39 protein-coding genes are annotated in these 44335 nt (G+C 72.4%); 35 read left to right on the forward strand and 4 right to left on the reverse strand.

Annotated elements, in window-relative coordinates; genetic code table 11:
- On the forward strand, nucleotides 1-2415 hold a 2415-nt coding region (locus JFN87_RS13470), incomplete at its 5' end, for a RelA/SpoT family protein (protein ID WP_245179492.1).
- Between the two features lie 403 nt (nucleotides 2416-2818).
- On the opposite strand, the gene JFN87_RS13475 is transcribed toward JFN87_RS13470, so the two are convergent.
- Together JFN87_RS13475 and JFN87_RS13480 are read right to left on the reverse strand one after the other, a co-directional pair.
- A complete protein-coding gene (locus JFN87_RS13475; protein ID WP_209340265.1) occupies nucleotides 2819-4048 on the reverse strand; it encodes a DUF349 domain-containing protein in 1230 nt (409 codons plus the stop codon).
- 172 nt (nucleotides 4049-4220) lie between these two features.
- Nucleotides 4221-5027: a peptidylprolyl isomerase gene (locus JFN87_RS13480; RefSeq protein WP_209340266.1), complete on the reverse strand. Its 807-nt coding sequence runs from the start codon at nucleotides 5025-5027 to the stop codon at nucleotides 4221-4223.
- 208 nt (nucleotides 5028-5235) lie between these two features.
- Between JFN87_RS13480 and JFN87_RS13485 the strand changes: the two genes are divergently transcribed.
- The 5 genes from JFN87_RS13485 to rpsD all read left to right on the forward strand — a co-directional run bounded on the left by JFN87_RS13485 (nucleotide 5236) and on the right by rpsD (nucleotide 10348).
- Entirely contained in the window at nucleotides 5236-5964 is a 729-nt protein-coding gene (locus tag JFN87_RS13485; RefSeq protein ID WP_209340267.1) for an MBL fold metallo-hydrolase, read from the forward strand.
- A 14-nt stretch (nucleotides 5965-5978) separates the two neighbouring features.
- Nucleotides 5979-7241: a histidine--tRNA ligase gene (gene hisS, locus JFN87_RS13490; RefSeq protein ID WP_209340268.1), complete on the forward strand. Its 1263-nt coding sequence runs from the start codon at nucleotides 5979-5981 to the stop codon at nucleotides 7239-7241.
- A gap of 153 nt (nucleotides 7242-7394) precedes the next feature.
- Nucleotides 7395-8030 carry a vitamin K epoxide reductase family protein gene (locus JFN87_RS13495; RefSeq protein WP_209340269.1) on the forward strand — a complete coding sequence of 212 codons (636 nt, stop codon included), beginning with the start codon at nucleotides 7395-7397 and terminating at the stop codon, nucleotides 8028-8030.
- 21 nt (nucleotides 8031-8051) lie between these two features.
- The gene (locus JFN87_RS13500; RefSeq protein ID WP_209340270.1) at nucleotides 8052-9404 is read left to right on the forward strand and encodes a replication-associated recombination protein A; all 1353 of its coding nucleotides are present in this window, start codon (nucleotides 8052-8054) and stop codon (nucleotides 9402-9404) included.
- 329 nt (nucleotides 9405-9733) lie between these two features.
- Nucleotides 9734-10348: a 30S ribosomal protein S4 gene (rpsD, locus tag JFN87_RS13505; protein ID WP_209340271.1), complete on the forward strand. Its 615-nt coding sequence runs from the start codon at nucleotides 9734-9736 to the stop codon at nucleotides 10346-10348.
- A gap of 126 nt (nucleotides 10349-10474) precedes the next feature.
- On the opposite strand, the gene JFN87_RS13510 is transcribed toward rpsD, so the two are convergent.
- A complete protein-coding gene (locus tag JFN87_RS13510) occupies nucleotides 10475-12658 on the reverse strand; it encodes an ATP-binding protein (RefSeq protein ID WP_209340272.1) in 2184 nt (727 codons plus the stop codon).
- A gap of 168 nt (nucleotides 12659-12826) precedes the next feature.
- Here JFN87_RS13510 and JFN87_RS13515 point away from each other — a divergent pair, with 168 nt between their 5' ends.
- From JFN87_RS13515 to nusB, 14 genes are all read left to right on the forward strand, one after another.
- Nucleotides 12827-13258, forward strand: coding sequence for a DUF948 domain-containing protein (locus JFN87_RS13515; protein WP_209340273.1), 432 nt, complete (start codon nucleotides 12827-12829; stop codon nucleotides 13256-13258).
- 7 nt (nucleotides 13259-13265) lie between these two features.
- Entirely contained in the window at nucleotides 13266-13709 is a 444-nt protein-coding gene (locus JFN87_RS34515; protein WP_372449227.1) for a hypothetical protein, read from the forward strand.
- Nucleotides 13709-16381 carry an alanine--tRNA ligase gene (gene alaS, locus JFN87_RS13525; protein WP_209340274.1) on the forward strand — a complete coding sequence of 891 codons (2673 nt, stop codon included), beginning with the start codon at nucleotides 13709-13711 and terminating at the stop codon, nucleotides 16379-16381. Before JFN87_RS34515 ends, alaS begins: the two co-directional genes overlap by 1 nt.
- Nucleotides 16378-16842 (forward strand): Holliday junction resolvase RuvX, encoded by a 465-nt coding sequence (gene ruvX, locus JFN87_RS13530; RefSeq protein ID WP_209340275.1) that lies wholly within the window; start codon nucleotides 16378-16380, stop codon nucleotides 16840-16842. Before alaS ends, ruvX begins: the two co-directional genes overlap by 4 nt.
- A gap of 127 nt (nucleotides 16843-16969) precedes the next feature.
- Nucleotides 16970-18937: an endolytic transglycosylase MltG gene (gene mltG, locus JFN87_RS13535; protein WP_209340276.1), complete on the forward strand. Its 1968-nt coding sequence runs from the start codon at nucleotides 16970-16972 to the stop codon at nucleotides 18935-18937.
- Nucleotides 18934-19812: a shikimate dehydrogenase gene (locus JFN87_RS13540; protein WP_209340277.1), complete on the forward strand. Its 879-nt coding sequence runs from the start codon at nucleotides 18934-18936 to the stop codon at nucleotides 19810-19812. Before mltG ends, JFN87_RS13540 begins: the two co-directional genes overlap by 4 nt.
- A 183-nt stretch (nucleotides 19813-19995) precedes the next feature.
- On the forward strand, nucleotides 19996-21180 hold the full coding sequence (aroC, locus tag JFN87_RS13545) for a chorismate synthase (protein ID WP_209340278.1): 1185 nt from the start codon (nucleotides 19996-19998) through the stop codon (nucleotides 21178-21180).
- A 29-nt stretch (nucleotides 21181-21209) separates the two neighbouring features.
- The gene (locus tag JFN87_RS13550) at nucleotides 21210-21695 is read left to right on the forward strand and encodes a shikimate kinase (RefSeq protein WP_209340294.1); all 486 of its coding nucleotides are present in this window, start codon (nucleotides 21210-21212) and stop codon (nucleotides 21693-21695) included.
- On the forward strand, nucleotides 21692-22795 hold the full coding sequence (aroB, locus tag JFN87_RS13555; protein WP_209340279.1) for a 3-dehydroquinate synthase: 1104 nt from the start codon (nucleotides 21692-21694) through the stop codon (nucleotides 22793-22795). Before JFN87_RS13550 ends, aroB begins: the two co-directional genes overlap by 4 nt.
- Entirely contained in the window at nucleotides 22792-23232 is a 441-nt protein-coding gene (gene aroQ / locus JFN87_RS13560) for a type II 3-dehydroquinate dehydratase (RefSeq protein ID WP_209340280.1), read from the forward strand. The genes aroB and aroQ overlap by 4 nt, the downstream gene beginning before the upstream one ends.
- Nucleotides 23233-23323: 91 nt before the next feature.
- Nucleotides 23324-24031, forward strand: coding sequence for a P-loop nucleotide/nucleoside kinase family protein (locus tag JFN87_RS13565; RefSeq protein ID WP_245179510.1), 708 nt, complete (start codon nucleotides 23324-23326; stop codon nucleotides 24029-24031).
- A gap of 89 nt (nucleotides 24032-24120) precedes the next feature.
- Nucleotides 24121-25218, forward strand: coding sequence for a M24 family metallopeptidase (locus tag JFN87_RS13570; protein WP_209340282.1), 1098 nt, complete (start codon nucleotides 24121-24123; stop codon nucleotides 25216-25218).
- 73 nt (nucleotides 25219-25291) lie between these two features.
- Nucleotides 25292-25858 (forward strand): elongation factor P, encoded by a 567-nt coding sequence (gene efp / locus JFN87_RS13575; RefSeq protein ID WP_209340283.1) that lies wholly within the window; start codon nucleotides 25292-25294, stop codon nucleotides 25856-25858.
- 2 nt (nucleotides 25859-25860) lie between these two features.
- Entirely contained in the window at nucleotides 25861-26289 is a 429-nt protein-coding gene (gene nusB / locus JFN87_RS13580) for a transcription antitermination factor NusB (RefSeq protein ID WP_209340284.1), read from the forward strand.
- 215 nt (nucleotides 26290-26504) lie between these two features.
- Here nusB and bldD read toward each other — a convergent pair whose 3' ends face one another.
- The gene (gene bldD / locus JFN87_RS13585) at nucleotides 26505-27005 is read right to left on the reverse strand and encodes a transcriptional regulator BldD (protein WP_030907185.1); all 501 of its coding nucleotides are present in this window, start codon (nucleotides 27003-27005) and stop codon (nucleotides 26505-26507) included.
- A 206-nt stretch (nucleotides 27006-27211) separates the two neighbouring features.
- On the opposite strand from bldD, the gene pyrR reads away from it, so the two are divergent.
- From pyrR to JFN87_RS13660, 15 genes are all read left to right on the forward strand, one after another.
- Complete coding sequence (gene pyrR, locus JFN87_RS13590) at nucleotides 27212-27832, forward strand: bifunctional pyr operon transcriptional regulator/uracil phosphoribosyltransferase PyrR (protein WP_372449228.1); 621 nt, start codon at nucleotides 27212-27214, stop codon at nucleotides 27830-27832.
- Nucleotides 27833-27941: 109 nt separating this feature from the next.
- Nucleotides 27942-28952 carry an aspartate carbamoyltransferase catalytic subunit gene (locus JFN87_RS13595; protein WP_209340286.1) on the forward strand — a complete coding sequence of 337 codons (1011 nt, stop codon included), beginning with the start codon at nucleotides 27942-27944 and terminating at the stop codon, nucleotides 28950-28952.
- Nucleotides 28949-30241, forward strand: a complete 1293-nt coding sequence (locus JFN87_RS13600; RefSeq protein ID WP_209340287.1) for a dihydroorotase — start codon at nucleotides 28949-28951, stop codon at nucleotides 30239-30241. The genes JFN87_RS13595 and JFN87_RS13600 overlap by 4 nt, the downstream gene beginning before the upstream one ends.
- The gene (locus JFN87_RS13605; RefSeq protein ID WP_245179504.1) at nucleotides 30238-30879 is read left to right on the forward strand and encodes a PH-like domain-containing protein; all 642 of its coding nucleotides are present in this window, start codon (nucleotides 30238-30240) and stop codon (nucleotides 30877-30879) included. The genes JFN87_RS13600 and JFN87_RS13605 overlap by 4 nt, the downstream gene beginning before the upstream one ends.
- Nucleotides 30876-32024 carry a glutamine-hydrolyzing carbamoyl-phosphate synthase small subunit gene (gene carA, locus JFN87_RS13610; RefSeq protein ID WP_209340288.1) on the forward strand — a complete coding sequence of 383 codons (1149 nt, stop codon included), beginning with the start codon at nucleotides 30876-30878 and terminating at the stop codon, nucleotides 32022-32024. Before JFN87_RS13605 ends, carA begins: the two co-directional genes overlap by 4 nt.
- Entirely contained in the window at nucleotides 32017-35328 is a 3312-nt protein-coding gene (gene carB, locus JFN87_RS13615; protein ID WP_209340289.1) for a carbamoyl-phosphate synthase large subunit, read from the forward strand. Before carA ends, carB begins: the two co-directional genes overlap by 8 nt.
- 8 nt (nucleotides 35329-35336) lie before the next feature.
- Nucleotides 35337-36446, forward strand: a complete 1110-nt coding sequence (locus tag JFN87_RS13620; RefSeq protein ID WP_209340290.1) for a quinone-dependent dihydroorotate dehydrogenase — start codon at nucleotides 35337-35339, stop codon at nucleotides 36444-36446.
- Nucleotides 36443-37306 carry an orotidine-5'-phosphate decarboxylase gene (gene pyrF / locus JFN87_RS13625; RefSeq protein ID WP_307865434.1) on the forward strand — a complete coding sequence of 288 codons (864 nt, stop codon included), beginning with the start codon at nucleotides 36443-36445 and terminating at the stop codon, nucleotides 37304-37306. The genes JFN87_RS13620 and pyrF overlap by 4 nt, the downstream gene beginning before the upstream one ends.
- 220 nt (nucleotides 37307-37526) lie before the next feature.
- The gene (locus JFN87_RS13630; protein WP_030907165.1) at nucleotides 37527-37850 is read left to right on the forward strand and encodes an integration host factor; all 324 of its coding nucleotides are present in this window, start codon (nucleotides 37527-37529) and stop codon (nucleotides 37848-37850) included.
- Between the two features lie 60 nt (nucleotides 37851-37910).
- Complete coding sequence (gmk, locus tag JFN87_RS13635) at nucleotides 37911-38474, forward strand: guanylate kinase (protein ID WP_209340291.1); 564 nt, start codon at nucleotides 37911-37913, stop codon at nucleotides 38472-38474.
- Between the two features lie 28 nt (nucleotides 38475-38502).
- Entirely contained in the window at nucleotides 38503-38775 is a 273-nt protein-coding gene (gene rpoZ, locus JFN87_RS13640) for a DNA-directed RNA polymerase subunit omega (RefSeq protein ID WP_030907161.1), read from the forward strand.
- Nucleotides 38776-38914: 139 nt separating this feature from the next.
- Nucleotides 38915-40123, forward strand: a complete 1209-nt coding sequence (gene coaBC / locus JFN87_RS13645; RefSeq protein WP_209340296.1) for a bifunctional phosphopantothenoylcysteine decarboxylase/phosphopantothenate--cysteine ligase CoaBC — start codon at nucleotides 38915-38917, stop codon at nucleotides 40121-40123.
- Between the two features lie 306 nt (nucleotides 40124-40429).
- Nucleotides 40430-41653 (forward strand): methionine adenosyltransferase, encoded by a 1224-nt coding sequence (gene metK, locus JFN87_RS13650; protein WP_209340292.1) that lies wholly within the window; start codon nucleotides 40430-40432, stop codon nucleotides 41651-41653.
- A 104-nt stretch (nucleotides 41654-41757) separates the two neighbouring features.
- Nucleotides 41758-42057: a YciI family protein gene (locus JFN87_RS13655; protein ID WP_209340293.1), complete on the forward strand. Its 300-nt coding sequence runs from the start codon at nucleotides 41758-41760 to the stop codon at nucleotides 42055-42057.
- Nucleotides 42058-42130: 73 nt separating this feature from the next.
- Nucleotides 42131-44335 (forward strand): primosomal protein N' (locus JFN87_RS13660; RefSeq protein WP_307865435.1); only part of this gene is annotated, 2205 nt, incomplete at its 3' end.

A 44335-nucleotide genomic window follows, 5' to 3' on the forward strand; every position in this document is an offset into this window, starting at 1 on the left:
GGGCCGGCCGCCGGCGCCGACGCGCACCCGGCCGCCGAGCCCGCCCCTCTCGCGCGCCCGAACCACACGCCCCCCACGGGACCCAAGCAGACCCCGGCCGCACCGCCGCGGTCCGGCTCGTCCAACCGGGTACGGGCCCGGCTCGCGCGCCTCGGCGTGCAGCGGTCGTCCCCGTACAACCCCGTCCTCGAGCCGCTGCTGCGGACGGTCCGTGGCAACGACCCCAAGATCGAGACGGCCACGCTGCGGCAGATCGAGCACGCCTACCAGGTCGCCGAGCGCTGGCACCGCGGCCAGAAGCGCAAGAGCGGCGACCCGTACATCACCCACCCGCTCGCGGTGACGACCATCCTCGCCGAGCTGGGCATGGATCCGGCCACCCTGATGGCGGGACTGCTGCACGACACCGTCGAGGACACCGAGTACGGCCTCGACACGCTCCGCAAGGACTTCGGCGACCAGGTCGCCGCCCTCGTGGACGGCGTCACCAAGCTGGACAAGGTGAAGTTCGGCGAGGCCGCGCAGGCCGAGACCGTACGCAAGATGGTCGTCGCCATGGCGCGCGACCCGCGCGTGCTCGTGATCAAGCTCGCCGACCGCCTGCACAACATGCGCACCATGCGCTACCTGGGCCGCGACAAGCAGGAGAAGAAGGCACGCGAGACGCTGGAGATCTACGCGCCGCTGGCCCACCGGCTCGGCATGAACACCATCAAGTGGGAGCTGGAGGACCTCGCCTTCGCGATCCTCTACCCGAAGATGTACGACGAGATCGTCCGGCTCGTCGCCGAGCGCGCGCCCAAGCGCGACGAGTACCTCGCCATAGTGACCGACGAGGTCCAGGCCGACCTGCGGGCCGCCCGCATCAAGGCGACGGTCACCGGCCGGCCCAAGCACTACTACAGCGTGTACCAGAAGATGATCGTCCGCGGCCGCGACTTCGCGGAGATCTACGACCTGGTCGGCATCCGCGTGCTCGTCGACACCGTCCGCGACTGCTACGCGGCGCTCGGCACCGTCCACGCCCGGTGGAACCCGGTGCCCGGGCGGTTCAAGGACTACGTCGCGATGCCCAAGTTCAACATGTACCAGTCGCTGCACACGACGGTCATCGGGCCGAGCGGCAAGCCCGTCGAGCTGCAGATCCGCACGTTCGACATGCACCGCCGCGCCGAGTACGGCATCGCCGCGCACTGGAAGTACAAGCAGGACGCGGTCGCGGGCGCCTCCAAGGTCCGCACGGACGTTCCCAAGAGCGCGGGCAAGGGCGGCGGCCAGGACACCGTCAACGACATGGCGTGGCTGCGCCAGCTGCTCGACTGGCAGAAGGAGACGGAGGACCCCAGCGAGTTCCTGGAGTCCCTGCGGTTCGACCTGTCGCGCAACGAGGTGTTCGTCTTCACCCCGAAGGGCGACGTGATAGCGCTGCCCGCCGGCGCGACACCCGTCGACTTCGCCTACGCGGTGCACACCGAGGTCGGCCACCGCACCATCGGCGCGCGCGTCAACGGCCGGCTCGTGCCACTGGAGTCGACGCTCGACAACGGCGACCTGGTGGAGGTCTTCACCTCGAAGGCGTCGGGCGCGGGCCCGTCCCGTGACTGGCTGGGCTTCGTCAAGTCGCCGAGGGCCCGCAACAAGATCCGCGGCTGGTTCTCCAAGGAGCGCCGCGAGGAGGCCATCGAGCAGGGCAAGGACGCCATCGCGCGGGCCATGCGCAAGCAGAACCTGCCGATCCAGCGGATCCTGACCGGCGACTCCCTGGTGACGCTGGCGCACGAGATGCGCTACTCGGACATCTCGTCGCTGTACGCGGCGATCGGCGAGGGGCACGTCGCCGCGCAGGGCGTCGTGCAGAAGCTCGTGCAGGCGCTCGGCGGCGAGGAGGCCGCCACCGAGGAGATCGAGGAGGCCGCGCCGCCCGCGCGCAGCCGGGCCAAGCGCCGGTCCAACGCGGACCCCGGCGTGGTCGTCAAGGGCGTGGACGACGTGTGGGTCAAGCTCGCGCGGTGCTGCACGCCCGTGCCGGGCGATCCGATCATCGGCTTCGTCACGCGCGGCAGCGGTGTGTCCGTGCACCGGGCGGACTGCGTCAACGTCGACTCGCTGTCGCAGCAGCCGGAGCGGATCCTCGACGTCGAGTGGGCGCCGACCCAGTCGTCGGTGTTCCTCGTCGCGATCCAGGTCGAGGCGCTGGACCGCTCCCGCCTGCTGTCGGACGTCACCCGCGTGCTGTCGGACCAGCACGTGAACATCCTGTCGGCCGCGGTCCAGACGTCCCGCGACCGCGTCGCCACGTCACGCTTCACGTTCGAGATGGGCGACCCGAAGCACCTGGGCCACGTCCTGAAGGCCGTACGCGGCGTGGAGGGCGTCTACGACGTCTACCGCGTCACCTCGGCCCGCAGGCCCTGACGGGCCCGTCAGGGCCTGCGAGCCCGCCAGCGGGCGAGACCTCTCGGGCCGTGCGGGCTCCTCCCCAGGCCCGACGCGAGTGGCGCTGTCGCCCCGCGGGCCCCGGCCCCCAGCGGGCCGACCCGGTCCGGGGCGGGGCGCTCCGCGGGGCACCGCACGTGGGGACGGGACGGCCCGCAGGGCCGAGCGGCGGGCCGCCGCTCGGCCCTGCGTGGACGTGACCTGTGTGAGGGACCGGCGATCACCGCCGGCCTGCTGTGGGTACCACAGCGGTCCAGCGGGCCGTCCCGCCCGGCCCGGGCCCGCCGGCCGCAGGGCCTCAGCGGCGGGCCGCCGGGCGCCTCGCGGGGACGTGACACGTGTGAGGGGGCCGGCGGTCATCGCCGGCCCCCTCACACGGCTGTCAGCCGCCGAACTCCTGGAGGCCCTTCTGGGCCTGGTCCAGGAGCGCCTGCCGGCCTTCGAGCTCCTGCGTGAGCTTGTCGGCCCTGGCGTTGTTGCCCGATGCGCGGGCCGTGTCGATCTGGCCGCGGAGCTTGTCCACGGCCGCCTGGAGCTGGCCCGTGAGCCCCTCGGCGCGGGCGCGCGCCTCCGGGTTCGTGCGCCGCCACTCGGTCTCCTCGGACTCCTGCAGCGCCCGTTCGACGGCCTGCATGCGGCCCTCGACCTTCGGGCGCGCGTCGCGCGGCACGTGGCCGATGGCCTCCCAGCGCTCGTTGATCCCGCGGAACGCGGCCCGCGCGGACTTCAGGTCGCGCACCGGGACGAGGCGCTCGGCCTCGGCCGCCAGCTCCTCCTTGAGCTTGAGGTTGTCCGCCTGCTCCGCGTCACGCTCGGCGAACACCTCGCCGCGCGCGCCGAAGAACACGTCCTGCGCGCCGCGGAAGCGGTTCCACAGGTCGTCCTCCGCCTCACGCTGCGCGCGGCCCGCCGCCTTCCAGGCCGTCATCAGCTCGCGGTAACGCGCCGACGTGGCGCCCCAGTCCCTCGACCCCGACAGCGACTCGGCCTCCGCGACCAGCCGCTCCTTGGTCCTGCGGGCGTCCTCCCGCTGCGCGTCGAGCGACGCGAAGTGCGCCTTGCGGCGCTTGGAGAACGCGGAGCGGGCGTGCGAGAAGCGGTGCCACAGCTCGTCGTCCGACTTGCGGTCGAGCCGCGGAAGGCCCTTCCACGTGTCCACGAGCGCCCGCAGCCGCTCGCCCGCCGCGCGCCACTGGTCGCTCTGCGCCAGCTCCTCCGCCTCGGTGACGAGGGCCTCCTTGGCGTGCCGCGACTCGTCGCTCTGCCGGGCACGGTGCGCCTTGCGCTCCTCGCGCCGCGCGTCGACCGTCGCGACGAGCGCGTCGAGGCGCTTCCTGAGCGCGTCCAGGTCGCCCACCGCGTGGTGCTCGTCGACCTGCCCGCGCAGGTGCCCGATCGCGGTCGTCGCGTCCTTCGCGGACAGGTCGGTGGTCTTCACCCGGCGCTCAAGGAGGCCGATCTCGACGACCAGGCCCTCGTACTTGCGCTCGTAGTAGGCCAGGGCCTCGTCGGGGGATCCCGCCTGCCAGGATCCGACAACCACCTCGCCATCGGCCGTACGCACGTACACGGTGCCGCTCTCGTCGACACGGCCCCACGGGTCGCTGCTCACAGCGCCTCCTCCAGCTGACACCTGAAGGGGTCGCGCCCCCCGGCATCGTCCACGGTTCCTGGGGCGGGCAGCGCCCGCCCTTCACAACGCCAACATAGGCGAACCGCCGCCCGGCTGTCCGCACTCAGCACGGCCGAAATTCAGTGCCCGATACAGCGGATCGCTGAGCTGATCACTGCTTGTCGACCGTGGCCTTCTGCACGGTGACCGCGTCCTTCGGGGCGCCGTCCGTGACCGGCTGCTTCTTGGTGCTCCCCTCGACGCCGTCCTTCGCGACGTTCTTCACGAGCTTGAGGCCGGCGCTGTCCATCGTGCCGAACGGTGTGTACGAGGGCTTCAGCTTGGAGTCCTTGTAGACGAGGAAGAACTGGCTGCCGCCGGTGTGCGGCTGGCCGGTGTTGGCCATCGCCACCGTGCCCGCCTTGTACGTGACCGAGCCGTCGGCGCCCGCCTTGCCGAGCGAGGAGAGGTTCTCGTCCGGGATCGTGTACCCGGGCCCGCCGGTGCCGTCGCCCTTGGGGTCGCCGCACTGGAGCACGTAGATGCCCTGGGTGGTCAGCCGGTGGCACTTGGTGTTGTCGAAGAAGCCCTTGTCCGCGAGGTATTTGAACGAGTTGACCGTGTGGGGCGTCTTCGCCGCGTTCATGGCGATCGCCACGTCGCCCCTGTTGGTCTTGAGCTTCATCGTGTACGAAGCCGTCTTGTCGATCGTCATCTTCGGCTCGGAGGGCGCCGACGCCGATGCCGACGGGCTGGGGACGGAGGACGGCGACGCCGCGGCGTCCGCCTTCCCGTCGCCCGAACCGCCCATCACGGCGAACGCCGTGCTGCCGCCGCCGATCACCACCACCGCCGCCACGGTCGAGGCGATCACGATGTTGCGGCGCTTGGCGCGCCTGCGCGCCTCCGAACGGCGCCGCTGCTGCCGCTCGAACTTCTCCCTGGCAAGCTGCCGCCGCCGCTGGTCGTTGTTGGCCACCGGGTCTTCTCCTCGTTTCTCGGAGGTTCTCGGATCGCGGACCTCGTGCCCGCACATCGCGTGTCCGTACATCGCGGATCTCGTGTCCGTCCGGCAGGACTGACCCCGTACGCTATATGGGTTCGCTGTGGAAATCGCGATCCCGGTACGCTCTGTGCACCGTCTGTGATCTGCCGCGACGCCTGCCCGACCGACATGAAGGACGATCGTGCTCATTGCCGGGTTCCCCGCCGGGGCCTGGGGGACCAACTGCTACCTGGTCGCCCCCGCCGCCGGCGAGGAGTGCGTGATCATCGACCCTGGCCACCAGGCCACCGAGGGCGTGGCCGAGACGGTCGCGAAGCACCGGCTCAAGCCCGTCGCGGTGATCCTCACCCACGGCCACATCGACCACGTCGCCTCGGTGGTGCCGGTCTGCGGCGCGCACGGCGTGCCCGCCTGGATCCACCCCGCGGACCGCGCCATGATGAGCGACCCCGAGAAGGGCATCGGCCGCTCCATCGGCGCGCAGCTCATGGGCGAGCTGACCGTCGGCGAGCCCGACGACGTGCGCGTGCTGTCCGACGGCGCCGCGCTGTCCCTCGCGGGCCTCGACCTGTCCGTCGCCTACGCCCCAGGCCATACCAAGGGGTCGGTGACCTTCAGGCTGCCCCAGGCGCCGGCGGGCGACATCCCGCCGGTCCTCTTCTCGGGCGACCTGCTGTTCGCCGGCTCCGTAGGACGTACCGACCTGCCGGGCGGGGACACCGCCGAGTTGATGGAGTCGCTGGGCCGTGTGTGCCTGCCGCTCGACGACTCGACCGTGGTGCTCTCGGGCCACGGCCCCCAGACGACCATCGGCCAGGAGCGCGCCACCAACCCCTACCTGCGCGAGGCGGCAGCCTCGCGCACGGGCGGCGGGACCGGTACGGGCGGCGCACCGCGACGAGGAATGTGAACGCAGCGATCACCATGAGCACCTTCCAGGCCCCCAAGGGCACCTACGACCTCCTCCCGCCCGCCTCCGCGACCTACCTCGCGGTGCGCGATGCCCTCGCCGCGCCGCTGAAGCGGTCCGGGTACGGCTACGTGGAGACGCCGGGCTTCGAGAACGTCGAGCTGTTCGCGCGCGGTGTCGGCGAGTCCACCGACATCGTCACGAAGGAGATGTACGCCTTCGAGACCAAGGGCGGTGACCGGCTCGCGCTGCGCCCCGAGGGCACCGCGTCCGTGCTGCGCGCCACGCTGGAGGCCAACCTCCACAAGGCGGGCAATCTCCCCGTCAAGCTCTGGTACTCCGGCTCGTACTACCGCTACGAGCGCCCGCAGAAGGGCAGGTACCGCCACTTCTCCCAGGTCGGCGCCGAGGCGATCGGCGCCGAGGACCCCGCGCTCGACGCCGAGCTGATCGTCCTCGCCGACCAGGCGTACCGCTCGCTCGGCCTGCGCGGCTTCCGCATCCTGCTCAACTCGCTCGGCGACCGCGAGTGCCGGCCCGCGTACCGCGAGGCGCTGCAGGGATTCCTGCGCGGGCTCGACCTGGACGACGAGACCCGCCGCCGCATCGAGATCAACCCGCTGCGGGTGCTCGACGACAAGCGTCGGGACGTCCAGCGGCAGCTGGAGGGCGCGCCGCTGCTGCGCGACCACCTCTGCGACGCGTGCCGCGCGTACCACGACGAGGTGCGCGCGCTGCTGACCGCGCAGGGCGTCGCCTTCGAGGACGACCCACGCCTCGTGCGCGGCCTCGACTACTACACGCGCACGACCTTCGAGTTCGTGCACGACGGGCTCGGTTCGCAGTCCGCCGTCGGCGGCGGCGGGCGCTACGACGGGCTGTCCGAGATGATCGGCGGCCCCGCGCTGCCCTCCGTCGGCTGGGCACTCGGCGTCGACCGCACGGTGCTCGCACTTCAGGCCGAGGGCGTCACCCTCGAACTGCCCCCGGTCACCAGCGTGTTCGCCGTACCGCTCGGCGACGAGGCGCGCCGGGTGCTGTTCGCGGCGGTCACCGAATTGCGCAGGGCAGGCATCGCCGCGGACCTCAGCTACGGCGGCAAGGGCATCAAGGGCGCGATGCGCAGCGCCGACAGGTCGGGCGCGCGGTACACGCTCGTCGCCGGCGAGCGCGACCTCGAAGCGGGCGTCGCGCAGCTCAAGGACATGGAGTCCGGCGAGCAGGAGGCGGTCGCGCTCGACAAGATCGTCGACAGGCTGCGTACCCTGCTCGGCTGAGCCGCGGGAGCAGGAGGAGTCACAGGAGGAGTCAAGGGGGCGGGGCCGGGCTCACAGCCGGCCCTTATCCCGTTCGAACGGTGCGGGACAACTCTCGTGCGGCACAATGGCCCTGCCCCTACGCCCCCCCCTTCTAGCGACCGGACAGGGATAATGACGACCACGCTGGACAGCGCCTCCTCCACGGGGGAGACGAAACGGCTCGGCGGCGCGCCGATCGCCGGCAGCCGCGCCTTCGGAGTGCTTCTCGCGCTCACCGGGGCGGCGGGCCTGCTCGCCGCCTGGGTGATCACGCTGGACGAGTTCAAGCTGCTGCAGAACCCGCACTTCACCCCCAGCTGCAGCCTCAACCCGGTCGTGTCCTGCGGCAGCGTGATGCAGAGCGACCAGGCCCACGTGTTCGGGTTCTCCAACCCGATGCTGGGCCTCGCCACTTACCCGGTCGTCATCGGCATCGGCCTCGCGATCCTCGCGGGCGCCAAGCACCAGCGGTGGTACTGGCTCGGCCTCCAGGCGGGCACGCTGTTCGGCGTCGGGTTCATCACCTGGCTCCAGTTCGAGTCGCTGTACCGGATCCACGCGCTGTGCCTGTGGTGCTGCCTCGCCTGGGTCGCCACCGTGATCATGTTCTGGTACACGGTGTCGCACAACGTGCGGCACGGTGTGATCCCCGCGCCGCGGTGGATGCGGTCCTTCTTCACCGACTTCACGTGGATCCTGCCCACGCTGCACCTCGCCATCATCGGCCTGCTGATCCTGACGAACTGGTGGAGCTTCTGGACGAGCTGAGCGCTGCCTTAGGCTTTCAGCGTGGAGCCCGACCTCTTTACCGCAGCGGCGGAAGACCGCCAGGAGAAGGACCCTTCCAGCAGCCCCCTGGCGGTCCGCATGCGCCCGCGCACGCTGGACGAGGTGGTCGGCCAGCAGCACCTGCTGAGGCAGGGCTCGCCGCTGCGGCGCCTTGTCGGGGAGGGCAGCGGCCCGGCAGGACCGTCATCGGTGCTGCTGTGGGGCCCTCCAGGCACCGGCAAGACGACCCTCGCGTACGTGGTGTCCAAGGCCACCGACAAGCGGTTCGTGGAACTGTCCGCGATCACCGCGGGCGTCAAGGAGGTGCGGTCCGTCATCGACGGCGCACGCCGAGCCTCCGGCGGGTACGGCAAGGAGACCGTCCTCTTCCTCGACGAGATCCACCGCTTCAGCAAGGCACAGCAGGACTCCCTGCTGCCCGCCGTGGAGAACCGCTGGGTGACGCTGATCGCCGCCACCACGGAGAACCCCTACTTCTCGGTCATCTCCCCGCTGCTGTCACGCTCCCTGCTGCTGACGCTGGAATCGCTGACCGACGACGACGTGCGCGACCTGCTGCGGCGCGCGCTCGCCGAGGAGCGCGGCCTCGGCGGCGCGGTGACGCTGCCCGGGGACACCGAGTCCCACCTGCTGCGCGTCGCGGGCGGTGACGCGCGGCGCGCGCTGACGGCGCTGGAGGCGTCGGCGGGCGCCGCGATCGACAAGGGCGAGAAGGAGATCTCGCTGGCGACGCTGGAGGAGACCGTCGACCGCGCCGCGGTCGCCTACGACCGCGACGGCGACCAGCACTACGACGTGGCGAGCGCCCTGATCAAGTCCATCAGGGGCTCCGACGTGGACGCGGCGCTGCACTACCTGGCCAGGATGATCGACGCGGGCGAGGACCCCAGGTTCATCGCGAGGCGGCTGATGATCTCGGCGAGCGAGGACATCGGCCTCGCCGACCCGGCGGCGCTGCCCCTCGCGGTGGCCGCCGCCCAGGCCGTGGCCATGATCGGCTTCCCGGAGGCGGCGCTGACCCTGAGCCACGCGACGATCGCCCTGGCCCTCGCGCCGAAGTCCAACGCGGCGACGCTCGCGATCGGGGCCGCACTGGAGGACGTCAAGAAGGGCGTGGCAGGACAGGTGCCCGCGCACCTGCGCGACGGCCACTACAAGGGAGCGGCGAAGCTCGGCCACGCCCAGGGGTACGTCTACCCGCACGACGTGCCCGGCGGAATCGCGGCCCAGCGATATCTGCCGGACGGGGTGGAGGACCGGCGCTACTACACGCCGACGCGCTACGGTGCGGAGGCGCGGTACGCGGACGTGGTCGAGAAGGTGCGCGAGCGACTGCGCGGCGAGGGCTCCTGAGCCCGGCCGCGTCTCGTCGGGCGTCTCGTCGGGCGTCCCGGGGGCGGGACGGAGCACGGTCGCCGGGCATGTACCCTGTACGAGAGTTCGTGTGCGCCCGGCTGCTGACGGCATCCGGGCGATCTCAAGCCCGTTGTCCGCGGCAGACGTTCTCAGAACGGATGCCCAGGACAGGGACGCGGCTGACCATGAGCTGATCGGACCTCCGTCATTTCGGTGCCCCGCTTCTTGCCGGGGCTGTCTGTGATGCTCCTGGTGTTCCCAGGGTGAGACACGCGATCTCTATGAACAAGGTGAGCCCAACCAACCTGCATGGAGGTCCGGAGAACGTGCCTAACCAGTCGCGTCCCAAGGTCAAGAAGTCACGCGCGCTCGGTATCGCGCTGACGCCGAAGGCCGTCAAGTACTTCGAGGCCCGTCCCTACCCGCCGGGTGAGCACGGCCGCGGCCGCAAGCAGAACAGTGACTACAAGGTCCGTCTGCTGGAGAAGCAGCGCCTGCGCGCGCAGTACGACATCAGCGAGCGCCAGATGGCGCGCGCCTACGACCGCGCTCGCAAGGCCGAGGGCAAGACCGGCGAGGCCCTGGTCATCGAGCTGGAGCGCCGCCTGGACGCGCTGGTGCTGCGTTCCGGCATCGCCAAGACCATCTACCAGGCCCGCCAGATGGTCGTCCACGGCCACATCGAGGTCAACGGCCACAAGGTCGACAAGCCGTCGTTCCGCGTCCGTCCCGACGACGTCGTGATGGTCCGCGAGCGCAGCCGCAGCAAGGTCCCCTTCCAGGTGGCCCGCGAAGGCGGCAACGACACCGACGGCGAGACCCCGCGCTACCTGCAGGTCAACCTGAAGGCCCTGGCGTTCCGCCTGGACCGCGACCCGCAGCGCAAGGAAGTCCCCGTGATCTGCGACGAGCAGCTCGTCGTCGAGTACTACGCCCGCTGAGCGGACGCCGTACCCGCGCCACGCGCGCCCCGAAGGCCCGCAGGCACCCCGCCCACCCCGGCGGGGAGCCGGCGGGCCTTCGCCGTTCCCGGACTCCGCCCCGCCGCCCGAGGCCCAGGGGCTGCCTCAGCTCTCCCTGGCCGCCGCCGGCTCGCCCCGCACCGAGTCCGCCGCCGCGTCCCCTTCCCGCGCCTGCCCGCCGGGCCCGCGCAGCGCCCTCGCCACCGCCTCCGCCGCCGGCAGGCGCCTGCCGCGCTCCACGCACGCCGCGTACCGCGAGGCCCCCAGCTCCTCCCGGCTCCGCCGCTCGCACAGCGCCTGCGGCGCCCCGAAGAAGCGCGAGCCGAACAGCGGCAGGCCGACCGAATCCCACAGGCGCGACGCCGCCCCGTGCAGCACGGCGGCCTCCGCCGCGTCGCCCTCGCTCGCCGACACCAGCGCCGCCAGCTCCATCGCCAGCACCAGGCCCACCAGGTCGTGGAAGGCGTGGTTGATCGTCAGGCACTCCGCCAGCAGTCCCCGCGCCTCCCGGTGCCTGCCGTGCTCCCACTCGGCGTACGCCAGCACGTACAGCGCGTACGCACGCGCCCACCGCTCCCCGCTGTCCTCGCACGCCTCGCGCAGCAGGACGCACTCCGCCACCGCGCGGTCGAGGTCGCCCTGGAACGCGAGCGCCATCGCCAGCTCGGCCTGGGCCATCAGCACGTTGCTGTTGACCTCCCCGAGCTCGCGGTAGGCGCGCAGCGCGGCGACCAGCAGGTGCTCGGCGCGCGGCATGTCGTCCGTCAGCAGCGCGAGGCACCCCATCCGGTGCACCGCGTAGGCGTACGCCAGCTCGTCGCCCGTGCGCAGCGACTCGCGCCGGCACTCGTGCAGCGCGCCGACCGCCGCTGTCGTGTCGCCCTGCAGCAGGGACACGTAGCCCTGCACCCACAGCGCCTTCAGCCGTGCGCCGTCGTTGCGGGTCGACTCCCAGGACAGCGCGCGGTCGAGCCAGTGCCTGCCCTCCGCGAGGCGGCCGCAGCCCGCCCAGTAGAACCAGAGGGTGCCCGCGAGGTGCTGCCCGATGTGCGCCTCCTCGGGCGTCGCCAGGCACAGGTCGAGCGCCGCGCGCAGGTTGGGCATCGCGCTCTCCGTGCCCGCGGCGACCTCCTCCTGGCGCGGCCCGTACCAGTCGAGCTCGTACCAGGTGGCGAGCCCCACGTACCAGTCGCGGTGCAGCCTGCGCAGCCGGTCGGCGTCGCCCACCTCCTCCAGCCACTGGGCGCCGTAGGCGCGCACGGTCGCCAGCATCCGGTAGCGCACGCCCGCCGGCGTGGCGTCCCTGATCACCAGCGACTGGTCGATCAGCGCGCCGAGCAGGTCGAGCACCTCGTCGGCCGGCAGGTCGGGCCCGCCGCACACGTACTCCGCCGCGTCTAGGTCGAACGGGCCGGGGAAGACCGAGAGCCGCGCCCACAGCAGGCGCTCGCGCGGCGTGCACAGCTCGTGGCTCCAGCCGATGGCCGTACGGAGCGTCCTGTGCCGCGGCAGCGCGCCCCTGCCACCGTCCTTGAGCAGCGCGAACCGGTCGTCCAGCCGGGCGAGCAACTGGCCGGGCGAGAGCGCGGGCAGCCGCCCCGCGGCCAGTTCCAGCGCGAGCGGGATGCCGTCGAGGCGCGCGCACACCTCCGTGATCGCGTGGTCGTCGGCCCCCGACGGCCGGAAGCCGGGCACCCGCGCGGCACCGCGCGCCACGAACAGCTCCCGCGCCTGTTCGGGCGGCAGCGGCGCGAGCCCCACGGTCCTCTCGCCCTCGACGCCCAGCGGTCTGCGGCCCGTCGCGAGGACACGCAGCCCGGGCGCGCGCCGCAGGAGGTCACGGACGGCCGCGGCGCACGCGTCCGCCAGCTGCTCGAACCCGTCGACGACGAGCAGCGCCTCGCGCTCGGCGAGGAACTCTCCGAGGACGTCACGCGTGGCCCTCGGGCTCTGGTCGGTCAGGCCGAGCGCGTCGGCGAACGCGTGGTCGACGAGGTCACCGTCGCGCAGCGCCGCCAGCTCCACGAGCCAGACCCCGTCGCAGTACCGTTTTTGCCCCCGGTCCGAGCGCGCCGCCGCGGCCGCCGCCCGCAGGGCGAGCCTCGTCTTGCCGACCCCGCCGACCCCCACGACCGTGAGAAGCCGCTCCTGGCCGCTCTCCAGCAGCCCCACCAGATCGGCGAGTTCGCCCCCGCGCCCGACGAACGTCGACAACTCGGCGGGGAGATTGCCGGGCCGCGTCCGCCCGGGAGCGCCGTGACCGGTGTCCGCTCCGGATGTGCCGTGCATGAGACACAGAGCGTACTGAGACGGCCCCGTTCCGTACAATCGCCCTTGACAAGTCTGCCCGCGCCGGACCGTAATCCGGTTCGGGGGGCGCGCCGCGTCGCGATAGGGTCGGAGCACGACTTTGCGGACCCTGTCAGGCGTCCGCGACCGAGCAGGAAGCGGTGCGGTGTGACCGGTGGAGAGGTGGCCGGGATCCTGGTGGCCGTGTTCTGGGCGATCCTCGTCGCCTTCCTCGCCGTGGCGCTGGCGAGGCTGGCGCAGACGCTCAAGGCGACCACCAAGCTCGTGGCGGACGTGACGGAACAGGCGGTGCCGCTGCTCGCGGACGCCTCGGCGACGGTGCGCACGGCGCAGACCCAGCTGGAGCGTGTCGACTCGATCGCGTCCGACGTGCAGGAAGTCACCTCCAACGCCTCGGCGCTCTCGTCGACGGTGGCGTCCACCTTCGGCGGCCCGCTGGTCAAGGTCGCGGCCTTCGGCTACGGCGTGCGCCAGGCGATGTCGCGCAGGTCGCAGGAGCCCCAGCGAGTGCCGGCGCCCCGCCAGGTGATCGTCGGCCGCACGGTTCCCGGGGCACGACGCAGGAAGAAGAAGGGCTGATCCAGCGATGTTCCGCCGTACGTTCTGGTTCTCCGCCGGCGCAGCGGCCGGCGTGTGGGCCACCACCAAGGTCAACCGCAAGATCAGGCAGTTGACGCCGGAGAGCCTCGCGGCGCAGGCCGCGAACAGGGCCGTCGAAGCGGGCCACCGGCTCAGGGACTTCGCGCTCGACGTCAGGACCGGCATGGTCAGGCGCGAGGCGGAACTGGGCGAGGCGCTCGGCATCGAGGCGTCCCAGCGCCCCGCGCTGCCCGTACCCGAACCCCGGCTCGCCAGGGCCGTCGAGAGGAGCGGGACGGCCGGCGGCGCCCGGTACCTCGACGAGGCCGCCGCGGCGGACAAGGACGGCAAGGCCGGCCGGACCGGCCGCGACAGGGCCGCACGCGGCGCGGGCAACGCCCGCGCCCGCCGCAGGACCACAGAAGAACACAACCGGAATGAGGACCACTGATGGAGTCGGCAGAAATCCGCCGCCGCTGGCTGAGCTTCTTCGAGGAGCGCGGGCACACCGTCGTCCCTTCGGCGTCGCTCATCGCGGACGACCCGACTCTGCTGCTGGTCCCGGCCGGCATGGTGCCCTTCAAGCCGTACTTCCTCGGCGAGGTCAAGCCCCCGTTCGAGCGGGCAACCAGCGTCCAGAAGTGCGTGCGCACCCCGGACATCGAAGAGGTCGGCAAGACCACACGGCACGGCACGTTCTTCCAGATGTGCGGCAACTTCTCCTTCGGTGACTACTTCAAGGAGGGCGCCGCCAAGTACGCCTGGGAGCTGCTCACCACCTCGCAGGACGACGGCGGTTACGGGCTCGACCCCGACCGGCTGTGGATCACCGTCTACCAGGACGACGACGAGGCCGAGCGCGTCTGGCGCGACGTCGTCGGCTTCCCCGCCGAGCGGATCCAGCGCCTGGGCAAGAAGGACAACTACTGGTCCATGGGCGTGCCGGGACCCTGCGGCCCCTGCTCGGAGATCTTCTACGACCGGGGCCCCGAGTTCGGTGCCGAGGGCGGCCCCGCCGTCAACGACGAGCGGTACGTGGAGATCTGGAACCTGGTCTTCATGCAGTACGTGCGCGGCGAGGGCATCGGCAAGGAGGACTTCGAGATCCTCGGCGACCTGCCGCAGCAGAACATCGACACCGGCATGGGCCTCGAACGCCTCGCGATGATCCTGCAGGGCGTGCAGAACATGTACGAGATCGACACGTCCATGGCCGTCATCGAGAAGGCCACCGAGCTGACGGGCGTCAACTACGGCGCCGACCACGCCTCGGACGTGTCGCTGCGCGTCGTCACCGACCACATGCGCACGTCCGTCATGCTCATCGGCGACGGCGTCAGCCCCGGCAACGAGGGCCGCGGCTACGTGCTGCGCCGCATCATGCGCCGCGCGATCCGCAACATGCGGCTGCTCGGCGCCACGGGACCCGTCGTCCTCGAACTGGTCGACACCGTCATCCGGACGATGGGGCAGCAGTACCCGGAGCTGGAGAGCGACCGCAAGCGGATCGAGACGGTCGCCCTCGCCGAGGAGGCCGCCTTCCTCAAGACGCTCAAGGCCGGCACCAACATCCTCGACACCGCCGTCACCGACACCAAGGCCGCCGGCGCCTCGGTGCTCTCGGGCGACAAGGCGTTCCTGCTCCACGACACCTGGGGCTTCCCGATCGACCTCACCCTGGAAATGGCCGCGGAGCAGGGCCTCTCCGTGGACGAGGACGGCTTCCGCCGCCTGATGAAGGAGCAGCGGGAGCGCGCCAAGGCCGACGCCAGGGCCAAGAAGTCGGGCCACGCCGACATGTCGGCGTACCGCGAGGTCGCCGACGCCCACGGCGCCACCGAGTTCACCGGCTACCAAAACACGGCCGGCGAGTCGACGGTCGTGGGCCTCCTCGTGGACGGCGTCTCCTCACCGGCCGCCTCCGAGGGCGACGACGTCGAGGTCGTGCTCGACCGCACGCCGTTCTACGCCGAGGGCGGCGGCCAGCTCGCCGACCAGGGCCGCATCAGGCTCGACACCGGCGCCGTGGTGGAGGTGCGCGACGTCCAGCAGCCCGTGCCCGGCGTGTACGTGCACAAGGGCACCGTGCAGGTCGGCGAGGTGACGGTGGGCGCTCCCGCGCACGCCGCCATCGACGCGCACCGCCGCCGCGCCATCGCCCGCGCCCACAGCGCCACGCACCTCACGCACCAGGCGCTGCGCGACGCCCTCGGCCCGACGGCCGCCCAGGCCGGGTCCGAGAACAGCCCCGGCCGCTTCCGCTTCGACTTCGGCTCGCCGGCCGCCGTACCCGGCACGGTGCTCGTCGACGTCGAGCAGAAGATCAACGAGGTGCTCAGCCGCGACCTGGACGTCCAGGCCGAGGTGATGGGCATCGACGACGCCAAGAAGCAGGGCGCGATCGCCGAGTTCGGCGAGAAGTACGGCGAGCGGGTGCGCGTCGTCACCATCGGCGACTACTCCAAGGAGCTGTGCGGCGGCACGCACGTGCACAACACCGCCCAGCTGGGCCTGGTGAAGCTGCTCGGCGAGTCGTCCATCGGCTCCGGAGTCCGCCGCATCGAGGCCCTGGTCGGCGTCGACGCCTACAGCTTCCTCGCCAAGGAGCACACGGTCGTCGCCCAGCTCCAGGAGCTCCTGAAGGGCGCTCGTCCCGACGAACTGCCCGAGCGGGTCTCCGGCATGCTCGGAAAGCTGAAGGACGCCGAGAAGGAGATCGAGAAGTTCCGCGCGGAGAAGGTGCTCGCCGCCGCGGGGGAGCTGGCCGCCGGCGCCAGGGACGTGCACGGAACGGCCCTCGTCACGGGCCAGGTGCCGGACGGCACGGGCGCCGACGACCTGCGCAGGCTCGTCCTCGACGTGCGCGGCCGCATCCCCGCGTCGAGGCCTGCCGTGGTCGCCCTGTTCACCACCGCGAACGGACGCCCGCTGACCGTCATCGCCACCAACGAGGGCGCGCGCGAGCGCGGCCTGCGCGCCGGCGACCTGGTACGCACGGCCGCCAAGACGCTGGGCGGCGGAGGCGGCGGCAAGCCGGACGTGGCCCAGGGTGGCGGGCAGAACGCGGCCGCCGTCGGCGATGCCATGGCCGCCGTCGAGCGTCTGGTGGCCGAGACCTCGTGAGAAGGGGCCGCCGCCTCGCGGTCGACGTCGGGGACGCCAGGATCGGGGTCGCCTCGTGCGACCCCGACGGGATCCTCGCGACGCCGGTGGAGACCGTGCCGGGACGCGACGTCCCGGCCGCCCACCGGCGGCTGCGCGCGCTGGTCGACGAGTACGAGCCGCTTGAGGTCCTCGTCGGGCTGCCGCGCTCCCTGCGGGGCGGCGAGGGCCCGGCGGCGGCCAAGGTCCGCGCGTTCGCCCGCGAGGTGGCCAAGGGTGTCGCACCCGTCCCCGTGCGCCTGGTGGACGAACGCATGTCCACCGTCACGGCGGCGGGCGGCCTGCGGGCGTCCGGCGTGAACTCCCGCAAGGGCAGGTCCGTGATCGACCAGGCCGCTGCCGTCGTCATCCTGCAGAGCGCCCTGGAGACGGAGCGTTCCTCGGGCAGGGCCCCTGGCGAGGCCGTCGAGGTGGGCGGCTGATCGCGGTACGGTAACGTTCCGCCCGATTGCGACGGCATTCGAACAGCTGCCGCACAACAAAGAGGCGAAACGGCCGGCGCCACGAGTACGGCGGCCCTCCCCTCGCGGCTTCTTGGTTTGGGGATCGATGACCGACTATGGCCGGGGCTCCGGCTCCGAACCGTGGCACCCCGAGGATCCCCTGTACGGGGAGCAAGGGTGGGCGGCGCAGCAGGCTCCCCATGGCGATCAGGATCCGCGCTACTTCGACCAGGGGGCCCAGGGGGCCCAGGGCCAGTACGCGCAGCAGCAGCCGTACCCCGGGGGCGACGACCCCTACCAGCAGCAGGGCTACGAGACGGGGCAGCAGTACCAGCAGCATTATCCGCAGCAGCAGTCCTACCCGCAGCAGCAGCCCGACGGGCAGCAGTACGCGCAGCAGCAGTACCCGTACCAGCAGTACCCGCAGCAGTACGCGGAACAGCAGCACTACCCGGCGCAGCCGGACCAGGGCTACGGCACCGGTCAGGGTTACGCCGACGGCCAGGGCTACGGCGACTACGGCAACCATGGCGAGTACGGCAGCCATGGCGAGTACGGCAGCCATGGCGAGTACGGCGGCCACGGCGACTACGACCCTCGCTACGGGCAGCACGTGCCGCAGCAGTACGCCCCGCAGGGCGAGGACGCGTACCAGCAGCCGCAGCAGTACGGCCCCGGGTACGGCGGCGGTTGGGACACCGGCGGGCAGCAGCAGGCCGTGCCCCAGCAGGCCGCGCCCCAGCAGATCGTGTCGCAGCAGGCCGCACCGGAACCGCAGCCGGAGCCGGTCGCGGAAGGAGCGCACGACGGCGGCTGGGACGACGAGCCGCAGCAGGAGACGCATCCTTTCTTCACCGGTGAGGACACCCCTCTGCCCCGCGCGGCCGGACGCGGGGCCCCCGATGACGGCCACAGCGACGACGACGGCGACGGCGACGAGGCCGGGTACGACGGCGAGGACGGCCGCTCGGGCACGGGCAAGAAGCGCAAGGGCCGCAGCGGCATGGCCTGCCTGGTCGTCGCGGTCGTGCTGGCCGGCGGACTCGGCGGCGCCGGCTACTACGGGTACACGTTCTACCAGGACCGGTTCGGCCCGCCGCCGGACTACACGGGCTCCGGGACGAGCACGGTGCAGGTGACGATCCCCGACGGGTCGAGCGGTTCGCAGATCGCGGCGCTCCTCGTCAAGAACGGCGTGGTCAAGAGCGCCGGCGCGTTCGTCGTCGCGCAGAACCACGACCCCAAGGGCAACACGATCCAGGCCGGCGTCTACACGCTGAAGAAGAAGATGTCGGGCAAGAGCGCCGTCGCGCTCATGCTCAGCCCGAAGAGCCGCACCTCGCTGATCATTCCCGAGGGCACGCGCAACGCCACGATCTACGCGATGATCGACAAGCAGCTCAAGCTCAAGGACGGCACGACGAAGTCCGTCGCCTTCAAGAAGGCGAAGTCCCTCGGCCTGCCGAGCTGGGCCGACGACAGCAAGAACATCAAGGACCCGCTCGAAGGCTTCCTCTTCCCCGCGAGCTATCCCGTGGGCAAGAGCTCGACGCCCGAGGACGTGCTGAAGAAGATGGTCGCCCGCGCGACGGCCGAGTACGACAAGTACGGGCTGCCCGACAAGGCCAAGTCGGTCGGGCTCGACAACCCGTGGCAACTGCTGACCGTGGCCAGCCTGGTGCAGGCCGAGGGCAAGACCAAGGACGACTTCCGCAAGATAGCGGAGGTCATCTACAACCGGCTCGACCCGGCCACCCAGGGGACGAACCAACTGCTCCAGCTCGACTCGACGTACAACTACCTCAAGGGCCAGAGCAACATCGACATCAGCGAGTCGGCGGTCAACAGCAACCACGACCCGTACAACACCTATACGAACAAGGGACTGCCGCCCGGCCCCATCGACAACCCAGGCGAGGACGCCATCTCCTCGACGCTCGCGCCGACCAACGACGGCTGGCTCTACTTCGTGGCGACCGACGGCAACAACAAGACCGAGTTCGCCAAGACGAGCGCCGGATTCCAGCAGCTCAAGCAGAAGTTCAACAACCGCAAGAAGGGGACCGGCGGATGACACGAGAGGACGGCACCACGAACGCGCCGCACCGCGCGGGCGTGCTCGGCTCGCCGATCGGCCACTCCCTCTCGCCGGTGCTGCACCGCGCCGCGTACGCGAAGCTCGGCCTGACGGGATGGCGTTACGACAGCCGCGAGGTCGACGAGGCCGCGCTGCCCGGCTTCCTCGCCCGCCTTCCCGAGTGGGCCGGTGACGCGCGGCCGGGTGGATTCTCGCTGACCATGCCGCTCAAGCGCGCGGTCATCCCGCTGCTCGACGAGATCAGCGACACCGCCGCGTCGGTCGAGGCCGTCAACACGGTGACGTTCGGTCCTGGGCCGCACGCCAGGGGCGACAACACCGACATTCCCGGCATGGTGGCGGCGCTCGCCGAACGCGGTGTGAGAACGGTGGAGTCGGCGGCCGTCCTCGGCGCGGGAGCCACCGCCTCCTCGGCCGTCGCCGCCCTCGCGAGCGTATGTACGGGCCCCGTCACCGCGTACGTACGCGGCGACGCGCGCGCGGCCGAGATGCGCGGCTGGGGCGAGCGGCTCGGAGTGGACGTGCGGACGGCTCCGTGGGCGAGGGCGGCGGAGGCGTTCGGCGCCGGCCTGGTCGTCGCGACCACGCCGGCCGGCGTGGCCGACGAGCTGGCAGCGAGCCTGCCGTCCCGGCCCGGCACGCTCTTCGACGTGGTCTACGACCCGTGGCCCACCCGGCTCGCCGCCGGCTGGGCGGCGCGCGGCGGCGAGGTCGTCGGGGGGCTCGACCTGCTCGTGCACCAGGCCGTGCTCCAGGTCCAGCTGATGACGGGCGTGCCCGAGGCGCCGCTCGCGGCGATGCGCACCGCGGGCGAGGCCGCGCTGGCGGCGCGGCGGGGCGGCGGGGCGTAGGCAGGGCAGCGGGGCGTAGCGGAGGCACGGCCACCGCTCGGTCCGATGATCGGACGAGTCGTCCGTCCTGTGGACCGGCGGCCGGTCCGCCCGCCCCGCCGTGGGAGGATCGGGACACGGCGGGCCTGGCCCACGCATCCGGTCGCGCCGCAGCAGTTCCAGGCGCGGACATGAGGAGCACCGTTGAGCAGGTTGCGCTGGCTGACGGCGGGGGAGTCGCACGGACCCGCACTCGTCGCGACGCTGGAGGGCCTTCCCGCCGGCGTCCCGATCACCACGGACGCCGTCGCGGACCACCTGGCCCGCCGGCGCCTCGGCTACGGGCGCGGCGCGCGCATGAAGTTCGAGCGCGACGAGGTCACCTTCCTCGGCGGCGTGCGGCACGGGCTGACCCTCGGCTCGCCGGTCGCGGTCATGGTGGGCAACACCGAGTGGCCCAAGTGGGAACAGGTCATGGCGGCCGACCCGGTCGACCCCGCGATCCTCGCCGAGCAGGCGCGCAACGCGCCCCTGACGCGCCCGCGCCCCGGCCACGCCGACCTCGCGGGCATGCAGAAGTACGGCCTCGACGAGGCGCGGCCGATCCTGGAGCGCGCCAGCGCACGCGAGACCGCCGCGCGCGTCGCGCTCGGCGCGCTCGCCAGGTCGTACCTGAAGGAGACGGCCGGCATCGAGATCGTCTCCCATGTCGTCGAGCTGGCGGCGGCCAGGGCGCCCAAGGGCGTCTACCCGCTCCCCGCGGACGTGGAGCGGCTCGACGCCGACCCGGTGCGCTGCCTCGACGCGGACGCGAGCAAGGCGATGGTCGCCGAGATCGACCAGGCACACAAGGACGGCGACACGCTGGGCGGCGTCGTGGAGGTCCTGGCGTACGGGGTGCCGGTCGGCCTCGGCTCGCACGTGCACGCCGACCGAAAGCTCGACGGGCGCCTCGCCGGCGCCCTGATGTCCATCCAGGCCATCAAGGGCGTCGAGCTGGGCGACGGCTTCGACCTCGCCCGCGTGCCCGGCTCGCAGGCGCACGACGAGATCCTCGTGACCGAGGACGGCATCAGGCGCGCCTCGGGACGCTCCGGCGGCACCGAGGGCGGGCTGACCACGGGCGAACTCCTGCGGGTACGCGCGGCGATGAAGCCGATCGCGACGGTGCCGCGCGCCCTGGCCACCGTGGACGTCGCCACCGGCGAGCCCGCGAAGGCGCACCACCAGCGCTCCGACGTCTGCGCGGTGCCCGCCGCGGGGATCGTCGCCGAGGCCATGGTCGCCCTGGTGCTGGCCGACGCGGTCGCCGAGAAGTTCGGCGGCGACAACGTCGTGGAGACCCGCCGCAACGTGGCGTCCTACCTCGAACACCTGGCGATCCGGTGACGGGGCCCCGGGTCGTACTCGTCGGCCCCATGGGGGTCGGCAAGTCGACGGTGGGCGAGCTGCTCGCCCAGCGTCTCGGCGCGTCCTATCGCGACACGGACGCGGACATCATCGCCGCCGCGGGCAAGGAGATCTCCGACATCTTCCTGGACGAGGGCGAAACGCACTTCCGCGAGCTCGAGCGCGCCGCCGTACGGGCCGCGCTCGCCGAGCACACCGGCGTGCTGTCGCTCGGCGGCGGCGCGATCCTCGACGCGTCCACGCGCGAGCTGCTCGGCGGGCTGCCGGTGGCCTACCTGTCGATGGAGGTCGCGGAGGCCGTCAGGCGCACCGGGCTGAACGTGGCGCGCCCGCTGCTCGCCGTCGTCAACCCGCGGCAGCAGTGGAAGCAGCTGATGGAGGAGCGGCGCCACCTCTACACGGAGGTCGCGCGCGCGGTCGTCGCCACCGACGGGCGCACGCCCGACGAGGTCGCGGACGCCGTACTCGATGCACTGGAACTGGGGAAGGCATGACGGAGCACACAGCGGAGCACGCGGTCACCCGCGTCCAGGTCGGCGGCACGGCGGGCACGGACCCCTACGAGGTGCTCGTCGGCCGGCAGCTGCTCGGCGAACTGCCCGGGCTCGTCGGCCGCGCCAAGCGCGTCGCCGTGATCCACCCGGAGGCGCTCGCCGAGACGGGCGAGGCGCTGCGCGGCGACCTCGCCGAGCAGGGCTACGAGGCCATCGCCGTCCAGGTGCCCAACGCGGAGGAGGCCAAGACCGCCGAGGTCGCCGCCTACTGCTGGAAGGCGCTCGGCCAGTCGGGGTTCACGCGCACCGACGTGATCGTCGGCGTCGGCGGCGGCGCCACCACGGACCTCGCGGGATTCGTGGCGGCGAGCTGGCTGCGCGGGGTGCGCTGGATCGCCGTCCCGACGACGGTGCTCGGCATGGTCGACGCGGCCGTTGGCGGCAAGACCGGCATCAACACCGCCGAGGGCAAGAACCTCGTGGGCGCGTTCTACCCGCCGGCCGGCGTGCTGTGCGACCTCGCGGCGCTCGACTCGCTCGGCCGCCACGACTACGTGAGCGGCCTCGCCGAGATCATCAAGGCCGGCTTCATCGCCGACCCGGCGATCCTGGACCTCGTCGAGTCCGACCCCGAGGGCGCCCGCACCCCGGAAGGCCCGCACACGGCCGAGCTGATCGAGCGGTCGATCCGCGTGAAGGCCGAGGTCGTCTCCAGCGACCTCAAGGAGTCCGGCCTGCGGGAGATCCTCAACTACGGCCACACGCTGGCCCACGCGATCGAGAAGAACGAGCGGTACAAGTGGCGGCACGGCGCCGCGGTCTCCGTCGGCATGGTCTACGCCGCCGAACTCGGCCGCGTCGCCGGGCGGCTCGACGACGCGACCGCCGACCGCCACAAGGCGGTGCTCGGCTCCGTCGGGCTCCCGCTCACCTACCGGGGCGACCAGTGGCCGAAGCTCCTGGAGACCATGAGGGTCGACAAGAAGTCCCGCGGCGACCTGCTCCGCTTCATCGTGCTCGACGGCCTCGCCAGGCCCTCGGTCCTCGAAGGCCCCGACCCGGCCTTCCTGGTCGCCGCGTACGGGGAGGTATCGGAGTGACGCGGCGGGTCCTGGTGCTCAACGGCCCGAACCTCGGCAGGCTCGGCTCGCGCGAGCCCGACATCTACGGCGCGACGACGTACCGCGGCCTCGTCGAGACGTGCGAGACGTTCGGCAAGGAGCTTGACCTCGACGTGGAGGTCCGCGAGACCAACGACGAGGGCGAGATGATCCGCTGGCTGCACGAGGCCGCGGACGGCCGCCTGCCGGTCGTCGTCAACCCCGGCGCGTTCACGCACTACTCGTACGGCATGCGGGACGCGATGTCGCAGCGCACCGCCCCGCTGATCGAGGTGCACATCTCCAACCCGCACGCGCGTGAGGAGTTCCGGCACAACTCCGTGGTGGCCTCGGTCGCGAGCGGCACGGTCGCGGGCTTCGGCATCGGCTCCTACCGGCTCGCGCTGCGCGCGCTCGCCGAGGAGCTGACGGACTGACGGGTGCCCCCGGCGCGACGGCCGGGGGCCGTATTGTTCGGTGGGAACCCGCCGGTCGCACGAGACGGAGTGGCAGGAGATGCAGCACCCGATGGGCGCGTCCGAGGACCGCAGGCCGGTCCAGGACTGGGCCCCGCCCCCGCCCACCGCGCCACCGGCGCTCCCCGACTCCACGGGCCATGTCGCCCTGCCGCCCGGCGGCCCCGTGCCGCTGCCGCTCGCGCCGGAGTCGGGCACGGGCTCTGCCACGCTGGCCGTCCTGCTGATCGGACCCGCCGGCGCGGGCAAGACCACCGTGGCCCGCTACTGGGCCGGCAGCCGCCGGGTGCCGACCGCCCACATCAGCCTCGACGACGTGCGCGAGTGGGTGTGCTCGGGCTTCGCCGACCCGCAGACGGGCTGGAACGACCACTCGGAGGCGCAGTACCGCCTGGCCCGCAGGACCTGCGGCTTCGCGGCCCGCAACTTCCTGGCCAACGGCATCTCGTGCGTCGTCGACGACGCCGTCTTCCCCGACCGCCCCGTCATCGGCCTCGGCGGCTGGAAGCGCCACGTGGGCCCCGGCCTGCTGCCCGTCGTGCTGCTGCCGGGACTCGAGGTCGTCCTGGAGCGCAACGCGAAGCGCGGCGGCAACCGCCGGCTCGCGGACGAGGAGGTCGCCGGGATCCACGGCAGGATGGCCGGCTGGTACGGCTCGGGACTGCCGATCATCGACAACAGCACGTACGACGTGCCCACCACCGCGCGCGTGCTCGACGACGTGCTCGCGCAGTCGATCGCGAGCCCGCCCGCCTGGTGACGGCTCCCGGCGCGCCCTGCGCACGGGGCGCGCCCACGTCCGGACGCGTCCGACCGGCCGGGAGGCGGCGGCTCTCCTAGGCTCGGACCATGTCAGAGGTGTACGCGTCCCGCCGTGCCCGGCTGCGCGACCAGTACGGGGCCACCGGCGCCGCCGCCCTGGTCTGCGGCCACGCCAACGTGCGCTACCTCGCGGGCGGCGCGCCACCGGGCGCCGCGCTGCTGCTCGCGCCGGGCGAGGACGTGCTGTTCCACCCACGCAGCCAGGCGGACGACGACCAGTCCAGCCGGGTCGACGGCGGCCTGCGGACCGCCGTCTGCGAGGGGCCCGACGACCCGGCGGTGGCCGCGGCACGGTTCCTCGCGGGCGCCGACGGGCCGCTCGCCGTCGAGGAGGACCACCTGACGGTCGCCAGGCACCGCGCGCTCGCCGTGGCCGCGCCGGGACTGCGGCTGACCGACCTCGCGGGCGCCGTCGAGCAGCTGCGCGTCGTCAAGGACGAGGAGGAGGTCTCCCGGCTGCGGATCGCCGCCGAGATCGCGGACCAGGCACTGGGCGAACTCCTCGAGTCGATCCTCGTCGGCAGGACGGAGCGCCATCTCGCGCTCGAGCTGGACCGCAGGCTCGTGGACCACGGCGCGGACGGCCCCGCCTTCCCGACGTCCGTGGCCACCGGGCCCCACTCGGGCCGGGCCGCGCACCGGCCGTCCGACCGCAGGGTCGAGGAGGGCGATTTCCTGACGGTGACGCTCGGCGCCGAGTACCGCGGCTACCGGTGCGGCATCGGCCGCACCTTCGTCATCGGCACGGCGCCCGCGGACTGGCAGATCGAGCTGTACGAGCTGGTCTTCGCCGCTCAGAGGGCCGGCCGGGAGAGCCTGCTGCCCGGCGTGGGGTGCCGGGAGGCCGACCACGCGGTGCGCCACCGGCTCGTCGCCGCGGGCCACGAGGAGGGCCTCGACCCGTGCACGGGGCACGGGGTCGGGCTCGAAATCGTGGAGGAGCCGCAGTTGGCACCCGCGGCCATGGGTAAACTGGACGCTTGTGTGCCGGTCACCGTCGGACCTGGGGTCCACCTCCCGGGCCGGGGCGGCGTCCGGATCGACGACACGCTCGTCGTCCGCCCCGAGGCGGACGGCGGACCCGAGCTACTCACCATCACGACCAAGGAGCTGCTCGCGCTGTAGGACCTCGTAAGCGGTCCCCGGTGCGCGGCGCACCCACTGGTCCCACCAGCTTCAGTCCAGGAGATCCGCAAACGTGGCATCCACCAACGACCTCAAGAACGGTTTGGTGCTCAAGCTCGACGGAGACCAGCTCTGGTCCGTCGTCGAGTTCCAGCACGTGAAGCCCGGCAAGGGCCCCGCCTTCGTGCGCACCAAGCTCAAGAACGTGCTGTCAGGCAAGGTCGTCGACAAGACCTTCAACGCCGGCGTGAAGGTCGAGACGGCTGTCGTCGACCGCCGCGACATGCAGTTCTCGTACATGGACGGCGAGTACTTCGTCTTCATGGACATGGGCACGTACGACCAGATCCACGTGGCCAGGGACGTCGTCGGCGACGCCGCGAACTTCCTGCTCGAAGGGTTCGAGGGCACGGTCGCGATGTACGAGGGCAACCCGCTCTACGTGGAGCTGCCCGCCGCGGTCGAGCTGGTCATCGAGCACACCGACCCGGGCGTCCAGGGCGACCGCTCCACCGGCGGCACCAAGCCGGCGAAGCTGGAGACGGGCTACGAGATCGGCGTCCCGCTGTTCATCTCCACCGGCGAGAAGATCAAGGTCGACACGCGTTCCGGCGAGTACCTCGGCCGGGTGAACAGCTAACCGTGGCTGCCCGGAACAACGCCAGGAAACGCGCGTTCCAGATCCTCTTCGAGGCCGACCAGCGCGAGGAGTCGGTCGGTACGGTGATGGCCGACTGGATCCGGCACTCACGGACCGACGACCGGCAGCCCCCGGTGACGGAGTTCACGATGGAGCTCGTCGAGGGTTACGCCGAACAGGCGACCCGTATCGACGAGCTGATCTCGACCTACGCGGTGGGCTGGACGCTCGACCGCATGCCGGTCGTGGACCGCAACATCGTCCGCCTCGCCGCGTACGAACTGGTGTGGGTGGACACGACGCCCGACGCGGTCGCGATCGACGAGGCCGTCCAGCTCGCCAAGGAGTTCTCGGGCGATGAGGCGCCCGCCTTCGTGAACGGCCTCCTGGGCCGCTTCAAGGACCTCAAGCCGAGTCTGCGCCGCGCATAGGCGCCCGGGGCCGTCAGGCGGCCCGTACGAGCCCCGAGGGCCCGTGGTGGACGTGTTTCCGCCACGGGCCCTCGCGCGTCGGGAGAGCCGCGCCGCGGCCGCGGCACGAGGGCGTCAATCACCGTCCGCATATGCCGAGGGGCGGGCACCGCCGAAGCGGCGCCCGCCCCTCGGACGTGACGTTTCTGCTGATTCGTCCCCCCTGCGGGGGGCCGTCAGGCGTCCTCGTGCGCGACGGCGCGCCTGGCGTCGGCGCCCAGGACACCCCAGTTGATCAGCTGCTCGGTGAGGACCGAGGGCGACTGGTCGTAGATCACGGCGAGCGTGCGCAGGTCGTCCTGGCGGATCGACAGCACCTTTCCGTTGTAGTCGCCGCGCTGGCTCTGGATCGTCGCCGCGTACCGCTGGAGCGGGCCCGCCTTCTCCGCGGGCACGTGCGCCAGGCGCTCCAGGTCCAGGACGAGCTTCGGCGGCGGCTCGGCGGCTCCGCCGGGGGTCGTGCCGGGAAGGAGCTCCTGCACCGGGACACCGTAGAAATCAGCGAGCTCGGCGAGGCGCTGCACGGTCACGGCACGGTCGCCGCGCTCGTACGAACCGACCACCACGGCCTTCCAACGACCCTGGGACTTCTCCTCCACGCCGTGGAGCGAGAGGCCCTGCTGGGTGCGGATGGCACGGAGTTTGGTCCCGAGCTGTTTTGCGTATTCGCTGGACATATAGCTCCCCGGACGAAGTCTGGTAACTCACTGTGAGGTTACGCAGCGTTACTTGGATGCGTCAAGCCGGATGGTCCGTACCGCACTCCCAAGAGGGTCTCCCGGGGGTCGCGCGTCCGCCACTGGTAGCATGCATGGCGCAATCAAGACGTCCTTTAACGTCCGTCCCGTGAGGCGGAGAAGGAGGTCCGTTCCCCATGAGTCCCATGGATACAGACAGCACGGCGGAAACCGCCGGCACGGCCGGCCCCGCGGGCGCCGGCTCCACGCCGAGGCCCGTACTCGAAGCGCCCGACGTCGCGCGGGTCCTCACCCGCATCGCCCACGAGATCGTGGAGCGCGCACGCGGCGCTGAGGATGTGACGATCCTCGGCATCCCGACCCGCGGCGTCTTCCTCGCCCGCAGGATCGCGGCCAAGCTCGAAGAGATCACCGGCAGGCCCGTACCGGTCGGCTCGCTCGACATCACGATGTACCGCGACGACCTCAGGCTTAAGCCCGCACGCGCCCTCGCGCGCACCGAGATCCCCGCGGGCGGCGTCGACGGCGGACTGGTCGTCCTCGTCGACGACGTCCTGTTCTCGGGCCGCACGATCCGCGCCGCGCTCGACGCGCTGGGCGACATCGGCCGCCCGCGCGCGGTGCAGCTCGCGGTCCTCGTCGACCGGGGCCACAGGGAACTGCCGATCCGCGCCGACTACGTCGGCAAGAACATCCCGACCTCCCTCAGGGAGACCGTCAAGGTCCAGCTCAGCGAGATGGACGGGCGCGACACCGTACTGCTCGGCGTCGAGGGGCCCGGTCCCGCGGAGCGCCGAGAGCGCTAGCGGCCGCCCCGCCGCGCCGAAGGGCGCGGAACCTGGCCCGCCCGTCCTGTACGGCTGCGGGCGCGCGCCCCCGCGCGCCCGAGCACCAGACCCACCGGAGCACACCGAGATGCTGCGTCTCCCCGGGGCGAACCCCCGGACACCAGGCCACCTGATCTCCGCCGCCGACCTCACCCGTGACGACGCCGTCCTGATCCTCGACACGGCCGAGGAGATGGCGCGGGTCGCCGACCGGCCCATCAAGAAGCTGCCGACCCTGCGCGGCCGCACCGTCGTCAACCTGTTCTTCGAGGACTCCACCCGCACCAGGACGTCCTTCGAGGTCGCCGCCAAGCGGCTGTCCGCCGACGTCATCAACTTCTCCGCCAAGGGCTCCTCCGTCTCCAAGGGCGAGTCGCTCAAGGACACCGCGCTCACCCTGGAGGCGATGGGCGCCGACGCCGTCGTCATCCGGCACAGCGCCTCCGGCGCGCCCTACCGGCTCGCCACGTCCGGCTGGATCGACGGTGCCGTCGTCAACGCGGGCGACGGCACCCACGAGCACCCCACCCAGGCACTGCTCGACGCCTTCACGCTGCGCCGCAGGCTCGTCGGCGCCGACGCCGGCCTCGGCAAGGACCTCGACGGCGTCCGCGTCACGATCGTCGGCGACGTCCTGCACAGCCGCGTCGCGCGCTCCAACGTCCTGCTGCTGCACACGCTCGGCGCCCACGTCACCGTCGTCGCCCCGCCCACCCTCGTGCCCGTCGGCGTCGGCGCGTGGCCCTGCACCGTCTCCTACGACCTCGACGAGGCGCTGCCCGAGACGGACGCCGTGATGATGCTGCGCGTGCAGCGCGAGCGCATGAACGCCGCCTTCTTCCCCACCGAGCGCGAGTACTCGCGCCGCTACGGCCTCGACACCGACCGGATGAACCGCATGCCGGACGGCGCGCTGGTGATGCACCCGGGCCCCATGAACCGCGGTATGGAGATCACCGCGGAGGTCGCGGACTCCCCGCGCGCCACCATCGTGGAACAGGTCGCCAACGGCGTGTCCATCCGGATGGCCGTCCTGTACCTGCTGCTCGGCGGCAACGAGCCCGCCGTGTCCCACCACCGCCCCGAGGAGAGCAAGTGAGCGACGACAAGATCCTTATCCGCGGTGCCCGGGTACTCGGCGGCGACCCGCGGGACGTCCTCGTGGAAGGCGAAACGATCAGCCGGCTCGGTACGGGCCTCGACGCGGACGGCGCCCGCGTCGTCGACGCGGAGGGCTTGATCCTGCTGCCCGGCCTCGTGGACCTCCACACCCACCTGCGCGAGCCGGGCCGCGAGGACTCCGAGACCGTCCTCACCGGCACCAGGGCCGCCGCCAAGGGCGGCTTCACCGCCGTCCACGCCATGGCCAACACGTTCCCCGTCGCCGACACCGCCGGCGTCGTCGAGCAGGTCTGGCGCCTCGGCCAGGCCTCCGGCTACTGCGACGTGCGCCCCGTCGGCGCCGTCACCGTCGGGCTGGAGGGCAAGCAGCTCGCCGAACTCGGCGCGATGCACGACTCCGCCGCGCAGGTGCGCGTCTTCTCCGACGACGGCAAGTGCGTGGACGACGCCGTGATCATGCGGCGCGCCCTGGAGTACGTGAAGGCGTTCGACGGCGTCGTCGCCCAGCACGCCCAGGAGCCGCGGCTGACCGAGGGCGCCCAGATGAACGAGGGCGCCGTCTCCGCGCAGCTCGGGCTCGGCGGCTGGCCGGCCGTCGCGGAGGAGTCGATCATCGCCCGCGACGTGCTGCTCGCCGCGCACGTCGGCTCCCGCGTGCACATCTGCCACCTGTCCACCGCGGGCTCCGTCGAGCTCGTGCGCTGGGCGAAGTCCAAGGGCTGGAACGTGACCGCCGAGGTCACCCCGCACCACCTGCTGCTCACCGACGAGCTCGTGCGCTCCTACGACCCCGTCTACAAGGTCAACCCGCCGCTGCGCACGGACGCGGACGTGATGGCGCTGCGCGAGGCGCTGGCCGACGGCACCATCGACTGCGTCGCCACCGACCACGCCCCCCACCCGCACGAGGACAAGGACTGCGAGTGGGCGGCCGCCGCCATGGGCATGCTCGGCCTGGAGACCGCGCTGTCCGTCGTGCAGGAGACCATGGTCGACACCGGCCTGATCGACTGGGCGGGCGTCGCCGACCGGATGTCGATGCGCCCGGCGCGCATCGGCCGCCTCGACGGCCACGGCCGCCCGATCGCCGCGGGTGAGCCCGCGAACCTCGTCCTCGTCGATCCGGCATACCGTGGAACGGTGGACCCCGCGGGCTTCGTCTCCCGCAGCCGCAACAGCCCCTACGCGGGCCGCGAGCTGCCCGGGCGCGTCACCCACACCTTCCTGCGGGGCAAGGCCACGGTCACCGACGGGAAACTGGCATGACATCTGCGCACCTCTCCACCCTCCTGCCCGCCGCCACGCTCGCCGAGGACAAGCACTCGGCGCCCGTGACGGACTGGAGCGGCCGCATCGGCTGGGTCATCGGGCTGCTGATCTTCATCGCGCTCGTGTACTGGCTCATGCGCCAGGGCTGGAAGTGGCGCGTCAGCCTTCAGTCGGACGTGCCGCCGCTCCTCGCGCTGCCGGAGAACCCGTCCACGGTCAGGATGACCATGAGCGGCCGCTACCACGGCTCCACCACCGCGGGGCAGTGGCTCGACCGCGTCGTCGCCCACGGACTCGGCGCCCGCAGCCGCGTCGAGCTCGCCCTCACGGACGACGGCCTCGAGGTCGTACGGCCCGGCGCGAACGACTTCTTCGTGCCGGCGGGCCGGCTGTGCGAGGCCCGGCTCGACAAGGGCATCGCGGGCAAGGTACTCGCCGAGGGAGGCCTCTTGATCGTCACCTGGGAGCACGGCGGCAAGCAGCTCGACTCCGGCTTCCGCTCCGACCACTCGGCCGAACACGCCGCCTGGGTCGACGCCCTCACCTCACTGATCGCGGCCCAGCCGGCCGCGGACCGGGCCGCACGGCCCGGCACCCCTGTCAAGACCGTCACAACGGAAGGCCCCGCACGATGACCCCCTCGTCCACCCGGGGAACCGCACGCAGGCAGGCGCCCCCCGCCGTACTCGTCCTGGAGGACGGCCGCAGTTTCCGCGGCCGCGCCTACGGGGCCGTGGGGGAGACCTTCGGCGAGGCCGTGTTCTCCACCGGCATGTCCGGCTACCAGGAAACCCTGACCGACCCCTCGTACCACCGCCAGGTCGTCGTCATGACGGCCCCGCACGTCGGCAACACCGGCGTCAACGACGAGGACCGCGAGTCGCGCAAAATCTGGGTCTCCGGCTACGTCGTGCGCGACCCCGCGCGCACCCCGTCGAGCTGGCGCTCGCGCCGCACCCTCGACGACGAGCTGACCGAGCAGGGCGTCGTCGGCATCAGCGGCATCGACACCCGCGCCCTCACCCGCCACCTGCGCGAGCGCGGCGCCATGCGCGTGGGCATCTTCTCGGGCGACGCCCTCGCCGACGAGACCACCCTGCTCGGGCGCGTCAGGCAGGCACCCGGGATGACCGGCGCGGAACTGTCCAGTGAGGTCACCACCGCCGAGCCGTACGTGGTGCCCGCGATCGGCGAGAAGCGCTTCACCGTCGCCGCCATCGACCTCGGCATCAAGGGCATGACCCCGCACCGCATGGCCGAGCGCGGCATCGAGGTGCACGTCCTGCCGGCCACCGCGACGCTCGACGAGGTGTACGCGGTCGACCCCGACGGCGTCTTCCTCGCCAACGGCCCCGGCGACCCGGCGACGGCCGACCTGACCGTCGTCAAGGGCGTCCTGGAGCGCTCCACGCCGCTGTTCGGGATCTGCTTCGGCAACCAGCTGCTCGGCCGCGCGCTCGGCTTCGGCACGTACAAGCTCAAGTACGGCCACCGCGGCATCAACCAGCCGGTCCAGGACCGCACCACGGGCAAGGTCGAGGTGACCGCGCACAACCACGGCTTCGCCGTCGACGCGCCGCTCGACCGCGCCTCCGAGACGCCCTACGGCCTCGCCGAGGTCACCCACGTCTGCCTCAACGACGACGTGGTCGAGGGCCTGCGCCTGCTCGACCGGCCCGTCTTCAGCGTCCAGTACCACCCCGAGGCGGCCGCGGGCCCGCACGACGCCGCGTACCTGTTCGACCGCTTCACCCAGCTCATGGAGGACCAGCGTGCCTAAGCGCACCGATATCCAGTCCATCCTGGTCATCGGCTCAGGACCGATCGTCATCGGCCAGGCCGCTGAGTTCGACTACTCCGGCACCCAGGCCTGCCGCGTACTGAGGGCGGAGGGTTTCAGGGTCATCCTGATCAACTCCAACCCCGCGACGATCATGACCGACCCGGAGATCGCCGACGCCACGTACGTCGAGCCGATCACCCCCGAGTTCGTCGAGAAGATCATCGTCAAGGAGCGCCCCGACGCGCTGCTCGCCACCCTCGGCGGCCAGACGGCGCTCAACACCGCGATCTCGCTGCACGACGCGGGGACGCTGGACAAGTACGGCGTCGAGCTGATCGGCGCCAACGTCGAGGCCATCAACAAGGGCGAGGACCGCGAGCGGTTCAAGGACGTCGTGGAGGAGGTGCGCCGCAAGATCGGCCACGGCGAGTCGGCGCGCTCCGTCATCTGCCACTCCATGGACGACGTGCTCGCCGGCGTCGACACGCTCGGCGGCTACCCCGTCGTCGTGCGGCCCTCCTTCACCATGGGCGGCGCCGGCTCCGGCTTCGCGCACACCGAGGAGGACCTGCGCCGCATCGCGGGCCAGGGCCTGATGCTCTCGCCGACCACCGAGGTGCTCCTTGAGGAGTCCATCCTCGGCTGGAAGGAGTACGAGCTCGAGCTGATGCGCGACCGCAACGACAACGTCGTGGTCGTCTGCTCCATCGAGAACTTCGACCCGATGGGCGTCCACACGGGCGACTCGATCACCGTCGCGCCCGCGATGACGCTGACCGACCGCGAGTACCAGGTCCTGCGGGACGTCGGCATCGCCGTCATCCGCGAGGTCGGCGTCGACACCGGCGGCTGCAACATCCAGTTCGCGGTCAACCCCGAGGACGGCCGGGTCATCGTCATCGAGATGAACCCGCGCGTCTCGCGCTCCTCCGCGCTCGCCTCCAAGGCCACCGGCTTCCCGATCGCGAAGATCGCCGCGCGTCTGGCCGTCGGCTACACGCTGGACGAGATCCCGAACGACATCACGGAGAAGACGCCGGCGTCCTTCGAGCCGACCCTCGACTACGTCGTCGTCAAGGTGCCGCGCTTCGCGTTCGAGAAGTTCCCCGCCGCCGACTCCGCGCTCACCACCACGATGAAGTCCGTGGGCGAGGCCATGGCCATCGGCCGCAACTTCACCGAGGCGCTGCAGAAGGCGATGCGCTCGCTGGAGCGGGCCGGCAGCCAGTTCGACCTCACCGGCGAGCCGGGCGACAAGGCCCTGCTCCTCGAGCGTGCCGGGCTGCCCACCGACGGCAGGATCAACACCGTCATGCGGGCCATCGTCGCCGGGGCCACCCCGCAGGAGGTCTTCGACGCGACGAGGATCGATCCCTGGTTCGTCGACCAGCTCTTCCTGATCAAGGAGCTCGCCGACGAGGTCGCCGCCGCCGCGGAACTGACGCCCGAGCTCCTCGCCGACGTCAAGCGGCACGGCTTCTCCGACGCGCAGATCGCCGGCCTGCGCGGGCTGCGCGAGGACGTCGTGCGCGAGGTGCGGCACGCACTCGGCGTGCGCCCCGTCTACAAGACCGTCGACACCTGCGCCGCCGAGTTCGCCGCGAAGACCCCGTACTTCTACTCGTCCTACGACGAGGAGAACGAGGTCGCGCCCCGCGAGAAGCCCGCGGTGATCATCCTCGGCTCGGGCCCGAACCGCATCGGCCAGGGCATCGAGTTCGACTACTCCTGCGTCCACGCCTCCTTCGCGCTGCACGACGCCGGCTACGAGACCGTCATGGTCAACTGCAACCCGGAGACCGTCTCCACCGACTACGACACCTCCGACCGGCTCTACTTCGAGCCGCTCACCCTGGAGGACGTGCTGGAGATCGTCCACGCGGAGACCCAGGCGGGACCCGTCGCGGGCGTGATCGTGCAGCTGGGCGGGCAGACCCCGCTCGGCCTCGCGCAGGCGCTCAAGGACAACGGCGTGCCCGTCGTCGGCACGTCCCCCGAGGCCATCCACCTCGCCGAGGACCGCGGCGCCTTCGGCCGCGTCCTGGAAGAGGCGGGACTGCCCGCGCCCAAGCACGGCACCGCGACGTCCTTCCCCGGCGCCAAGGCGATCGCGGACGAGATCGGCTACCCCGTACTCGTCCGCCCGTCGTACGTGCTCGGCGGGCGCGGCATGGAGATCGTCTACGACGAGACGCGGCTCGCCGCGTACATCGAGGAGTCCACCGAGATCAGCCCCGACCGGCCCGTCCTGGTCGACCGCTTCCTCGACGACGCCATCGAGATCGACGTCGACGCCCTCTACGACGGCACCGAGCTCTACCTCGGCGGCGTGATGGAGCACATCGAGGAGGCCGGCATCCACTCCGGCGACTCCGCCTGCGCCCTGCCCCCGATCACGCTCGGCGGCTACGACATCAAGCGGCTGCGCGCCTCCACCGAGGCCATCGCGCGCGGCGTGGGCGTGCGAGGGCTGATCAACATCCAGTTCGCGCTGGCCGGGGACATCCTCTACGTGCTGGAGGCCAACCCGCGCGCGTCCCGCACGGTGCCCTTCACCTCGAAGGCGACGGCCGTGCCGCTCGCCAAGGCGGCCGCGCGCATCTCGCTCGGCGCGACCGTCGCGCAGCTGCGCGCGGAGGGCATGCTGCCCGCGCGCGGCGACGGCGGCGACCTGCCGCTCGACGCGCCGATCTCCGTCAAGGAGGCCGTGATGCCGTGGTCGCGCTTCCGCGACATCCAGGGCCGCGGCGTGGACACCGTCCTCGGCCCGGAGATGCGCTCCACCGGCGAGGTCATGGGTATCGACTCCGTCTTCGGGACTGCGTACGCGAAGTCCCAGGCGGGCGCCTACGGGCCACTGCCCACGAAGGGCCGCGCGTTCATCTCCGTCGCGAACCGGGACAAGCGCTCGATGATCTTCCCGGCGCGCGAACTGGTCGCCCACGGCTTCGAGCTGCTGGCCACCTCGGGCACCGCCGAGGTGCTCAAGCGCAACGGCATCAACGCCACGGTCGTGCGCAAGCAGTCCGAGGGCGAGGGCCCGAACGGCGAGAGGACCGTCGTCCAGCTGATCCACGACGGGGAGATCGACCTGATCGTCAACACCCCGTACGGCACCGGCGGCCGGCTCGACGGCTACGACATCCGCACGGCGGCCGTCGCGCGCGCCGTGCCCTGCCTGACCACCGTGCAGGCGCTCGCCGCCGCCGTCCAGGGCATCGACGCCCTCAACCACGGCGGCGTGGGCGTGTGCTCGCTCCAGGACCACGCGAGCCGCCTGACCGCCGCCAGGGAGGACTGAGCCGCCGCATGTACGCGCTCTTCTTCCGGCTCTTCTTCCGGCGCATGGACGCCGAGCGTGCGCACCGCACCGCGTTCCGGTGGATCCGGCTCGCGGTGCGGGTCCCGGTCCTGCGCACGTACGTGGCGGCCGCGCTCGCGCCCCGGTACACGGGGCTGCGCACCGAGGCGCTCGGGCTGCGGATGCACGGCCCGTTCGGGCTCGCCGCGGGGTTCGACAAGAACGCCGTCGCGATCGACGGCATGGCCATGCTGGGCTTCGACCACGTCGAGATCGGCACGGTCACCGCGCGGCCCCAGCCGGGCAACCCGCCGAGGCGGCTGTTCCGGCTGGTGCCCGACCGCGCCCTGATCAACCGCATGGGGTTCAACAACGACGGCTCCGCCGCGGTCGCGGCCCGGCTCCGGGCGCGCCGCGAGGTCTTCCGCACCGTCGTCGGCGTCAACATCGGCAAGACGAAGGTGGTCCCGGAGGACGAGGCCGTCGGCGACTACGTCACCTCGGCGGAGCGGCTCGCGCCGCACGCCGACTACCTGGTCGTCAACGTCAGCTCGCCCAACACGCCCGGCCTGCGCGATCTCCAGGCCGTCGACCGCCTCAGGCCGCTGCTGGCCGCCGTGCGGGACGCGGCGGACCGCTCGGTGCCCGGGCGGCGCGTCCCGCTGCTGGTCAAGATCGCGCCCGATCTCGCCGACGACGACATCGACGCGGTCGCCGACCTGGCCGTCGACCTCGGCCTCGACGGGATCATCGCCACCAACACCACCATCGCGCGCGACGGCCTCGGGCTGACGTCGCCCGCCGGCCTGACCGGCGAGACCGGCGGCCTGTCCGGCGCACCGCTGAAGCGGCGCTCGCTCGAGGTGCTCAGGCGGCTGTACGCGCGCGTCGGCGACCGCCTCACGCTCGTGGGCGTCGGGGGAGTGGAGGACGCCGAGGACGCGTGGGAGCGGATCCTCGCGGGCGCCACGCTCGTCCAGGGCTACAGCGCCTTCATCTACGAGGGCCCGTTCTGGGCGCGCGCCATCCACAAGGGGCTCGACGCGCGGCTGGCCGCCAGCCCGTACAGGACGCTCGCCGACGCAGTCGGCGCCGACGTGAGGAAGGTGGCCGCGTGAGCGGTTCGGAGCCGGAGCCCTTCGGGGCGCGCCTGCGGCGTGCCATGGACACGCGCGGCCCGCTGTGCGTGGGCATCGACCCGCACGCCTCGCTGCTCGCCTCCTGGGGATTGCCGGACGATGTGGGCGGCCTCGAGCGGTTCGCCCGCACGACGGTGGAGGCGCTGGCCGACCGTGTCGCCGTGCTCAAGCCGCAGTCGGCGTTCTTCGAGCGCTTCGGCTCGCGCGGCGTCGCGGTCCTGGAGCGGACCGTGGCCGACGCGCGCGCGGCGGGCGCGCTGGTCCTGATGGACGCGAAGCGCGGCGACATCGGCTCCACGATGGCCGCCTACGCGTCGGCGTACCTGGAGAAGGGGTCGCCGCTGTTCTCGGACGCCGTGACGCTCTCGCCGTACCTGGGGTTCGGCTCGCTGCGTCCCGCGCTCGACGCGGCGGCGGCCTCGGGCGCCGGCGTCTTCGTGCTCGCGCTGACGTCGAACCCGGAGGGCGCGTCGGTGCAACGCGCGACCGCCGCGGACGGCAGGTCGCTCGCGCAGGTGGTGCTCGACCACATCGCGGCGGAGAACGCGGGAGCCGTTCCGCTCGGCTCCGTGGGCGCGGTCGTCGGCGCGACCCTTGGCGACGCGGGCGCCGACCTCAACGTGAACGGCCCGCTGCTCGCCCCCGGCATCGGCGCGCAGGGCGCCACCCCGGCCGACCTTCCCGCGCTCTTCGGGGCCGCGGCCGGGGACGTGGTGCCCAGCGTGAGCCGCGGAATCCTGCGTTCCGGGCCCGCTGCGGCGGCGCTCAGGGACGCCGCCGACCGCTTCCGTGACGAGGTGAGGGCGGCTGTGGGTCCCCGGAATGAGGAGTTCAGGTAGAGCTTTGAGCCAAAAAGAGGTGCAGAATGTCGGAAATGTACCGGTCGGGCGATGCTGACCAGGGAGTTTTCCCCTGTTCTCGCTGACTCCGGCGGTCCTGGCCGATAGTCTCCCCACCAGAGCCAACGGGCGAAGCCTTCGCCCGCGGCTCGCCTGGTGCGGGACGACAGTCTCCGCACGGGTCCGTATCCGACAGTTCGACATCCGAGGTGACGTAGGCGTGGCTCTTCCGCCCCTTACCCCTGAACAGCGCAAAGCCGCGCTCGACAAGGCCGCCGCGGCTCGCAAGGAGCGGGCCGAGGTCAAGAATCGACTCAAGCACTCCGGCGCGTCCCTGCACGACGTCATCAAGCAGGGGCAGGAGAACGACGTCATCGGCAAGATGAAGGTCTCCGCCCTGCTCGAGTCGCTGCCCGGCGTCGGCAAGGTCCGCGCCAAGCAGATCATGGAGCGTCTCGGCATCTCCGAGAGCCGCCGCGTGCGCGGCCTCGGGTCCAACCAGATCGCTTCGCTCGAGCGCGAGTTCGGCTCCACCCCCGCCTGAGAAGTCCCATGAGAGCTTCCATGGTTCCCGGGCACTCCCGGGAACCTGGATAATCGCTGCATGGCAGCAGAGGTACGTCAGCGGCTGACCGTGCTCTCCGGACCCTCCGGGGTCGGCAAGAGCACGGTCGTCGCCCACATGCGCAAGGCTCATCCCGAGGTGTGGCTCTCGGTGTCGGCCACGACAAGGAAGCCACGCCCCGGCGAGCGCCACGGCGTCCAGTACTTCTTCGTCACGGACGACGAGTTCGACAAGCTCGTCGCCAACGGCGAGCTGCTGGAGTGGGCACAGTTCGCCGGCAACCGCTACGGGACGCCCAGGGCCGCCGTCATGGACCGGCTCGACGCGGGCGCGCCCGTGCTGCTGGAGATCGACCTCCAGGGCGCGAGGCAGGTCAAGGAGTCCATGCCGGACTCCCGCCTCGTCTTCCTCGCGCCGCCGGACTGGGACGAGCTGGTGCGCAGGCTGACCGGGCGCGGCACCGAGCCGCCCGACGTGATCGAGCGCAGGCTCGCCGCGGCGCGGGTCGAGCTCGCCGCCGAGCCGGAGTTCGACACCACCCTCGTCAACACCTCCGTCGAGGACGTCGCGCGCGAGCTGCTAGCCTTGCTGGCAGTGTCCTGAATCCCGTTCTTTCTTCGGAAGGCCAAGAGTGTCCTCTTCCATGACCCCACCCGAGGGCATCATCAACCCGCCGATCGACGAGCTGCTTGAGGCCACGGACTCCAAGTACAGCCTGGTGATCTACGCGGCCAAGCGTGCGCGCCAGATCAACGCGTACTACTCGCAGCTCGGTGAGGGCCTGCTGGAGTACGTCGGCCCGCTCGTGGACACCCACGTGCACGAGAAGCCCCTCTCGATCGCCCTGCGCGAGATCAACGCGGGGCTGCTGACCTCCGAGGCCATCGAGGCCCCGGCCCAGTAATCGCCCGCATCGGTCATATGATCGACGCGTTGTCCACAGGCCCGGCAGACGTCTGCCGGGCCTGTGGTGTGTCATGGGAGCAGGCGGTACGCGGGTGCGGCCGCCGCGGTCGAAGCGGGAGCGGGGAGCGGGAGACATGGTGGAGAAGCCGAGGGTCGTCCTTGGGGTGGCCGGCGGGATCGCCGCGTACAAGGCGTGCGAGCTGCTGCGCCGCCTCACGGAGTCGGGACACGACGTGACGGTCGTGCCGACGGCGTCGGCACTGCGGTTCGTGGGCGCCGACACCTGGTCCGCGCTCTCGGGCCATCCCGTCTCCACGGAGGTGTGGGAGGACGTGCACGAGGTCCCGCACGTGCGGATCGGCAAGGCGGCCGACCTCGTCGTCGTCGCGCCGGCCACGGCCGACCTGCTGGCGAGGGCGTCCCACGGCCTCGCCGACGACCTGCTGACCAACACCCTGCTCACGGCGCGCTGCCCCGTCGTGTTCGCGCCCGCCATGCACACCGAGATGTGGGAGCACCCCGCCACCCGGGAGAACGTGGCGGCGCTGCGCCGCAGGGGCGCCGTGGTCGTCGAGCCCGCCGTGGGCAGGCTCACCGGCGTCGACACGGGCAAGGGCAGGCTGCCCGACCCGGGCGAGATCTTCGAGGTGTGCCGCGCGGCGCTGGCGCGCGGCGCCCAGAGCCCCGACCTCGCGAGGCGCCACGTGGTGGTCAGCGCCGGGGGCACGCGCGAGCCGCTCGACCCGGTGCGCTTCCTCGGCAACCGCTCCTCGGGCAGGCAGGGCTTCGCCCTGGCGAGGACGGCCGTGGCGCGCGGCGCCCGGGTGACCCTCATCGAGGCCAACACGGGCATGACGGACCCGGCGGGTGCCGACGTCGTCCACGTCGGGACCGCGCTGGAGTTGCGCGACGCGGCGCTCAAGGCGGCCGCCGACGCGGACGCGGTGGTGATGGCCGCCGCGGTCGCCGACTTCCGCCCGGCCGCCTACGCGCAGGGCAAGATCAAGAAGCGGGACGGCGTGGAGCCCGAGCCGCTGGCGCTGGTGCGCAACCCGGACATCCTCGCGGCGCTCGCGGCCGAGCGCCCCGCGCCCGGCCAGGTGGTCGTCGGCTTCGCGGCGGAGACGGACGACGTGCTGGCCAACGGGCGCGCGAAGCTGCGGCGCAAGGGGTGCGACCTGCTCGTGGTCAACGAGGTCGGCGCGCACAAGACGTTCGGCGCCGCGGAGAACGAGGCGGTGGTCCTGGCCGCGGACGGCGGCGAGACGCCGGTGCCGTACGGCCCGAAGGAGGCACTGGCCGACACGGTCTGGGACCTGGTCGTGGAGCGGCTCGTCACGCCGTGACCGGCGGGAGCCACCGGGTGGTCCGCATGATGGTCATGCGTCCCGCATCGTGGACGGCGCGCCGAAGGCCGAAAAGCGACATCGCCCGGTGCGGGAGGCGGGAAACCCCGTTCTCCCGGCCCCGCACCGCCCCGTAAGACGGCACACACCGCGCTCACGGAGCGAGATGCCTGGACTCCTGGCGCGGGGTGCCGGATAAACTGACGGCGGAGCGTGGCCGGGCGCAGCCTCCAGCCGCGCTACCAGTAGAAAGTGATCAGCTGATCGGCTGATCAGTCAGCAGCCGCTGCAACCTCAGGGAGCGATGTGTCCCGCCGTCTGTTCACCTCGGAGTCCGTGACCGAGGGTCACCCCGACAAGATCGCTGACCAGATCAGCGACACCATCCTCGACGCGCTCCTCACCGAGGACCCGTCCTCGCGCGTCGCCGTGGAGACCTTGATCACCACGGGTCTCGTCCACGTCGCCGGCGAGGTGACCACCAAGGCGTACGCGCCGATCGCGCAGCTCGTGCGCAACAAGATCCTGGAGATCGGCTACGACTCCTCGAAGAAGGGCTTCGACGGCGCGTCCTGCGGCGTCTCCGTCTCCATCGGCGCGCAGTCCCCCGACATCGCGCAGGGCGTCGACGCCGCGTACGAGAACCGGGTCGCGGGCGCCACCGAAGGCCGCGAGGTCGACGACCTGGACAAGCAGGGCGCGGGCGACCAGGGCCTGATGTTCGGCTACGCGTGCGACGAGACGCCCGAGCTGATGCCGCTGCCGATCTACCTGGCGCACCGGCTGTCCCGCCGGCTGTCCGAGGTCCGCAAGAACGGCACCATCCCCTACCTGCGTCCCGACGGCAAGACGCAGGTCACCATCGAGTACGACGGCGACAAGGCGCTCCGCCTCGACACGGTCGTGGTCTCCTCGCAGCACGCGTCCGACATCGACCTGGACTCGCTGCTCGCGCCCGACATCCGCGAGTTCGTCGTCGAGCACGTGCTCCAGCAGCTCGTCGAGGACGGCATCAAGCTGGACACCGACGGCTACCGCCTGCTGGTCAACCCGACGGGCCGGTTCGAGATCGGCGGTCCGATGGGCGACGCGGGCCTGACCGGCCGCAAGATCATCATCGACACGTACGGCGGCATGGCACGCCACGGCGGCGGCGCCTTCTCGGGCAAGGACCCGTCGAAGGTCGACCGCTCCGCCGCGTACGCGATGCGCTGGGTCGCGAAGAACGTCGTCGCGGCGGGCCTCGCCTCCCGCTGCGAGGTCCAGGTCGCCTACGCGATCGGCAAGGCCGAGCCCGTGGGCCTCTTCGTGGAGACGTTCGGCACCGCGACCGTCGACCACGAGAAGATCGAGAAGGCCATCAGCCAGGTCTTCGACCTGCGCCCGGCCGCCATCATCCGCGACCTCGACCTGCTCCGCCCGATCTACGCGAAGACGGCGGCGTACGGCCACTTCGGCCGCGAGCTCCCCGAGTTCACCTGGGAGCACGCGGACCGCGTCGACGCGCTCCGCGAGGCCGCGGGCGTCTGAGAGGCCGCCGGCTTCTGACCGTCCGACCGGCCCGCACGGCAGCATTGTCGGGGCCCGGCCCCTCCGCCTCGGCGGGGGGACCGGGCCCCGATAGCGTGTGGCGCATGTTCGTACTTGAGCTCACCTACACCGCCCCCATGGACCGCGTCGAGGCGGCGCTCGACGACCACAAGGCGTGGCTGGACACCTGCTACGCCGAGGGCTACTTCATCGCCTCGGGCCGCAAGGTCCCGCGCGACGGCGGCCTGATCCTGGCGACGGCACCCGACCGCGCGGCCGCCGAGGCCCTCGCGGCCCGCGACCCCTTCACGCTCGCGGGCGTGTGCACGTACCGGATCACGGAGTTCACCCCGACGAAGACGGCCGAGGCGCTGGCGCGCTACCAGGAGCAGCCGGCCTCCTGAAGCGAGCCGTCCCGCTCGCCCGTCGCGGTCTCGCCGGCCCGCACTGTCGTACCCGTCTGGTAGGTATGGGGCTGTGAGCAGCGGTGACGAGCAGAGGCAGGAGGCCGAGGGGGAGCAGCTCGCGCTGATCAAGCAGACCGTGCGCGAGGCGAGGACGCCGCGCGCCAAGCCGCGCACCTGGCGCGGCGCCCCGCTCGCCGAGCGGCTGCCGGTGGCGCGGGTCGTCGTCAACAAGGGCGTGCTCCACCTCGACCAGTTCTTCGACTACGCGGTCCCGGCCGAGCTGGACGAGGCGGCCCAGCCCGGCGTGCGGGTACGGGTCAGGTTCGGGGCGGGGGCGCACTCCGTGCGCGGCGGGCGTCGCGAGGGCGGGCGGCTGATCGACGGGTTCGTCGTGGAGCGGCTCGCCACGTCCGACTACACGGGCCCGCTGGCCGCGCTCGCCGGCGTCGTCTCCCCCGAGCCGGTGCTCAGCGCGGAACTGCTCGCGCTCGCACGCGCCGTCGCCGACCGCTACGCCGGATCCCTCGCGGACGTGCTGCAACTCGCCGTGCCGCCGCGCAGCGCGCGCGCCGAGAGCCGCCCGTCCCCGCAGCCGCTCGAGCCGCCGCCCGCCCCGGAGCCCGGCAGCTGGGAGCGGTATCCGACCGGGCCCGCGTTCCTCGACGCGCTCGCGACGGGCGGAGCGCCGCGCGCCGTGTGGACCGCGCTGCCGGGACCGCTGTGGGCGCAGGAGATCGCGCGCGCCGTCGCCGCCACGCTGGCCTCCGGGCGCGGCGCGCTCGTCGTCGTGCCCGACGGCCGTGTCTCGGCCCGGGTCGACGAGGCGCTCACCGGTCTGCTGGGGGAGGGGCGGCACGCGCTGCTCACCGCCGAGGCCGGGCCCGAGAAGCGGTACCGCGAGTGGCTGGCGGTGCGGCGCGGTGCGGTGCGTGCCGTGGTCGGCACGCGCGCCGCGATGTTCGCGCCCGTATGCGACCTCGGCCTTGTCGCCCTGTGGGACGACGGGGACTCCAGCCACAGCGAGCAGCACGCGCCCCAGCCGCACGCGCGCGATGTGCTGCTGCTGCGCGCCGCGCACGACGGGTGCGCGTTCCTGCTCGGCGGCACGAGCTGCACCGTAGAGGCCGCCCAGCTCGTCGCGTCCGGCTGGGCCCTGCCGCTCGCCGCGTCGCGCGAGACGGTGCGCGCGGCGGCGCCCCTGGTACGCACCGTCGGCGACGCCGAACTGGCGCGCGACGAGGCGGCGCGCGCCGCCAGGCTGCCCAGTCTTGCCTGGGGGGCCGTGCGTGACGGTCTGGCGTCGGGGCCCGTGCTCGTGCAGGTGCCGCGCCGCGGGTACGCGCCGAGGCTCGCCTGCGAGCGCTGCCGGGCGCCCGCACGGTGCCCGCACTGCGCGGGCCCCGTCGAGGCCGCGGAACAGCACGACCTGCGGTGCGGCTGGTGCGGCCGGGGCGCCTCCGGCTGGCACTGCCCCGAGTGCGGCAGCCCCAGGCTGCGCGCCCGGATCGTCGGTGCCCGCCGCACCGCGGAGGAACTGGGCCGCGCCTTCCCCGCCGTCCCCGTGCGCACGTCGGGCCGCGACCACATCCTGGACGCCGTGCCCGGCAGGCCCGCCCTCGTCGTCTGCACGCCGGGCGCCGAGCCCGTCGCGGACGGCGGGTACGCGGCGGCGCTGCTCCTCGACGGCTGGGCGATGGTCTCCCGCCCCGACCTCAGGGCCTCCGAGGAGGCGCTGCGCCGCTGGATCCAGGCCGCCTCGCTGGTACGCGGCCAGAGCGAGGGCGGCACGGTCGTGGTGGTCGCGGAGCCCACGCTGCGGCCCGTGCAGGCACTGGTGCGCTGGGACCCCGTGGGGCACGCGCGGCGCGAGCTGGCAGAGCGGGCGCAGCTCGGGTTCCCGCCGGTGTCGCGGATGGCCGCGGTGTCAGGACCCGGCGAGGCCGTCGCCGCGTTCGTCGCGAGCACCGAACTGCCGGCCGGCGCCGAGGTGCTCGGGCCCGTTCCCGTGGCGAGCGCGCCACCCGGCGCGCCGCGCCGTGGCGGGGCGCCGCCGGGCGAGAGGTGGGAGGGGGGGGCGGCGCGGGGGGCGGGGGGGGGGGGGGGCCGGGGCGGGGGGCGGCCCCGGCCCCCGCGGGACGGGAGAGGGGGGGGCCGGGGCCCCGGGGGCGGGGGAACCCGGAGGGCGGGGCCGCGCCGGGGAGAGGGGGGGGGGGGGGGGGGGGGGGGGGGGGGGGGGGGGGGGGGGGGGGGGGGGGGGGGGGGGGGGGGGGGGGGG

Source organism: Streptomyces montanisoli (genome assembly GCF_017813245.1).
Lineage (GTDB): Bacteria > Actinomycetota > Actinomycetes > Streptomycetales > Streptomycetaceae > Streptomyces > Streptomyces montanisoli.

Excerpts from the sequence above, each read along its gene's own strand:
- hisS (WP_209340268.1), top strand. The coding sequence starts at position 5,979 with ATGAGCACCTTCCAGGCCCCCAAGGGCACCTACGACCTCCTCCCGCCC.
- JFN87_RS13495 (WP_209340269.1), top strand. The coding sequence starts at position 7,395 with ATGACGACCACGCTGGACAGCGCCTCCTCCACGGGGGAGACGAAACGG.
- JFN87_RS13510 (WP_209340272.1), bottom strand. The coding sequence starts at position 12,658 with ATGCACGGCACATCCGGAGCGGACACCGGTCACGGCGCTCCCGGGCGG.
- JFN87_RS34515 (WP_372449227.1), top strand. The coding sequence starts at position 13,266 with ATGTTCCGCCGTACGTTCTGGTTCTCCGCCGGCGCAGCGGCCGGCGTG.
- alaS (WP_209340274.1), top strand. The coding sequence starts at position 13,709 with ATGGAGTCGGCAGAAATCCGCCGCCGCTGGCTGAGCTTCTTCGAGGAG.
- mltG (WP_209340276.1), top strand. The coding sequence starts at position 16,970 with ATGACCGACTATGGCCGGGGCTCCGGCTCCGAACCGTGGCACCCCGAG.
- JFN87_RS13540 (WP_209340277.1), top strand. The coding sequence starts at position 18,934 with ATGACACGAGAGGACGGCACCACGAACGCGCCGCACCGCGCGGGCGTG.
- JFN87_RS13550 (WP_209340294.1), top strand. The coding sequence starts at position 21,210 with ATGGGGGTCGGCAAGTCGACGGTGGGCGAGCTGCTCGCCCAGCGTCTC.
- aroB (WP_209340279.1), top strand. The coding sequence starts at position 21,692 with ATGACGGAGCACACAGCGGAGCACGCGGTCACCCGCGTCCAGGTCGGC.
- JFN87_RS13565 (WP_245179510.1), top strand. The coding sequence starts at position 23,324 with ATGGGCGCGTCCGAGGACCGCAGGCCGGTCCAGGACTGGGCCCCGCCC.
- JFN87_RS13570 (WP_209340282.1), top strand. The coding sequence starts at position 24,121 with ATGTCAGAGGTGTACGCGTCCCGCCGTGCCCGGCTGCGCGACCAGTAC.
- bldD (WP_030907185.1), bottom strand. The coding sequence starts at position 27,005 with ATGTCCAGCGAATACGCAAAACAGCTCGGGACCAAACTCCGTGCCATC.
- pyrR (WP_372449228.1), top strand. The coding sequence starts at position 27,212 with ATGGATACAGACAGCACGGCGGAAACCGCCGGCACGGCCGGCCCCGCG.
- JFN87_RS13595 (WP_209340286.1), top strand. The coding sequence starts at position 27,942 with ATGCTGCGTCTCCCCGGGGCGAACCCCCGGACACCAGGCCACCTGATC.
- JFN87_RS13605 (WP_245179504.1), top strand. The coding sequence starts at position 30,238 with ATGACATCTGCGCACCTCTCCACCCTCCTGCCCGCCGCCACGCTCGCC.
- carA (WP_209340288.1), top strand. The coding sequence starts at position 30,876 with ATGACCCCCTCGTCCACCCGGGGAACCGCACGCAGGCAGGCGCCCCCC.
- JFN87_RS13620 (WP_209340290.1), top strand. The coding sequence starts at position 35,337 with ATGTACGCGCTCTTCTTCCGGCTCTTCTTCCGGCGCATGGACGCCGAG.
- gmk (WP_209340291.1), top strand. The coding sequence starts at position 37,911 with ATGGCAGCAGAGGTACGTCAGCGGCTGACCGTGCTCTCCGGACCCTCC.
- JFN87_RS13655 (WP_209340293.1), top strand. The coding sequence starts at position 41,758 with ATGTTCGTACTTGAGCTCACCTACACCGCCCCCATGGACCGCGTCGAG.